The sequence below is a fragment of the Affinundibacterium danionis genome (assembly GCF_042432465.1).
Classification (GTDB): Bacteria; Pseudomonadota; Gammaproteobacteria; order Burkholderiales; family Burkholderiaceae_D; genus Undibacterium; species Undibacterium danionis.
This window is the reverse complement of the sequence record NZ_JBHLXJ010000002.1, coordinates 519,045-576,715: the sequence shown is the minus strand read 5'-3', so window position 1 is coordinate 576,715 and position 57,671 is coordinate 519,045. Positions and strand designations below refer to the sequence as shown.

Sequence of the window (57,671 nt, the reverse complement as noted above, 5' to 3'; positions counted from 1 at the left end):
ATTTTTTAATGTTTCTAGGCAATGAATATGAATACGCGATGCCCTGACCTGTATCAGTCCAAGCCCACTCAAATGATGCAAGGTGCGGGAAAATGTTTCTGGTGTGAGATTTAACAAAGAAGCGACGACGTTTTTCTTTAACTCAAGTCGAATGTGGGTACTATTTTGCGATACGGATACTTGGACTAAATAATCAACCACACGTTGCATGGCGTTGTGTAAAGCATGTCGTTCAACATTGCGAATGAACCCCAGCAAACGATAAGACAAGCCCGTCATCATCTGTCTAGCTATGACAGGCGAATGCTCAAGCAAGGTGAGCAGCGCGTTTTTTGGAAGGCGTAATAACAACGATGGTTCCAGCGCTTCAGCGTAAAAAGGATAAGGCTCATCAAGGAACATCATTGCTTCGCCAAAGGATTGACCTGGCCGTATTAACTCAACGATCTTGTCGCTACTAGCAGACGAGGGAATCGCCAGCTTGATGAGGCCAAAAACGAGGATATAGCAACCGTCGGCCAGATTGCCCTTCTGAAAAAGCATTAGCCCTTTTTCCAGGTCCACTTTCACCACACTCGTTTTCAAACTTTCCAACTCAAATGGCGAGATATGTTTAAACAAAGCCTGGTTAGCCAGCAAACCGTCAATATTTATCTTACCCATATTACCTCCCCCACTATAGGAATGAGACCTCTGCGCAACTGAAGCGAGCGGTCGAATTTTGTGTCGAAAAGCGCACCTATACTAGAGCACAGCGACGAGCTTGTAGCTTTGGCAGAATCAAAAATTCGGTCGCACAGTAAGTTGTGCTGATGTCTCAAAATAGTGGAAGTGTAAAAGCTAACAGCCCATGCGACTATCCGTCAAAGGGAGTAGTCGAGCAACGCAAAAGAACCAGAGATCAAACGACTATTGATGTGGAATAAACTTCAAGCTATTGAATAGTTTAAAAAGCCTCATTTATCCATGCCATGTTCGACGGCATAAACGGCAATCTGAACGCGACTGCTCAAGTTCAATTTTTTCAGAATGTTTTGCACGTGAATCTTTATAGTACTTTCCGCGACATCAAGATTTCGAGCAATTTCTTTGTTACTTTCGCCACGCGCCAAGCACACCATGGTTTCACGTTCGCGCGGTGTCAATTTTTCACGCTCAGGCTCCACCGTTACATTATTTCCAGACCGGAATTGCATCACTAACTTAGCAGTCATGGCGTCAGCGATCACAGGCACGCCTGCCGCTGCTCGCTTGATTGATTGGTTTAAATAATCCGCATCGATGTTTTTCAGCAAATAACCGCGTGCACCACTTTTTAGCGCCGCCGTTAAGTCTTCTGCTTCCTCAGAAACGGTTAACATTAGAACAGCAGTTTCTCGCAAATCTTCCACGATAAGTTGCATCGCTTCCAAGCCTGAGAGTCCCGGCATATTCAAATCCATCAGCACCACATCGGGCTTTAATTGTTTTGCCCGCTTGACACCTTCCAATCCATCCGAAGCCTCACCAATAATCTCAAATTCGGGATTGCGTTGCAAAATCAAACGTATGCCACTACGAAACAATGTGTGATCATCTACTAGTAAAATTTTAATTGACATTGTTCGCTTCTTTGTTAAATTTTCACCCAGCTTTATTGAGAGACTGACGGAAGAATTTAACGTAAGCCATACGTTTCAATTCGTGCTGCCATAGTCATTCTGGGCAACCAGCCCTTCCTCACGTTTTAATTGTAAGGAGACAGCAGTGCGCCTATTAATTTTACTGAGAATATCAAATTTTGCCAATGAGCAGGAAACCCATTCGTACATTGTACGCAAGCCGACATGGCTATCGCCTTTTTCGTGCACCGTCATTGAAAGATCACGATCATTATTGACTCGCACATGCACGTCACCACTATATGAACAGTCAGGTATCGATCACCACAGCTTTCCGTGCCGTTTTCCACGGTGAACTGTTGTGTAAAATTGAGGACTTAGCCACCCGTTTGTGACATAAAGCGAATAATTTTGGTTGACTGCGTGTTAAATTCATGTCGCTCCGGCTTCAATTCTATCGCTGTACGAATCGCTGCCTCTAACTCATTGTCACTAATACCCGCCCGTAGTAAGGGGCGAAGTTCAAACTTTTCATCTTGTCCCAAACACATATATAAAGTTCCATCCACTGCCAAACGCACCCTATTACAACTTGCACAAAAATGTTGACTCATTGGCGTAATGAAACCTAAAGTAGATGCGCCGTCACGACTCATCCAATAACGTGCAGGGCCACCACCTAGTTCGCTCGCAACGGGAACGAGATCGAATTGATCCACTAACTGCTGCCGGATAGGGCCAATATCCATGTACGCAGAATTTTGCCCCGTGTGACCAATCGGCATTGCTTCAATTAACCGCAAAATGAAACCCTGCTCAAAGCAAAATTTCGCCATACGTAATATCTCGTGATCGTTAACGCCACGCATTACCACCATATTAAGTTTAATTGGCTTAAAACCTGCTTGCTTACCCGCTTGCAGACCCGCCATGATGCTAGCGTAACTATCGCTACCCGTTATTTTTAGCATACAGGCTTTGTCTAAGCTGTCGAGACTGACGTTGATACGATTGACCCCAGCTAAATACAAATCATCGGCGTATTTAAAAAGCTGCGTTGCGTTGGTCGACAACGAGATATCAGTCACCTGCGTATGGCGAGCAATTCCCTCTACCAAACGTGGCAAATCCCGACGCAATAGAGGCTCACCACCCGTGAGGCGAATTCTGCGGGTTCCCATACGCGCAAATGCAGCCACGACTCTTTCAATTTCATCAAAGCGCAGCCAGTTCTCCGGTTCCTCGAAACCACGAAAACCTTGCGGCATGCAATAACTACAACGCAAATCACATTTATCCGTGACCGAGACGCGTAAATAATCGACACGACGACCAAAGCGGTCTATCAGTGGTGCAGTAACGGTGTCCTGTCTTTGAAGTGGCTGGATTTTCATACTTGAATTGTGGACCGCAGCAGGCTGAACCGCAATTCCTCTGCTAGCCAAGGCTACCTAGTTCTCTTGGGGGAAGGAAACAAAAGTGTCAGTGGCGATCATTTAATTTTTTGCAAAAATCACACGCTTCAATTCGTGACGATAACGAAACAAGGCGCGTAGAATCAGTGCACCAATTAGCATTTGGGACGCTGCAAAAATGCATCCGGCTAGCGGAAGAATGATTGAGGGGGCCACAGGAACCATGAGTAAACCAAGGAAAGCGACGACCACTAGCCGTGCTTGTAGGCGTAAATGCTGTGGCAAAATCACTTCTTGCATCGTTGGAATACGTTGTGGCGTAGGAATCTGGCGCCGTAAATGTAAAAAAACAAGAAAGGGAATAATTTTTCCCAACATCGCATTGACCGGAAAAACCGCCCCGCCCACTAGTCCGAGTACACCTATCCACCAAGGTGAAGCATCGATAAAGAACGCTGGCAAGTAGTCGTGAGGAACCGCTAACATCAAATACAACATGGCACTTGAAAACCAACTTAACACGCAAGCGACCCAGAGCGTCCACGCAGGATCGAAACGCCGCTTTGCTTTCATCACATTTTTAAAGGCAAAGGCTGCTAAACACATCACCACCAAAGCGAGCAAGATTGTCCAATAAGGTATCCCATCTTGCGAATCAAAAAGCGTCATTAACATCAACAGTAGCCACAACACGACAGGAACTGATTGATGCCATCTGGCAGATGGTTTGGGACTCTGCCAAAACATGGGAACGACGGTCGAGGCAATACCAGAAACCAACGCAGCCACCCAGCCTAGACCTGCCCATGCCACATGTCGTGTTAGTACAGCAGTCAGATTGATTTCCCAAGCGCCAGCAAATCCACCGGCCAATGCCACACCTAATCCGAGCACCATAAGAAGAGACAAGGCAATCCAACGCAAGGTCAACAAACTTGCATCGTGATGAGTCGGGAGAACCATGCGCCATGCTGCCAAGGCGAGCGCGCAAACGACAGCACCGTATATGAGAATCGCCATCAACATCGCTAGAATAAACGCGATGCGATTTCCATGCAAAAAACCAAATGAAAGCGCTAGCGATACACTAAAGGAAGCAAGCGCCACAAACGGGCTGATTGTTTTTGCGCCAGGCACAGCTTGCCCGGCGACCACGGGGAATAGTTGAAACAACGCGCCGATCATGATCGGTGCCAACATCCCCAATGCCAGCACATGGGTAACCGCCAACACCAAAGGAGCGAAGCGACTCGGCACACCTTCAGCAGGACCAAATGCAAGAAGAAGCCCTGCGACGGCTCCTATCCATGGTGCAGGAAGTAGGCAACCAAAAATAGTCGCTGGCGACGGCGCCAGCTCGTAGCTGAGAATTTTATTAGCCACAACAATACATAGAGGCTATGTCACTGCTTTTGCGTTTGTACTCTCACCTGTTCCAGCACATGAGCATGCACCACCGCAGCCGCCCATCCCCAACAGAGACGCTAAATTTGGAATGCTTCCACCGCACATAGGGTAGAGAACATTTTCCTCTTTCACATTGTGCTGTTGTATCAATACGTTGAGAGTATCGATCGTCGCTAAAGCCGCAGCTATCTCTTTGCTATCAATTTGCGCCATGACCTGATCACGAAGTTGGCGTATCTCTGCGTGCTCACTGCGCATCACAGTCGTCGGTCCGTTCGTCATGCCTGTGGCTTTTTCGAAGGCCGGAAATAGGCGTTCCTCTTCAAGATGGAAGTGATGTTCCAACTGCTCATCAAACAGGCGAAAGTTCCTACCGGCAGACGGCATATCAGCTTTATGCAAGGCTGCTTCTACGCGGTTCAATTGATCGTCGCATTCCACATGTTGTTTTACCAAACTCATCATTGCTTGAGACATCTTCTTCACACTTTCTAAGTTATTGCACCAAAGGCGTTTCCGCCCCTTCTAATTCGATGCCGCTGATCTTCGCTTGTCCGACCATCAATTGCAGATACTGTCGCATGGCGTGATCGTGACTGGCTCTTTGCATGGCATCGGCAATCTTGCTTTCTACCTGTTCGAACGGGAGTAATTTTCCCACCAATTTGCGACCCAATTGCACAATGTGCAGACCGAATCGGGTCTCCACCAAACGCGGCACTATCTCGTGTTCTTCCGCTGAAAAAATGACTTTTTCAAATTCAGGAACCGTGTCACCGCGGGTCAGTTGACCTAGATTGCCACCCACTTCACTTGATGGGCAGTTTGAATTCGCCTTCGCCATCGCCGCAAAATTGGCTGGATTGTCCAATACATCTTGCAAGACAATTTCGGCATGTTTGCGTAAATTATCCAAATCTAACGCCTGCGTCACTTGAAACAAAATATGACTTGCTTCGACCAACTCACCGACCGTAAAGCGCTGCGGATGGGCCTGATAATGACGCAGACATTCTTCAGCGCTAGGCTTAGGCACCACTACTTCGCGCACCAGCAAAGCTTCGATTTTGTCTTCGTCATTGCCGGACAATCCCAATTCATCGGCCTTATCCAACAAGACGCGACGCAAGACCAAAGCCGTCATCGCACTCTTCATCGGATCAGCAGAATCCTGATGTTCAGGTAATTCTCTTTCCATCTCAGCATCGCTGAGTTCGTAACCATTAACTATGACGGGCATGATTGCCTCCTGTTTAGTTTTATGCCCCGCAGAGATGGCGAATACGCGAAGATATTCACATCAGACTCTGCGGTCCAAAGATTTATCTAGGGCGTACTAATTGCCATGCACGACTCAAGTAGCCGACTGATGCAAAGCCACTCCATACATGTACCAAGCGGGTGAATGGGAAGATTACGAATAAGCTCAAGCCCATAAACAAGTGCGCTTTGAACATGAATGGCGCAGTCACGATGTAACTGGCTGCATCACCTTTAAAAGTCACGATGTGCTGTGCCCACGTCATCAACAACACCATCATGTGTCCATCTCTGTGATGCAAAGATTCAAAGATGGTCGATAAGCCTAGGCCCAAGGTAATGAATATCCACAACAGCAATACTTTGTCGCCGGTCTTAGTCACTGCGGAGACACGTGCATCGGTAAAACGTCTATGCATCAGAATCAACAAGCCAACCATACACAAAGTACCAAACACACCACCCATTACAATCGCGATCATTTGTTTAAAACCATGTGAAATGCCTAAGCTATCCCATACGATCACTGGAGTCAGCAAACCAACCATGTGACCAAAGAACAAGCCAAGTACACCGATGTGAAACAAGATATTGCCGACCCGCAGATTACCCGCATGCAGCATTTGGGAAGAATCACTCTTCCACGTGTACTGCTCACGCTCGAAACGTGCCAGGCTGCCGAACAAGAAAATCGCCAGAGCGATGTAGGGATAAATCCCGTATAAAAATTGATGTAAATAGTCCATCACTGACTCCCAAAAAGTTTAATTTGCAGCTGCTTGATTTGCAGCATTGGGTTGACGTGGATAAAAATTAAGCGTCTGCGCGCCACCAGATGCCCCGCTTGATGAACACGACAAGCCCGGTTTCAACAATGGTTCAACGCCATCCGCACCCGGACCAAAGGTTTCCATCGCATCGTCCATATCGCGCACAGGTGGCTCGCCTTGTTCTTGCGGCACCACATCGGTGAACGATGTCAGCAATAAGAAGGCATTCGCATACGGGCTATCCTTGCGTTGCAAACGAATGCCGATTGCTGCTAATACATGAATCGCTTCACCGAGTAATTTCTCTGCGGTTTCTGCATCGACCAAACTTAAAAATTCTAAGAACAGCGGCACATAATCCGGTAATTCGCTGGCCTCTGGTTCGAAACCATAGCGACGATATTCGGAAATTAAATCCACCATAGCCTGACCACGATCACGGCTTTCACCATGGATATGTTCAAACAAATGCAAGGCAACGGAAGGTGTGCGGTCAAACGTGCCCACATAGTTTTCTTGCACGCTGATCAGACTGTTTTCTTGCAAATAATTGAGCAAGGGCTGCACTGCCTCTAAAACTTCTGGATCGGCAACTAACTCGGCACGAATCTCAGGCAAAGCAGCGATCAGATCTGGCTGCGGGTAACTGAGTAGTGCGGATAAAATGCGATAAATTTGCATACGATTTCCTTTTTTAAAACCTCTCAACACAGAGGCGCAGAGACACAGAGAACAGCATGAGTAAAACTCTCATTTGCTTTCCTCCGCTTTTCCTCTGTACCCCCGTGTCTCTGTGTTTAGTGGCTTTGAATTTTATTCAGTCGTCGACAATTTCTTGCGCGACTTCGGCATATCCACAAAAATCACACTACCCTGCGGCTTCTTACCAAACAAAGCACCATCAGAAGTACCGCCTGAGCAACCATTACCAAAGGTAAATCCGCAACTACCTTTTTCGTTGAAACTATCTTCCACCATTTCTTTATGGGAGGATGGAATCACGAAGCGATCTTCGTAGTTGGCAATCGCCATGGTTTGATACATGTCTTCGACTTGGGCTGCCGTCAAATCAACTTGTTTCAAGACATCATGATCGAGTTGACCATGCACCACTTCCGAACGCTTGTAAGCACGCATCGCTAACATACGCTCTAAGGCTTTCAAGACTGGTTCTTCTTTACCAGCGGTCAACAAATTCGCTAAGTAACGCACCGGAATCCGCAAAGACTTCACATCAGGAATAATACCGTTCATGCCCATGTGACCTGCTTCTGCTGCTTTTTGAATGGGTGACAAAGGTGGTACATACCAAACCATAGGCAGCGTGCGGTATTCAGGATGCAATGGGAAGGCAATCTTCCATTCCATCGCCATTTTGTAGACGGGCGACTTCTGTGCTGAATCTATCCAACTCTCTGGAATACCATGCTTACGCGCCTCAGCAATCACGGCTGGATCATGCGGATCTAAGAAACAATCCAATTGCGCTTGATACAAATCTTGCTCATTCGGCGTCGATGCCGCTGCTTCGATTTTGTCTGCGTCATATAACAAGACACCGAGGTAACGGATACGACCTACGCAAGTTTCTGAACACACCGTTGGCTGACCTGCTTCAATACGTGGATAGCAGAAGGTGCATTTCTCCGCTTTGCCGGAACTCCAGTTGTAATAAATCTTTTTGTAAGGGCAACCAGAGATACACATACGCCAGCCACGGCACTTGTCTTGATCGACCAACACGATGCCGTCGTCTTCACGTTTGTAAATCGAGCCGGATGGGCAAGATGCGACACATGCTGGGTTCAGACAGTGCTCACACAAACGTGGCAAGTACATCATGAAAGTCGATTCAAAGGTGCTGTACATTTCTTTTTGCACCCCTTCGAATAAAGCATCACGACTACGTGAGCTAAATTCGCCGCCTAAGTCATCTTCCCAGTTCGGACCCCAAACGATCTTGTCCATTTTCTTGCCAGTGATGACAGAGATAGGACGTGCCGTCGGTGGTGTCTGTGACAAGGGCGCATTTTGCAGGCGCTCATAATCAAAAGTGAATGGCTCGTAATAATCATCAATGGATGGCAAATTTGGATTGGCAAAAATATTCGCCAAGATGCGCAATTTGCCACCTTGTTTTGGCTCTAATTTGCCAGCCTCGTTTCTATGCCAACCGCCCTTCCACTTGGCTTGATTTTCCCATTCTTTTGGGTAGCCAATACCCGGCTTGGTTTCGACGTTGTTGAACCACGCGTACTCAACACCGTCACGGCTGGTCCACACGTTCTTACAGGTCACGGAACAGGTGTGGCAACCGATACATTTATCCAGGTTCAACACCATGCCTACTTGTGCGCGAATTTTCATGACGCTGCTCCTTTTTCGTTCGCAAGTTGATTTGCAGCTTTAGCAGCGTATTCTTTATCGTGCGCAGCTTCGTCCAATCTTCCTTCTAACCAATCTACTTTTTTCATCTTACGCAACACCACAAATTCATCACGATTACTACCAACCGTTCCATAGTAATTAAAACCATAAGATAGCTGAGCATAGCCACCAATCATGTGGGTCGGCTTCAACACCGCACGAGTCACAGAGTTATGGATACCACCGCGCATACCGGAGAGTTCCGCACCTGGTGTATTAACGATTTTCTCTTGAGCGTGATACATCAAACACATGCCTTTTGGTACGCGCTGACTGACCACGACCCGCGCTGTCAACGTACCGTTACTATTAAACACCTCGACCCAATCGTTATCGACCAAACCGGCTTCTTTGGCTTCGATCTCAGAGACCCAAACGTGAGGGCCACCGCGTGACAAGGTCAACATACGCAAGTTATCAGAGTAAGTAGAATGGATACCCCACTTTTGATGCGGCGTGATCCAGTTCAACACGATCTCTTTTTCACCGTTAGGTGATTTGTTCAACATCGGCGCAACGGTCTTGGTATCGATCGCTGGCTTGTAGACACACAGGCCTTCACCAAAATCAAGCATCCAGCGGTGATCTTGGTAAAACTGCTGGCGACCGGTCAATGTGCGCCAAGGAATATATTCATGTACGTTGGTATAACCGGCGTTGTAGCTGACTTCTTCTGATTCCAAACCAGACCAAGTCGGCGCAGAAATAATCTTGCGTGGCTGTGCTTGCACATCGCGGAAACGGATTTTGTCATGCTCACGGCCAACAGCTAGATGCGTATGATCACGACCAGTAATCTTGCCCAAGGCTTCCCATGCTTTGACCGACACATGACCATTGGTTTCAGGTGCGAAAGTCAATATCATCTCGCAGCCATCAATCGCGCTTTCCAGACGTGGGCGCCCTTTACTGACGCCCTCTTCCGTCACCAGCTTGGTGATGCCACCGATTTCCTTGACTTCATGCTCGGTGTTCCAGTTGATGCCTTTACCACCGTTACCCAATTTGTCGAGCAAAGGTCCGATCGACGTGAACTTCTTGAAGATGTCTTTGTAATTTCGTTCTACCACGATCATATTTGGCGCTGTTTTACCAGGAATCAAATCGCACTCACCTTTTTTCCAATCTTTAGGCTCAAATGCTTGACCTAGTTCGCCCGGCGTATCGTGCATTAATGGTTGCAAGACGATGTCTTTGCGTGTGCCCAGATACTCACCACCGATTTCAGTAAATTTCTTAGCGATACCTTTGTAGATTTCCCAGTCAGTTTTGCTTTCCCACAATGGCTGCACCGCTTCACTCAATGGGTGAATGAAAGGATGCATGTCGGAGGTATTCAAATCATCTTTCTCGTACCAAGTCGCGGTCGGCAGAACAATATCGCCGTACAGGCAAGTCGTGCTCATACGGAAATCTAATACCACCAGCAAATCGAGTTTGCCTTCAGCAGCCACCGGACGGAACTTCACTTCCGATGGTTTGACCGCATCATAAGGATCATCAAACAAGGCATTTTGCGTACCCAATAAATACTTCAAGAAGTACTCGTGACCTTTGCCTGAACTACCTAAGATATTCGAACGCCACACAAACATATTGCGCGGGAAATTTTTTGGATTATCGGGATCATCGCAACTCATGTTCAGCGTACCTGCCTTGAGACCTTTGGTCAGATACTCAACAGGTTCGACACCGGCTTTCGCCGCCGCATCGCAAATATCCAGAGGATTAGTTTCCAACTGCGGTGCTGATGGCAACCAGCCTAGACGTTCGGATTTGGCATTCATATCGATCATGCTCATGTGGCTGATCTTGGACTTGTCTGCGGTCGGTGCCAGAATTTCATCCATCGCCAATTTCTCATGACGCCATTGGCTAGTGTGTGCATAGAAGAAGCTGGTACCGTTCATCTGGCGTGCAGGACGTACCCAATCACTAGCAAATGCCAAGGGTGCCCAGCCAAATTGTGGACGCAGTTTTTCTTGACCCACATAATGTGCCCAACCACCGCCAGATTTGCCGATGCAACCGCACATCATCAGCATATTAATAATGCCGCGATAAATCATATCGTTGTGGTACCAGTGATTCAGCGCAGCACCAACGATCACCATGCTCTTACCTTCAGTGTCATGCGCATTCTGTGCGAACTCACGTGCTACCTGGATCACCAAATCACGTTTGACCGTCGTATGTTTCTCTTGCCATGCAGGTGTATATGGCACGTCATCATCATAGGACGTAGCAACGGCACCACCTAAGCCTTGATCAACACCGTAGTTCGCCATTGACAAGTCGTAGACCGTCGCGACTAAGGCGACGCTACCGTCAGCCAGCGTGACACGTTTTGCAGGCAAATTACGTTGCAACATATCATTGGCATCAGCACCACCAAAGTAACTAAAGCCGACACTGACGATCTCATCATGCTTACCGATTAAACTCAATTGAGGGTCAATTTCGCGACCGGAACCGCCATCTTTGGCTTCCAGATTCCAACGACCAACTTTCGCACCATCATCAAACTTGCCTTCACCCCAGCGATAGCCGATAGAACCATTTGGCGAGACGATAGTGCCTGTTGTCTCATCAATCGCCAGTGTCTTCCAATCGCCATTATTCGCTTCATCTAAGCCGCCTGGCATCTGTGACGCGCGCAACATTTGATCTGGTACATAACAACCATTACGCTCAACCAGACGCACCAACATCGGCATGTCGGTGTATTGTTTAACATAGCTACGGAAATAAGCAGATTTATTCCCTAGATGGAATTCCTTCAGGATCACGTGACCCATCGCCATCGCGAGTGCGGCATCCGTACCTTGCTTAGGCGCCATCCAGATATCACCGAATTTGACCATCTCGCCGAAATCGCTAGAGACAGCCACCGTTTTGGTGCCCTTGTAACGCACTTCCGTGTAGAAATGAGCATCTGGTGTCCGTGTTTGCGGCACGTTAGAACCCCAGACCATCAAATAGGTAGAGTTGTACCAGTCCGCTGATTCAGGTACGTCAGTTTGTTCGCCCCAGACCTGTGGGCTAGACGGCGGCAAATCGCAATACCAATCATAGAAAGAAAGTGGCACGCCACCAATCAATGACAGGTAACGCGAACCTGCCGCGTAGGACACCATCGACATCGCTGGAATCGGTGAAAAACCGACCACGCGATCAGGACCAAATTTTTTGATCGTAAAGGCGTTCGATGCCGCAATGATTTCTTGCGCCGTATCCCAATCAGCACGCACAAAACCACCCAAACCACGCACAGATTTGTAGCGTGCGGCTTTTTCTGGATTTTGACTAATCGCTTCCCATGCTTGGATCGGGTCCATAGTCTTACGTGCCTCTTGCCACATTTCCATCAAACGACCACGTATCATAGGATATTTGACGCGCTGCGCAGAGTACACATACCAGCTATACGAAGCACCACGTGGGCAACCACGCGGCTCATGATTTGGCAAATCAGGACGGGTACGTGGATAATCGGTTTGTTGCGTTTCCCAGGTAATCAAACCATTCTTGACATACACCTTCCAAGAACAAGAACCGGTACAGTTCACGCCGTGCGTAGAACGCACAATCTTGTCATGCTGCCAGCGGCTGCGATACGCATTTTCCCACTGTCTATCCTCATCCACCACCGCACCATGTCCGTCAGAATAGGTGGATTTCACCTTAGACATAAACTTCAATCTATCCAGAAAATGACTCATCTCAAGCTCCTTGTTGTTTGAGATAGAGCGAACCTAATATTCACTCTACTTTGACATGATCAAAGTTTAGAGAGTTGAGTTGACTACGCCCATTCTTCGGAGCGGTGCCTAAGAGCAGGCGTTGGCACTAGACTGAGATAGTTCTTTAGAACTAGGTCGATTTTCTTAAGCGCTTGAAGATTGACTTGACTCAAGCTTGTAGAAAATAGGTGAAGAAATATCGACAAGATGCTGAGTTCTTCATTCCCTCATCGATAATAAAGAGGCTCATTTTCATGAGCCTTCAGTTAGCAAAAATCAATATTTAATCGCAAAAAAAATAGTATTGGGAGTGAAAGCAATGAAGCCCTCCCCCGTCCTCTATGCAGACCATTCACGTTGTCAAATTTGTTCATTTTCTAGTTCACTTAAACGATACACCTCAAGCAAGCCCTGATTGACCACTTGCGCTATGAGCGCTCGCTCCTCAGGCTGCGCATCGACATGAAATCGTTTACGTGCACCCTCTTGATTTAAAATTAAATGTACCGTGGCCGTTATACCAGCCTGCGCCAGACAAGCTTTCACGCAGGCTAGTGCACAGCCATCTAAAGCTAAAATGGGGCGACCAGATTGCGCAAGTTTTTGCAACGATGGCACACCACCGCCCACCCCGCTAATACAAGACATTTGCGCCCGCCCGGCTCTGTCCAATTCCAATGCACAGTCGTTAGCCAGTTGGGCAACACTGGAGCATCCTGAACATGAATATACCAGTGGTAGTTGCTCTAACATATGATGATCCTCGCAGACAAATGCTATACAAAGCTGCAAACAACTAGACTGATCCCGTATTCAAATCCGAATTCAGTTTTTCTGCGAGCAGATTCAACCAAGCTGGACGTTCACTCGCATCGATCCAATATTTCACCGCAATACCTAGCTCTGTATCGCCTTCGATTTTTAAGCGACGGCGAAAGAATAAAGTGTCGGCGTCTTCCAACGCAGTTGCCAGTCTCAAAAAATCCATCGCACAGGCGCTCAGACTGACGTCTGTGGATTGATGTTGGATGGCTTTAAAACGGCCATGATCACAACGAAAGCAAAGGCGTAGACCGAGATCTTCGACATAGATTTGAAATGTTTTGTCGTATAAATTTTCTGGTGCGATGAGCCAGCTGCGTTGTCGCGCCAGCGCCAATATCAACATTAAAGGTGCACTGGCAACAGGTGAAGGCAAGTGTTGGCCGATTTGGCCAAAGACACGGGGAAAACGAAAATCAGTGAGGTTCATCATAGAATAAATTTAGTTTGCATGAATTGGAATCGTCTGCCATTGCATGCCTGAACTACCGTTCCAATAGCCATTACAGCGCTCAGATTGCGGCGGCAAAAATTCAGGTTCAATCACCGGTACTTGTTCACGGCGGCGTGCGGCATCAAAGGCGTGGACGATTTGTTCCATATAGTTGGACTGCGCTTGCAGACGCAAGATATCGACTTGCAAGTTTTTGAGGGTGGGAATTTGCGGGCTTAAATCTAGGCAATTTGCGCTCTGCGTTTGTATGCCATTGATGGTCAGAAAATCGCTGTGCTCGCGGGTTTGTAATGCCAGTCCATCGGGATAATGTTCACAGCGAAACTCGCAATTATCTTTGCGCAGGCGATGATGGCGGGCAGTGAAGCAGCGAGAAGAAAAGGCAAGCGCCATGCGTCCCCATACTTGCACTTCTGTTTCTAAACCAACTGGCCGTTGCGCCTGCAATACCGCCAAATCCGCACCACTTAATTCGATTGGCGGAGTAAAGCGCATCGCTCCCAATTCACGCAACCAATTCAAGGTGCCAGTGTGATAGACATTTAAATGCGGTCCCGCGACAAAAGGCCGTCCTTGCATTGCACGTACGGCGCTAAAATCATTCGCTTCGATCAGCAAATCTTCAGCGACCGCCGCATCAATCAATTTATGCATGGCTCGTCGATCAGCTTCGTTATCAATCAAAGTTAAGCTTGAAAGCACCACTTGTTTACCCGCATCGCGACAAGCTTTCGCCAAACCAATCCAATCCGGCAAACGCATCACATGCCGACGCGAACAAATGACTTCACCCAGATAAATAATATCCACAGGCCAGTTCATCGCCTCTACATAGAACTGCATTGTGGCGTCTTTAGACCAGTAATAAGACAGTGGTGCGAGGGATAGTTTCATAAGGTCTTTAAGTATATATTTTCAAACAAACGATAGGACGACGACCAGTGAATCTAATACGCCATAATCGTGCTCAGGAATTCAACTCTATGGATGCATGGCTAGGTGCCAAACACTGCAATTCGTCAGTATTGCGAGTATTGGCAACACCGTAATCTGCCCTGAGATTGGATTTACAAACTACGCTCATTTCCAGGGGCGTTCGAATGCTCCTTGTGTCACCTGCGCTCCCTCAGCATGTTTCGCCAAGCTCGCGTTCCAATCCGGCCTCGCTGTATATCGCTCAGGATCACGTTCAGCTGAATCCAGCGCTGCGCGCAAAGTCCCAACCACTTGTGACACATAATTTGGACTACGTTGACGACCTTCAATCTTGATCGCTTTCACGCCCATTTTAAGCAACTGCGGAAGCAAGCCGATGGCATTCAAACTGGTCGGTTCTTCTAAAGCGTAATCGACTTGCCCTTCTACTTCAAAACGACCTTTGCACAGTTTCGGATAACCAGCCGCTTCGTTCGGTGCGTAGCGGTCGATTAAGGTGCCGCTCAAACGCGCGGATAAAACCTTGTCTTTTTCTTCCCAGCTAACAGCATGACCAGGCGAGCATACGCCTTTATTATTCGGTGAATCACCCGTGACATAACTCGATAACAGACAACGTCCTTCAGCCATCACACATAAGCTACCGAAGCCAAACACTTCAATTTCAACCTCGGTCTGACGAATGATTTTTTCAATTTCAGTCAGTGTTAATACGCGTGGCAAAACAGCGCGACGTATGCCAAATTGTTCGCGCATCAATTCGATTGCATCGACGGTAGTGGATGAACTCTGCACGGATAAATGCAAACGTACATCAGGATAACGATGGCGTGCGTAGGCCATTAAGCCGGGGTCGGCCAAGATGATAGCATCGGCACCCAGCAATACAGCGGTGTCGATTGCAGCATGCCATTCTTGAGCCATGCGTGCTTGCGGATAGGTATTGATGGCAAATAGCACTTGTTTGCCACGTTGGTGTGCGTATTCCACACCGAGTCGGATATCGGTATCGGTAAAATTTAAGCCACCAAAATTGCGCGCATTGGTAGCATTGCGTAAGCCTAAATAGACGGCATCGGCGCCTTTGTCGACAGCCGCTTTGAGGGCAACTAAGCTGCCTGCGGGCGCTACAAGATCGAGATTTTTCATGCGCAAGATGGTAGCGATACGCTGTAGGCGTGTCTTTGTCTTAGGTCAATGAAATCATGGATACACCATTTGGTTCTGTATCGAGAAGTCTAATAAAGCCGCAAAAATATAATTCAAAAATATTGAACATCAAACTTAGCCACCCACAAGTGTGTCGTCAACGACTATCTAGATGAAATTCATTACTCTCACGGATCTGAATATCGGCAACAAGCAAGCATTGAAAACCATCACCATCATAAACAATGGTCTAAGTATCGAGCGGGTTATCAATCTGCATGCGATACAAAGTAGCGATCAAATCCGTTTGTGTAATCACACCTTGCAACTCGCCACTCGAATTCAAAATCGGAACAGAATGCAGACCAAGATCGGTAAAAAGCGCCACCAGTTCAAGGATATCGGAATCGTCTACTTTAGCCTGGACTGAAGTGTTCATGATATGACCTGCAACTTCATATCTACTACCAGTCAAACGATGCGCATTCTCCAGCAATTGCCGCAAACGCAGATCGAAATCATGGTAAACATCAAGACCCGCATTTTTTAAGAAATCAATGAGACTTATTGTTCCAATCACTTTTCTTTGATCGTCAATGACTGGGAGTGTTTTGACTTTATGGGTTCGTAATAATTGCCAACACTCTTCAAGCCTCGTTTCAAATTTAACTGTGACGACATGACGTGACATGATTTCACTACACCGAATAACGCCGTGTCGCCGGCGTTGCACTTGTATCTCGGTATTCGTAATCAATGTTTGTAAATCAGTTCGACTAATATCGAGTAGTTTTCCATGCTTAGCCAAGATAACATCGAGATCAGCACTGGTAACACCTAGTCTAGCGCTTATTTGCGGATCACCTGTTTGATGCAAATTCTCGCTTAGTCTTGCCGATTGTGGATAATTCACCTTTCGCAAATGGTGAAAACCTGCCGCGATGACGACCAAACAAGTCGACTGCAGCACGACGGATTCCAATACAAAATACCATTCAAGACGCTCTATTTGTGTCCCTCCAAGCACAGCCAAAAGTGCAACCGCACCGCCTGGTGGATGTAGGCTACGCGTAGCAAACATCGGCCAAACAGCAAGCGAGGCCACAACGGGATGATGGCCTAACAAAGCCGCACACGCGACGCCAATACTAGCGGATATAAAATTGCCAAAGCAAACCGACCAAGGTTGCGCTAAAGGGCTAGATGGTAGGGCAAATATGAGTATAGAAGTCGCTCCCATTGGCGCCACCAATAAAGGAATCGAACCAAATCGTCCCCCAATTAAATAGCTGGATAAAGTCGCGAATAACAAACTCAGTAAAGCACCTGAAGCAACAACGAAACGTTCCTTATGCCCCAACGTGGTTGGTAGAGGAAGGAATCGTCCCAATACTGCTTTAACATCTGAAAGATAAAAGCTTTTACTCACTATAGATAATCACCAAGATTTGGTATTAATACGTCAACTTGTAGGCAGCTTAATGTTCCACTGGTTCTGTCTTATCTCCAAGTGATTTCCTTGCGATAGATCAATAAAATCAAACGCAGAATAAGCCCAGAAGCAATTGTGATAATAATCATTGATGAAGCCAGCTACGTAGCTGATAATAATTTCACTGGCGCTGGGATGTCTGAAGCCGCAATTTGCTTTCAAAATCGATGCGAAAGTGCTAGTTCTTATTGAGTGCTTGCCGGCGCCCCAGCCACTTTCTGCTGTACTCTCTAACGAAATAGCGAACTTAGCTTGCGATTTTCAGAAATTGGGGGATACCAATTACAGGCTACTTTATTTCGATCGCAAGACTGTCTCGATACGAACTTACAAGCAAATCTGCCAAACGAGGATTTGGATGAGACAACGCCGCAAACTCTTCACAAACCATTCTCCGAGTTAATATTTCGACAGAATTATTGGAGCACATTGCAACGCATCCAAAGACTTAGATCTTACCGCTTGGGTAGCTGGAAATAGCTAGTGCAAAGAGTCGATGTACTCCAAGAGTGCAAAACGCAATGGTCGCCACATACCCAACTAGAAATACAGGAAATGGTAGAACACCGTAAGCTAATGACTTAGCCACGCCTAAAAAGCTCCCATACAGTAAGCTGCCAGTCGAAATGCCAAACATCAAATTGCGACGTGCCACCGAAGCAGTTTGCATAGTTTTTTGAATCATGAATGATGTGATTCCCCATATCAGGACGAGGCTGACCTTTGTCCATAATTTTGGATTATTTAGATATTCAGAGAGACTGCTCTGATAGATGCCTGCAACGATCAAGAGCGCGCCTGAGATCCACAAATGTGTTTCACCCCACGAGAAAATCTTTCGCCAAAGTGGCTGACTGATTTCGTCACCACGCATGACACGAGAGGAATGAAACACCGACATCATCGCTGCAACAGTCGCAATGACATGATAGAAAGCGGCGAAAGCAATAATACATTTAGTGACCATATTCAACTCATCAAAACCCAATGATTATCAAGCGCCATCGGCTTTGGCCATGCCAAAAATGCTGGTTTTGCATTAATGTGCCACCGAATCAGACCAACTGCAGTCGCGACTAAGACGCCACCTCCTGGCTGAGGCCCACTCCAATCAGTCAAGGCATATGCTTCATCCATCTCGACAATGGGCAACAATTTGTCGGGCTGCCCTGGATGCCACAGCTGCGCAATCCCAGCTTTGTTACTGGAAAGTGCAAATCCACCATTCCAAGCTGAAGTGATGTCTCCTGCATAACCATGTCCATCATTCTCGCGGCTAGGCGTACTTAATTTTTCTCCGTCGAAAATCGCCAATATCGGTGCAGTGGCGCGTTGAGTCTTCTGGTCATGCTCTGCTTGCATAGCGATGCCTAGCCTAAGTTTGCCGTCCATTGGCGAGCGACTCCAAGCAATGTGACGCATACTGAGACGCGGGTCATCCAATGCCCAGCGTTCCATTTGGTGTCCATTTTTACCATCTAGGCGGACCAGACTAGAATCCATACGATGCAAGTCGTACTTCTTATCTGACAGCGAGCGTCGCACCCCGCCATTGGCAATCAAGAGTCTGCCCGCCTCGTCAATCAGCGCTTGGTGTGGTTCAATACCACCACTTGCCCACTCATCAAGTTTTTTGAGACTGTGAGGATCACGTACACCGATACGTCCCTGATCATTTTTATAGTCGATCTCGGTTGTGTAAAGCAGCTCTTCACCCGCAACGATATGACCACTTAAGCGCACACTTGGCGATTCAGCTGTGACATCGATTTGTTGCACAATTTTGCCTTTGCCGTCGCATCTCATGAGCCACGTGCCGGGACGTACACCATTGACTAGCAATCCACCACCGACTTCAGCTACCAAACCGTGTGGGCGCGTAGGCAGAGCGACCTGATAACGAATTTCCAAGGTCTTGCGTTCCCAATTTGCAGCTAATACACCTGCATAGTGTGTGTCACCCGCGTTAGGTCCGCGCCAAGAGGCCCCGATGAGACTTATTTGCTCACTGCCCCCTTCAAGCTCCCCCTTCTGAAACCTTGGGTTCATAGAAAATGATGTCTGTGGCACCAAGCCAAGTGCAGCGAGAGAATACAGGAAGCGGCGACGATTTAAAGAGGTACTCATAGTAGAAATAACATGATTCATGTACGTTGAAAAACGTAAACGTAAATCATTCTCATTTCTATTTGCAATGACTTGAATCAATAGAAGCACACTTCATCAACAAAGATGCCCTGTTGAAGCGACCAAGATCGCTAAGCTATTTCTCTAAATAGACGAGTAAACAACTCTAACAGGCCGAATTGACATGTGCACTAATTTGCTCCATTTGCCAGACATAACTTTAAAAAACCTAAAAAATGTGAAATCCGGCCCACGCTAACCTCATTAGAAACGGAGAGATTCAAATGCACAAGTATATTTCTCAGTGCCATATCGCCCCCATCAAAGCGAATCAGAGGCACCTAGCCCTAATTAAAAGGTAAATCCTTGTCCGTTTGTTCGATACATATTCCATGAATATAGAAAGCAATTGATTTCCATCAAATGCGAATGATTCTCATTAATGATAGAATCTGCTTTGTATTAATTGCTTTAGATCTTCCAGACTTACTCTAAAGCTGCACCACGCCAGCATTCGCCAGCCTCTGATAGAAAGCTACTCCGCAGATTCATTTGGAACTCAAGGTCTGCGCTTACTTTCTTCTTTCATTTCTTCATTTAAAAATAAGCTTACCAGCTTAGCTGGATAGCGTTTGTTTGCTTGGGAATCCTATGCGTAAAGTCATTTCATCAAATCGCCCTATCAGTCATCGTCATCAACTGGCATTAGCAATTGCAACGATATTTGCACAACAACTAGCAATGGCACAAAGTCAGACGGCGCCACCAAAAAGTCAGGATTTAGGAACCACAGTGGTAACAGCCACACGAATCGAAACTCAAGCAGAGAACGTCTCGGGTACGGTCACCAGCATAGAGCGCAAAGTGTTAGATCGTCGTTTTATCGGTAGTAGTGCTGATTTGTTTAAAGATGAGCCGGATATTGCAATGGCAAAAGACTTGCGGCGCTTTGGTGCGACACGCGTCAATATAAGGGGGATTGAGGACAATCGGGTTTTGCAGACAGTCGATGGGGTTCGCTTACCCGACTACTACAATGGTGGTGGGCCAACCAATTTCACCATGAGCGCAACGCCAGGTAGCATGCCAGACTTCCTAAAACAAGTGGAAGTTGTTCGCGGTGCAGCGTCAAGCTTGTATGGCTCGGATGCACTGGCTGGTGTCGTTGGCTATATCACACTAAAACCACAGGATCTTTTAGGCTCTGAACAAACTACAGCAACACGACTCAAGTTAAGCTACAACGGCAGCAATCAAGGGTGGACAAAAACTGCTTTGTTTGCAGCTCGCACTGGTAGTGTCGATTGGTTGTTTGGCGCTTCACACAATTCTGCGCAAGAAACAAAAAACAAAGGTGAAGATGCGTCCAAATCACCTGCGCGCAGTAAGCCAAATCCACAAGACAACACCGATTACGGTGTCCTGACAAAAGCAATTTGGCGTCCCGAGCTAGGTCACAAATTAAGCTGGACGATTGAAGGACGAGAAAGCCAATCTGAAAATGACATATTACGTTTAGCCGCCTCTATGCCTAAGCTCACCAGCATGCAAGGTGATGATCAGGTTCGACGAGTACGCGGTAGTCTTGAATGGGAACATCAGCCCCAACAGGCTTGGTATGATCGATTCAGTGCGCGTCTCTTTACCCAAAATGCACAGACGCATAATCACAATATTGCACTCCGTAGAAATACTTCAGCAACTTGTTCGGCTGCTGCGGGTGCAGGAAATAACTGCGCACTCGATCAAGACTTCTTTTTTGACCAATCAACGCGCGGTCTGAACACCCTAGTCGAAAAGGCTTGGGAAACAGCTGGTTTAACCCATATCGTTAGCGGTGGTTTGGATTGGAGTCGGATACAGGTTGAAGAGAAACGGGATGCGAAAATTCGCAATGAAACAACCGGAATAAATTTAAATAGTCTGGCTGGAGAAACCTATCCCTTGCGCGATTTCGCCAACGGCAGAACCACGCAAACAGGCTTATTTATACAAGATGAAATCGACGGACTTGCAAATGGCGCCCTGCAATTAGCGATGGGAGTACGCTATGATCGTACTCAGCTTAGTCCAGAAATTGATGCTTTAGCTCAGCAAACATTGAGCTTATTGGGCAGAACGCTGAGCGCTCCTACCCATAGCGCTGTATCTCCAAAAATTAGCGCACGCTGGCGCATTGATCCATCTTTGCAAGCCTACGCACAACTAGCAAAAGGTTTCCGCGCACCAAACTATTCAGAAGTGAATGGCGCGTTTCGTAATTCTAGTCAATTCTACTCAGTTGTCCCGAATGCCGATCTCAAACCAGAGACCAGCAATGGTCTTGAACTGGGATTGCGAGGCAACTCAGATAACATGCGTTGGCACATCGCCATCTTCGACAACCGTTATCGAGATTTTATCGAGACAGTTCAATTGAGTTGCCCTAGCGATCCACGCTGTTATGCCCCCAGCCCAGCGTGGCGAACCAATACCTCAATCAATCTCACCAAGGTACGCATCTACGGTGCAGAAACGCGTAGCAGTTGGACTTTAGCACCATCATGGCAAGCAGACTTTGCACTTGCTTACAGCCATGGTGAAAATCAGGATAATCATCAAGCTCTCAACTCGATTGAACCCATGCGTGCTAGTGCTGGGCTAATGTATCAAACCACAGCTTGGGGCCTAGAAACTCGAATTCGTGGCGCAGCACGAAAAAAAGATGTGAACGATACACCGAGTCCCTATTTCAAGCCCGCAGCCTATGCAACCGTAGATCTGAGTACATGGTGGTCGCCGTCTAAACACTACCGCATTCAGGCAGGTATCAGCAATTTGCTGGATAAAAAATATTGGCTCTGGAGTGACATACGCCAAGCCGACGCACCGAATCCACAAGGTGTGGCGTTTTATTCTCAGCCAGGACGTTCCCTCCACCTAAGTTTACAGGCTGATTTCTAATGTCATTCTTACGTACACTTGTCGTCACTTTGACGCTATTCAGTGCGCTCGTTAGCTCTTCCGTTCTTGGTGCGGAAGAGCCATCGAAATCCATCCTATTTATCGCAACGTCGAATGTCCCTACGGGTAAATTCCGTCTATTAAATGAAATAGCAGCGCCACTAGGATTAAAGGTAGAAGTTAGGTATGTCGATAAATTACCCGCCGATACCGATGCAGGTTTGTTTACTCCATACGCAGCTGTATTTATCGATTCTTATTTACAAGATTACGTTAAAGGACGTTTATCCAAAGCATTACCCGGATTGAAATTACCTTGGGTTTGGTTATATCAAGCACAAGCATCGTTCGGTCAATTTCCTGAGGAAACCGCCAAGCGACTTTTAACGCACTACTCTCAAGGTGGTCGAAAAAATTTTGAGGCATTCTTTAAAGTGCTCCAAGCTCACTTGCAACATCGTCATTTTGCTGGAATTCCCGCACCGATCATCTACCCTGCGCAGGGAATTTATCATCCGCTAGCCAACGGAGAAATTTTCTCCAGCGTCGATAGTTTTAAAAACTGGCGAGTGCGACAAGGGCAATCGGTTTCAGCCCTATCCCCGGTCGTTGCGATTTTGATTCATCAGCAATATTTATCGTCCGAGCAAACCTCTTGGTTTGACGATTTGGTGCAACGAATAGAAGCACGTGGCGCAATCGCCATGCCAGTCTATGCCGCCGCAACCGAGAGCGTCATCCCATTTCTGAGTCGAGATGGGAAAAGCCTGGTGGATTTAATCATTAACACCCAAATCATGCTAGCGCCAGAGCTCAGGAAAATTGACTTTGCCGGATTAGGTGTTCCCGTATTACAAGCAACTGCTTACCGTCGCGGTGATAGTAAGGAATGGCGTGCAGATCAGCAAGGCTTGGCCTTGGCCGATGTTCCTTTCTATTTGGCACAATCTGAATACACGGGCATCAGCGACATCATGATTATTGCAGCACATGACAAGAGCGCAGATCAAATCGTAGCAATTCCAGAACAAAGTCAAGCACTCGTAGACAAAGCACTGCGCATGCTAGCACTTCAGCAAAAGCCACATGCAGAGAAGCGCTTGGGGCTGATGTTCTGGAACTATCCACCTGGAGAAAAAAATCTGTCGGCGTCTTATCTGAATTTGCCAAGGAGTTTAGTGCAAACTTTAGAGGCCTTACGCAAGGATGGCTATCAAACAAGTGTGCACGATGAAACAACACTCACCAGTAACTTGCAGCGTCTGCTCGCCCCTTCTTATCGTGACGGCGAATTGCCTGGTCTCTTACGCGACGACCTGGCAGAATTATTTCCTGTTGCAAGCTATCGATCATGGCTACAGCAACAAACAAAAGAAGTTCAAGATGCCTTGAATCAGCGCTGGGGAGACCCAGAGCGTTCGGCGATGACGATACAAAAAGGAGGTCAAAGTTACTTTGTCGTGCCGCGCTTTAAACTCGGTAATCTGGTGCTGCTGCCCCAAGCACCACGCGGGGAAAAATGGGAGGAAAAGGAAAAAGCTTTATACCATCATCCCAAAGCACTTCCCTCACATTTTTATCTCGCCAGCTACCTATGGCTGCGCCAACAATTCAAAGCAGACGCCTTAATTCATTACGGCACCCACGGCTCACAAGAATGGTTGCCAGGTAAAGAAAGGGGCTTGTCCGTGTATGACTACCCATTGCTGGCATTAGGGGATCTACCTGTGATCTACCCCTACATTGTCGATAATATTGGCGAAGCTTTACAAGCTAAACGACGTGGGCGTGCGGTGACGATCACACATCTGACACCTGCTTTTACGCCCGCAGGATTGCACGATTCTTTGATCGAAATTCATGATTTACTGCACGCATGGTTGGCACAAGATCTGGGTGCGGTCAAAGACAAAATTGCACAAGATTTTATAAAACGCGTTAAAGCACAAAAAATCGATAAAGATTTAGCATGGAGCGACGACAAAATAGTGCATGACTTCCAAGGCTTTGTCACGCTGGTGCATGATCATTTACACGAACTAGCGCAAACTGCGCAGCCACTAGGACTACACACATTTGGGGTTGCACCACAACATACGCGTCGTATCGGTACCGTACTATTGATGCTAGGTCGCGGCTACTGGGAAGCAGTTGGCCGCTGGGCAAAAGTGAAAAACGATGATTTAGACGAAGTGATGGTAGGTGACTATCGCCAACTTCAAAAAAATCTCGCCTACCGGATGATGGATGACTATATTTTAGAACAGAAGATTCCAGAAAATTTACCAATTGCGTTACAAGAAAAACTGAAATTGGCACATAGTTGGTATCAGTCTTTAGCTGCGCAACAAGAACAAACGAGCTTATTACAAGCCTTAGATGGACGATACATACCAAGCTCGTATGGCGGTGATCCAATCAAAAATCCTGATGCCTTGCCTACTGGTCGCAACTTATATGGTTTTGATCCATCTCGGATACCGACTCAGCAAGCATGGGCCGCGGGCAAGGAGGCGCTTGATAAATTACTTCTCGCACATCAGCAAAAACACGGTAGTTCACCGCGTAAATTGACTTTTTCACTGTGGTCCGTAGAAACCATGCGTCATCAAGGTATTTTGGAAGCGCAAGCACTCTGGGCTTTGGGCGTAGAACCAGTATGGGATGCGGGTGGACGTGTAACGGGTGTACGCTTAATTCCGAGAGAGCAATTAGGACGTCCTCGCGTCGATGTGGTGCTCTCTGTGACTGGGCTCTATCGAGATCAATTCCCCAACACTATGCAGCAATTAGCCAAAGCGGTTCAGCTCGCGGCACAAGCTAAGGAAACGGATAATGCGGTTGCTCAGAATAGCCTAAAAATGGCAGCAAAACTCCGAGAAGCAGGCCTACCTGAAGACCAGATCAATAACGCTGCACAAACACGCATATTTTCGTCGGAATCTGGTCGCTACGGCACAGGACTAGACGACGCGACCTTGGCCAGCGGCAGCTGGAAAAATAAAGAAGACGGTGATAAAAAACTCGCGCAACTCTATTTAAGTCGTATGCAATTTGCTTACGGAGCAGACCAAAGTCAATGGGGCAGCAAGCTTGATGCGGTAAATCTGTATGCCGAAGCTTTGCGGGGAACCGATGCTGCGGTGCTGTCGCGCAGTTCAAATCTCTACGGCATGCTGACCACCGACGATCCCTTCCAATATCTTGGCGGAATCTCTTTAGCGGTACGACATCTAGATGGAAAGCCGCCGGAGTTATACATTTCAAATTTACGTGAGGCGGGTCAAAACGGATCAGGAAAAGTAGAGAGTGCAGCAGGGTTTCTCGCAAAAGAACTCGCAACACGAAATTTTCATCCAGGTTATATCAAGGGACTGATGGCTGAGGGATACGCCGGCACGCTACAAATTGTCGATTCAATGAATAATTTCTGGGGCTGGCAAGCAGTCGCACGTGAAGTCGTGCGTGATGATCAATGGCAAGAGTTTGTCGATGTCTATGTCAAAGACAAACATCAATTGGGCTTAAGAAAATGGTTTCAGGAAAATAATCCTCATGCCTTAGCGCAGACCATTGAACGGATGTTAGAAGCTGCACGCAAAGACTATTGGAAAGCAGATGCGGCAACAGTGACTGAACTAAAGCGCGAGTATTTAGCGCTGGCGAAGCAACATGACGTCACCACAGACAATGCTGCGTTTTCGGAGTTTATTGGTCTTGGTCAACAAGCTCTACCATCTGCACCGGGGAAACCCTACCCTGCTTCTAGATCAAATACAAAGACAGATGCGAATGACAGCGCTAAGCCGCCTTCACAGCCAGTCAAAGTTGCAAGCCCACAAGCAGTTCCCGTTGTAAAAGGCATTCAACTTCAGAAACTGTCGACCTTGCCCAATACAACACCGAGCAATCCTTGGCATCAATCTGAGTTGTGGGGATTGATCGCCATGTTATTGGCATTTATGAGCGGCGTGTTTTTGCAATTAAGGTGGAAAAATCAGCTTAAACAAATTATCTAAAGTATCAGCAACAGTACCAGATCCAGCACCCATTTTATTTTTTGAAAGATAGTTATGTTAATTTCACTTGAACAAACAATGTACCAAATGAGTCAGTTTTTTCTACTCCCGACTTTATTGCTAATCGCATTACTATTTCTATTTTCTTGCTATGTAGCCGGCAAATTTTTAATTGAATACATGCAAAGACGTCGAGGTGGAGCACGTCCACTATACCGCTGGTGGGAAACCCATCGCGCAGCGAGCGACGATGAACTGGATGTATTCGCACACAAACAAATGGAAACCGAGCGTATTGTCACACGGGTCGCTCCAATGATGGGTTTGGTTGCAACCATGATCCCGATGGGACCTGCATTGAAATCTCTTTCCGATGGCAATTTTGCGGCCGTTTCCGAAAATTTGATGGTCGCTTTTTCTGCTGTGATTCTGGCATTAATCGCTGCATCCATTACATTTTTTGTCGTCAATATCAGACGCCGTTGGTTGGCCGAAGAGATGTTGGAAATTGCAAACGTCCGTCAACAGGTGATCAAATGAAGCTACTTCACGAACCAGAAAGCGATGATCCAATTTTGTCAGTAGTTAACCTGATCGACGTATTCTTAGTGTTAATCGCAGCCTTATTAATTGTCGTCGCAAAAAATCCTATGCTCAATGCATTTGCTAAAAATGATGTCACGGTCATTAGCAACGCAGGCAAATCCAACATGGAAATTTTAGTGAAGCAAGGGCAAAAAATTGAACGTTATAAAAGTAATGGACAAGCCGGACAAGGTGAAGGCGCAAAAGCTGGTACGGCTTATCGATTAAAAGATGGTTCAATTATTTATGTGCCTGAGGATGAGAGCAATAAATAAGTAATCACCATTGCATCATGCTGACTTGAGCAGGTATCTTAAAAAAACCAATACCTGCTCAAAGTTGGGCGCACAAATTTATCTCTGAAAAGCTTGATGTAATAACAGTAGAGCAAAGCGTCTCTCACACCATCAACGACACAGCGTGCACAACAGCAAAACAGCACAACAACCACATCAACCAGCAGCACTGATTGCATACATAGACACCCGTCGCCATCTCGCAAAATTATTCTTGATGAAGGTAAAGCTTTTACCTCTCATAACTTGCAGTCATACGTGCAAGCCACTAGAGTTCGTTTTTTCTACGTTCAAGTTTGTGCAATGAGCGACTTGATTGCATTTGCTTTTATCTTTCCCAAACTTATATATGAAATCAAGAATTGCCATCACGGCACTCAGCACTATTTCTGCACTTGGAACAAATCCTAAAGAAATTTGGTGTCATTATCAAAGTTCACAAACGCATATTCAAAAGAAATTGATCAACGGCGAAACACAGTTCGTGGCGTGCATTCCTGATGATTTACAAACGCAACTACAATCGATTCGTACAGAAAATACGCAGTACCAACATCTTGATGCGAGTGTTATCAATGCCATGTGGGTCGCACGTCAGGCAATAGAGCAAGCGAAGTGGGAAAATGATCGCCAATTCGGCGTCTTTCTCGGCTCATCAAGAGGAGCGACACAACAATTGGAGACATATCACAGGACATTTTTAGACGGAGGGGCTGTTTCTCCTCATACCTCACCAACGACCACGCTAGGCAATCTGGCAAGTTCAGTTGCAAAAGATCTTAAAGCAACGGGACCTAGCACTTCGTTATCGGTCACGTGCTCCACTTCTCTGCATGCCATCTTGAATGCCGTCGCGTGGCTGCGTTCTGGTATGGAGACCCGATTTCTTGCGGGCGGTAGCGAAGCTGCCCTCACGTCGTTTACGCTTCATCAAATGCAAGCTTTGAAGATTTATGCGAAGGACGATGCAGAATATCCCTGCCGCGCCTTGGATCTGACAAAAACGTATAACAGCATGGTGTTAGGTGAAGCTGCGGGCGTCGCCTGCTTAGACATTAACCCAGAAGCGATTGCCATAGCGTACATTGATGAAGTCGGCTATGCAACGGATGATGCGTTCACCAGCACTGGCATGTCTGAGGCCGCAATTTGCTTTCAGAAGTCAATGCGAATGGCCATCAAAGATACCGATTCTAGCGAGATCGATGTCATCGTGATGCATGCGCCAGGAACAATTAAAGGCGATCTCTACGAGTGGCAGGCGATTCAACAGGTTTTCTCACACGAGAAGCCAATGTGTACGACAAATAAGTGGAAAATTGGGCATACCCTTGGGGCCTCAGGCATACTAAGTTTGCAGATGGCGGCACTCATGCTACAGCATCAACATTTTATACCTGTGCCATATATTCCAGCCACAACTCCTCGCAAGCACATTAGAAAAATTCTCGTGAATGCGGTTGGTTTTGGCGGGAATGCGGTCAGTATTTTGCTATCGCGCTAGTTGGTTAGAAGTGCTACCACAATTAAGTTAGCTAATTTCAAAAGCCACCGCGTTTCTAAAATTTGGTCAAGGTAACTACTTAGCATAATTTCCTAGATATTAGTCGATTTTTATTGAACCATCTGGTTCCCAGTTAACCTTCGTAATTCCAGGTTCAATGTCTTCTAATAGACGTATTTCTCTTTCCTCTGGACTGACAGGATTTAATTGTTCTCTGCGTTGTTCGGCCAAACGTTTATCTTCGATTATTTGTGTTCGGTGATGGGTCGCGACTTCGATAATTTCTTTTAGTTCCTCGGAGATCCATGGCTTTGGTATATAACGAAAAACTTCGGCTTCGTTGACTGCTTCCATTACCGTTCTAAAATCGGCCGAAGCACTAAGCATTAGCCGTATGGTGTCCGGACGAAGTTCCTTAACAATACGTAAAAAGTCAATGCCGTTCATTCCGGGCATATGATAATCCGATACGACAAAATCAAAATCAACCATTGCAATTCGCTCGATAGCAGGTTTTGCGTCGGAGAAACTCTCTATTACCAATTCACTAGTCGCATACAGTTGCTTAATACTACGTGTTAGTGCGGCGAGAACGTTTTTTTCGTCATCGAGAAGAAGTATTCTGCGCATTATGTTTTCCTTTTGGTATGAATGTGTGCGGTTAAAACTCCGCCTCGTGCAACATCGTACAATCTTAACTTTTCAATTGTTGTTTCCTCTAAAACATAGTTCGCTGGCAAAAGCAACATTCCCTCTTGTGAAACCAAATCTGTAGCTATTACCATGCCGGGCAGCAAATTTCTAACTTTGACTATCTGTGTCGCTAAATCAACGTCCTTATCATTGAAGACTCGTCTGAACCCTTCAATTACCCGACTATCATATCGACTTCCTGCACCCTTGATAATGAGCGTCTTTGCGTCATCTGGGAACAAACGCTTCGGGGTTAGCGTACCGATCTGCAATTGATGAAAATCTTTTGCGATTGATAGTATTCTGGCACCTAAAGGTATTTGTTCACCAATCAATCCATCGGGAAATCCTTTTCCATCAAAACGTTCGTGCTGCGAGCGTATTATTTTTGCTGCATCGTGCAAATCATCTAGTGGTAATAAAAGCTGCTCTGCACGAACCGCATGTTTATAAAACAATCCCAATTGATCCGAGTTTAATTGACTTATAGGGGTATTAATTAGTTCATCTGAAAACCCCATCTTGCCGATGTCTGCTAACAATGCGGCAACAAAAATATCTTGTATTGAGCCAGCGCCAAGTTCTAATTTTTGCGCAATTTTTCTAGCAAGATCCGCCACTTGGCGCGAATGCCCTGCTAATTTTCCGCCACGCATTTCAATCACGTTTGAAAATACTTTGATTGAAGTCAGGAAGCTATTTTTTAATTTTTCATTTGCACCCAACAAGAGATCATGAGCATTTCGGAGTTCTTTAGTTCGCTCAAGAATTTTTTGTTCAAGAGTGGCGTTAAGCTCTTTCAGTTCCTCGTTTTGACGAAACGTCAATGCTTCTAATCGCTTCTTTTCAAGCTCCAACTCCTTTCGTTCTAATGCATGCTTGACGATGAGTTGAATGTCTTGATCATCCCATGGCTTCGTTATATAACGATAAATTTCCCCGCGATTAATCGCATCAATAATAGATTGAATATCCGCATAGCCAGTTAATAACAGTCTTACTGTTTCTGGCCACTTCAATCTCACTTTTTCCAAAAAAGTCGAACCATCCATGACGGGCATTCTCATGTCCGAAATAATTAAATCTACTGCTTCTGTTTCAAGCAGTAAGAGACCTTCGGCACCACTATTAGCGATCAAGACATCATAGCCCTGTGATCGAAATAATCTACGCAAAGAAGATAAAATATTGGGTTCGTCATCAACGCACAAAATGCGCGGCTTCGAAGTGGATTTCGGCAAATCAGAATGCGCAGACATTTTATTGTAGTCTTCCATAATCACTGACTCTCTGAAGTGATGTTTTTATCGCTTTGTTGAATTGGGAGGCGAATTTTGAAGCATGTTCCTATTCCTAAACGACTCTCTACAGATAATTCTCCATGGTGTTTTTTGACAATGCCATAAGAAAGCGACAGCCCCAATCCAGTTCCTTTTCCTATCGGTTTGGTTGTAAAAAAAGGATCAAAAATACGCGTTAATAGCTCGGGGGGAATGCCTGAACCGTTGTCCTCTACCTTGATAATGACGTGATCATCCTCTCGTGAGGTCGTTAGGGTAATAGTACCTCGTTCATCCCCCATCGCATGAGAAGCATTTACAACCAGATTAAGAAGCACTTGATTAATCTGTGATGGCAGGCATTCTATATCTGGAATGTCCCCATAATTTTTAACCACATCCGCTTTGTATTTCACTTCGTTATTGACGACGTTTAATGTGGAATCAAATCCTGGGTGTAGATTGACCCATTGCCACTCTAAGTTACTGTCGACCCGCGAAAAATCCTTTAGGTCTTGCACAATTTTTCTAACGCGGTCGATACCCTCTTTTGACTGTTCTATCAGCTCTGGAATATCTTCGACTAAATAGGCCAGTTCAAATTGCTCCTTCATTTTTTTTAGCTGTTCTCTTGATTCGACAGAGCTAATTTGATGTTCTATGGACTCATAGAAACGAAGCATTTCAAACAGACTATCGACATATTTTTCTAATGAGCCTATATTCGAAAAAATATACCCAATTGGATTGTTGATTTCGTGTGCAACACCCGCCGCCAATTGCCCAATAGATGCCATTTTCTCTGATTGCATGAGTTTATCTTGCGCACTCGACAAGTCTTGGTTGACCTTCATTAGCTCAGCGTTTCTTGTCATGAGTTCGTGCTCAATACTTTGTCTATATTGAAGATCCGATTCTAGTCTACTATTTGCCTCCTTCAATTGATTGGTTCGATGAATCACCAATCTCTCCAAATTGGTGTGGGCGTGTTCTAGTGCATGCTGAGCTTCACGACGTTCAGTAATGTCTTCAAGAATTTCAATTGCACCCATTACTTTTCCATCACGATCAAATAGCGGGGCGGCAGTAAAATGCAGCCAGAGTCCATTCTCGCCCAAATTGGGAAAGAAATCGGTAGCGTGATAGGCACCATCGATGAGTGAAGACTTAGCAAGCCTGTCCTGATAAAGCCGATTGACTTTGACGTCGATCTCACGATCAAGAATCAAATCGGCCAGAATAGGACGAGGATACCCATAAAATGGTCGCCATTGGTTTGAAGTGCCAATCATTGACGCCCTAGAATAACCTAAGAAAAACTCAGCCGCTTTATTCCAATGTGTCACAGTGTGGGTCATGTCGATCACAATGGTGCAGATTGGTGTGCTATCGAGAAATTGCGCTAATTCAATGCCTAGATTACTAAGGACATCGTTACTTAGCGCATTTATTGAAACAGTTGATTCCAATCTGCAATTAACCCGATTCAATATTTGAGTAGCTGGCGTAATTGAATCAGGCTCACTGTTCGATTCTTGAGAGTTCTCTTTATTCAACGTATGCTCCGTGGCGTCAATTAGCTTGGGGACTTTTAGTTTTCTTGAATAGCGGGATGGATAGGCAAAAAAATACTAAAGCACGTACCGACATTAATTTCACTATTAACTTCAATACGTCCGCCGTGTTTTTTCACAATGCCATACGACAAGGACAATCCAAGTCCTGTTCCGCTGCCAATCGGTTTAGTCGTAAAAAAAGGTTCAAAAATACGTGGTAGTGCTTCAGGGCTAATGCCACAACCGTTATCGATAAATTGGATGATGACCCAATCATCTTGTTGACAAGTTCTGATCGTAATTTGCCCCATTTGTTTCATTGCGTGGGCGGCATTCACTAGCATATTCATAAAAACTTGATTTAATTGTGAAATAAGACATTTCACTAAAGGTAGCTGCCCATACTCTTTAATCACTGTCGCGCTATATTTAATTTCGTTCATTACAATATTTAAGGTGCTATCTATGCCGTGATGTATATCCGCTTCGATAAGTTGGACTTCCCCAACATGCGAAAAATCCTTTAAAGATTGCACGATATCCTTTACGCGTTTAAGACCATCCATTGATTCACCCAGAAGTTCTTGTACATCAGTACGAAGAAAGTCGAGATCCGCTTTTTCTTGAATAGCTTCAAATCGCTTGGTGACATCATGACCAGCTGGAAATTTTTTAACTAAGAGATCATATTGATCAAGCACCGAAAATAATGTCTCAATATAGTTTTTTAGGGATCCCATATTTGAATTAATAAACCCAATCGGATTATTAATCTCATGCGCGACACCGGCTGCTAATTGCCCAACCGTGGCCATTTTTTCTGATTGTATAAGTTGTTCTTGCGCTTCGTTCAGTTGAGCGATTAAGAGACGTTGTTCCTCCCCTTTTTTTTGCAGAGCAACTTCCATTGACTTACGCTCGGTAATATCAGTGAGTGAGCCAACGACTTCAATGGGGTTTCCTCGTTCATCACGTATCAATTTCAACATATCGTGCATCCAGACATATTGTCCGGTACTGCTTAAAAACCGATATTCATATGTTTTCTTCCCTTCGGAAAACAGCATTGCCAAACTCGAAAAAATCTCTGATCGATCTTCTGGATGTAAATGTTCAAACCAAAAATTTTGATCCTCGATCATTTCTTCAGGGCGATAACCAAGTACATTAAGCGCATTCGCGCTTACAAAGGTCATTTTAAAATCACCTGTTGGCACACTTGTATAAATAATAGCCGGCGTGTTGTCGATCAAATATTGCAAACGATCAGAAGGCGATTTACTCGCTGCATCAGAACCCAACCCCTTAGATGGACGACTAACGAGATCATCAAAATCAAATTGTTCAAAAGCATCAGTTTGGTCTGTCATAATTTATCTTTTCGAGCAGAGACCGAATAAGGGAATATTGATCAAAAGCCTTTTTTTAATTCAATGTGCTAGTGGCAGGCTAGACCTTCAAGCACTCGTAGCGCTTAGCTCATCATGAAAACTAGCAACCAAGGAAATCGTGACGATTTTTCCTTTCGTTGATGAGGTTCCCATGTTGAACCAGCGGACAATAAATTTTTGTTTGTTATATAAAAGTGAATTAAGTGAAGACTCACTAGAGCGCACAATCATTTCCCCTAACTCAGGAAAACAAAACAACAACTCATCACCAAAATTCAAAGGAATCTCTTTAAAAAGTGCAATGGCGGCTTCGTTAATAAAAGCCACCATATATTGTTCATCTAAGCCCAGCACAGCGACAGGTGTATAACGAAGCGCCTCTCTGACAATATCAAGGCTATGTGTATGTATTGTGATCTGGTGTTGCTTCTTTTCGATTGTTTCTGCGAGTTGCCGATTTGCGATCGCGAGTGCAAAACTACTCTCTTGTGCTTGCAGTGAAAGTCTTTTATTTTCGTCTGCAAAGTTCTTATATTGGAATGCCTCCTTTATGCTTTCTCGCAACCTATCATCATCCCAAGGTTTAGTTAGAAAACGATATACGGCACCTTCGTTAATTGCGGCGGTAACAGAACTTAATTCAGTATAGCCAGACAAAATCATGCGTATCGTATCTGGATAATTTATTTTCACTAGGCTCAAGAATTCAACACCCATCATTCCTGGCATACGCTGATCAGAAATAATCACGTCGACTTTATTAGACGCCAAAATCGCCAAGCCATCAGCACCACTATTTGCCGTCAATATCTCGTAACCATCGCGGCGCAACAATCGCTTTAGTGCCGATACAATATTTTGTTCATCGTCAACCAATAGCAATGTTTTTGATATATGGGGAAATCTTATCAAATGCGATTCCAACCGCCGATTATCATGGAGAAGCTGACGCATTTGTTCTCGTTCGAGTGGCCTTGAAAAGTAATAGCCCTGAATCTCGTCAACCAGCTGGTCTCGCAAAAAAACACACTGCGCTTCTGTTTCGACGCCTTCTGCCAACACCCTGAGGCCTAAGTTATGACCCATATTAATAATGGCTTTAACAATCGCTGCATCTGAGCTATTAACTAAAAGTTCTCGGACAAAGGATTGGTCAATTTTAACTTTATCAAAAGAAAAATTTTTCAGATAACTGAGCGACGAATACCCTGTACCAAAATCATCAAGAGCGAGAGAAAAACCGAGATCTCTTAATTTTCCCAAGGTATTCTTACTCGCAATGGGGTCGGTCATCAAAACCCCCTCGGTGATTTCTATACTTAGATTTTTTGGTGCAAGTTGATATTCAGCTAGGATGGTCATTAAATCGTCGACCAAATTGATCTGCGAAAATTGCTTTCCCGAGAGGTTAATCGCAATTGGTGGCATCTGAACCCCTGCATCCAAAGCAGATCGAATGTCGCTGCAAGCGCGATGCAATACCCAACGTCCAATCGCAACAATACTGCTACTTTGTTCAGCAATAGGAATAAATTTCTCTGGACTAATTAGTCCCATGGATGGATGTCGCCAACGAATTAATGCTTCAAAGCCGCAAATACTGCCAGAAACAATATCAATCACTGGCTGATAGTAGAGATCAAATTCACCATTTTGTGCCGATGATTCCAAAGCGAGTTCTATCGATGTTTTTTCCTTTAACCTTTCCGACATTTGAGGATCATATAGCTGATACTTGGCTTTACCATTTTTCTTTACATGGTTTAATGCTATATCCGCACTGGTTAATAATGCATGTATACTTTCGCCATCTTCCGGGTAGTTAGCAGCCCCTATAGATGCAGTTAAACTGATTCTGTGACCGTCTACCTCTAACGGTATCATTAGTTGTCGAAGTATATGTTTGGCAAATTGTTTCGCTTCATTGACATCAGTCTTTGCCAAGAAAAAACAAACTCATCGCCACCTTGTCTAGCGAGAAAATAGTCTGGAGCCGATATTTCTTGTAAGAGTTGCGCAATTTTGATCAATGCAACATCGCCCACATGGTGGCCGAGTGTGTCGTTGATGTTCTGAAAAAAATCGATATCGATCAAAAAAAGCGTCGCTATTTTTTTACTCGAACGGTATTCTTGAGGATCACAAGCATCCAAATAGGCTGTCGCTAACTTGATTAGATTTGGTAGATTTCTTATGCCAGTGAGTTGGTCATTTTCTTGCAAATCTGAGATTTTTTCCTCGAGTTGTTTATCTTGCGTGATATCTCTAAACATACCAATATAGTTCGTCACTTGATCACGAGAGTCGAGCACACGAGTAATAACTAAATGCTGTGGATAAATTTCTCCATTCATTCTCTTATTAAAAACTTCACCTTCCCAAAATCCAAACTGATTCAAATTACGCCACATTTCTTTATAAAAAATATCGTCATGCAATCCGGCAGACAGAATATGAGGCGTATTGCCTATGGCCTCCTCAGCTGAATACCCGGTAATGACAGTAAACATAGGATTCACTGCGATGATCTTTGTTGCAGAATCCGTGATCGTGATCGCGTTCCGATTATACTCAAAAACCATTTTCGCCATTCGCGCATCATCTTCTGCCTGCTTACGCCACGTGATGTCTTGTTGCACTCCGATAAACTGAGTCAATATGCCGTCCGTGAATACGGGACTAATACTGACCTCATTCCAAAATTTTTCACCATTTTTTTTGTAATTGAGAATCTCTACGTGGACTTTTTTTCTTGCTTCGAGCCCAAGGTGAATTTGATGAATGGTAGTCGCGCTGCTATCATCTCCTTGCAATAAATTGCAATTATTCCCGATCAGTTGCTCGTCCTTATACAAAGTGAGCTCTCGAAACCCTTGATTTACATAAGTAATTTTCTTATCGCAATCGGTAATAACGACACCTTGAGAAATCGCATCAAGAGCAGTTCCTTTTAGCCGAAGTACTGTAATAGTGTCTTTGAGCTTTCGCCACAAAATCTGATTATTGATCAGAAAATATAGAGCGCAGAGTACTGCCATGGTGTAGCCAAATATAAATATGTTCGCATTCAGAAAAAAGGTTTGCGCCAAGTCATCAGCGAAAAATCCAATTTTTAAGATCGCGCTGACCATAATTTGTAAGGTAATCAGCATCGGAATCAAAAGAATTATTCGCGCAGACTGCGTAATAAGAACAAAGCTCACAGTAAAATAAATTAGCCAATAAGGTTTGACAATAGTGATAGAAAACCATTCAAAGAAAACTATTTGCCCTAGCAACAAAACAATGGCACTAAGCGTAAGAGTGATTGCTATACTGCGCGATTTAAGTAGTGGAGCTTGCGCAATACGCCACTCCATGATGAGGGGAATAATAAGAAGACAAGCATTCAATTGGCTTAACCAATATGAAAAAAAATGCTGTAACGATTGCGTAAAACTGCTATTGCTTGAGTCTGAAAATAATTGAAAGAGTAAAGGTGTAATTAAACTCAGCGGCACAAAGATAAATCCTGTCGATCTAATTAGATCTTGGACACTTGAAATAGACGCGAATGGTGTTAAGTGTTTACGAAAAACATAAAGTGTAATGACAATCGCACAAACCCCAAATAAGTCAATAGTCAAAATCTGATTAAAAGGCTGTACGAGGCTTGTTAGCGCGAACACCAAGGTGGTGCCAACAATCACACTAAAAATATATTGCGAACCAAAACAAAGTATCACTCCAATCACAAAGCCAGTCAAAAAATTAGGCATAGCAAAGGGATATTGAGGTTGACCTGATAATGTGTGAATTGAGATACCCAACACCCCAAGCATCACAATAATCAGTATGGGAAATAACTGATTCTTCGCGATAAATTTCTTACCCAAAGTATCTGCATCAATCATTTTTTGAGCTCCAAGACACCACATATGTGAATCTAAAAGTAATTCTCTTTTAGTCCATATTAGCAGCTTATTGCCGTCCCACATGGCAAGTTTTTCAAATTAGCAACATTCGCTGTCTATTGAATTGAAGTTTATTTTCTCCAAGGGAACTCTAAAAATTCAAAATGCAAAGTCAGGCAAGATGCGAGAAAAAATTTTTGCCCGATGGGTGTTGACGCGCATCCAAAATTGACCATGTAAACGCAGTTGGGGGTCAAATTTGAGTGTGCGCCAACACACAGCTTACAAATTCAATATACGGGCTGGCTAGCGTCAAGTGATGGGGGCAATGGTTTGACGACTGCAGCTTACCATTACGCTAGCCTGCTTTTCTGATTTAATTCATGTACTTAGGGCTTAAGTAAGTGCCATTCGAGCCTGACCCCATACTGGCAATTGGCTTTAACTATTTATTAATTTGTCTTGCTTGTCGCAAGTGTCCTTCAAGAAGGCGATAAAACCAAAAAGATTCTTCATGTTGTTGTAAATGTAGGAAACGAGCCGGTGAAGCGCCCGTGACCCGTCTAACCAATCTACCCATGTGCGATTGATCAGAAAAACCAGAAGCAGCGGCGATGTCCGCCAGTGGAGGCGTGTTCTGGCTAGGCGCATCAACAATTTGTAGCATTACTTCCTCGACTTTAGTAAAACAATCAAGATCTTGTTGACTTTGCCCGGTGAGTTGTTTGATACGGCGCTGCCATTGACGTAGTCCAACGCCAGTGTCCGAAAAGCTGGCTCGTGTCAGTAATGAGCGTATCCATTCACCAAGCAGTGGGGTCGTGTGATGTTGTCTTTGCTGTTGCCAAAGTGGCAGTAGTAAAGTTTCCAAGGCGTGAAAAACGGAGTTACTTTTTTGATGAAAAAGCGCATTGGCCAAATCGAAAAAAGCGGGGGGCGCAAGGGCTTCCAATGGCTCAATTCGATTGCAGATATCTCTTATCGGCAACTGAATGAGCTTCGCCAGTGCCTCAGGATAAAACGCGACGGACAAAGCATGCACAGGTCCGGGGGACCAACTGGCGCAGGGCTTGGTTTGCGGCCCTGCGACGACGATCTTCGGCAAGGCTGGCCCTAAGCTTGGCATACGTTCATGGTTTTCGATCACCATGTGCAATTGTCCCTGAAAGATCCAACTAATTTGTGGTAAAGGGCTGGCGGGATAATGATTGAAGCGATCCTGATCAGATAAGCTACGTCCAAGCGTGTTGCGTTCGACGCCCGAGAAAATGCAAGAAGCGAGGAGAGTTTGCGGTAGATGCAGATAGGCAGAGTCGTCGCACGATGTCGTCATCGTTCTATCCGAAATACTCTTCACACTGGCATCCTGTGTTTTATTTTGCATAGGAGCAGATATCATGGTGACAACAATTATTCAAGGGCGTATCTCGCATCGCATTCGGAGTATTTATCATTTATATGAAGTGAGTGCGAAAGTTTTGTGGCGACGATTGATAGGAAATCCATTGGAAAAAGAATGGCCTATCATGTTTGAAATTGGTACTTTGTTTTGGCGCCGCCAATTCAATTATGCCATGTCCTTACCCGATATTCGTGAGACAAGAGCATTTCTCGATAGCGTTTTCACCGTGCTCGACAACACTGACGATGTACGTATTGCACCAAGTGGACATGGTGAGCCGCCTGGCGATTGGTTTGAACCCAGCAATGCGCGCACCGATGTGACGATGCTCTATTTGCACGGTGGCGGCTATACGTTTTACATGGACGTGACTCGCCACTACATTGCACTACTCGCTAAAACCTTGGGTATTCGCATCTTTGCCCCGGATTATCGTCTAACGCCTGAACACCCACACCCAGCCCAGATGGACGATGCGGTCGCAGCCTATCGGTGTCTACTGGCTGATGGATGTGAACCCCAATCCATTATCGTTGCAGGCGAATCAGCCGGTGGCCACTTGGTTCTTATGTTGCTCTGGCAGTTGATTGAACAAGGCTTACCGCAACCTGCTTTGGGAATGCCGATCAGCGCCTGGCCAGACACCACGGATCGCGGCAAAAGTTTATTCGAGAATGATTACTACGATATGGTGCAAGGGTATATGACGCAAGACTTCTCCCGTTGGTTAAAAGGGAATACCAACTATAACGATGCGATGGTGTCGCCGATCACGAAAGACTATCGTCAAAGCGCACCGATTTATATGCAGGCGGGTGGCAAAGAAATCTTGGTGGATATGAACCGTGATTTCGCCAACTATGCCGCGCAGCAAGGCGCTCGAATCCGACTAGATGTCTGGCCACATATGACCCACGAATTTCATGCCTATGGACAGCATCACCCCGATAGCAAAGCGGCCCTGCAACAGATGGCGCTCGCAATTGATTGGGCGTTGGCGGGAGCGTCGGCCGGTGGTTTTTTGGCCTTAGATCTTACGGAGACGGACAGTTTATAGTAAGGATATGAGGTGGCGTCGCATTACTGATTGACGCCATGTAGTGGCTTAAATCTCAGTCAACGATACAAGCTTTTCAAAAGACAATAATTTATTCAAAAATGGGGTTAGTTCCGAATGGCACTTCCTTAGACCTAACAAAAACGTATAGCCGTCTATTGAAACGAAAAAGCTTAAGCTAGGGGCTTCGCATATCAAAAATGTCAGTAGCCCACTGAAAAAATTATGCGATGCTCACCTGATTACGTCCGGAACGCTTAGACTTATAAAGCATTTCGTCTGCACACAAAATGAGCTCTTCACCGCTTTTACCATGATCAGGATAAATAGCAATACCTGCAGACAAAGTAATCTTTATTTCATTTTCACCGTAATTCAGTGAATTTTCTTCCAGTTGCCTTCGCCATATCTCTGCTCTTTCGAAAGCTTGAGAAGCTGACATGTTGGGAATAATTGCGATAAATTCCTCTCCACCGTAGCGACATATTAAATCACTCTCACGCGACGTTTGTCGCATGATATCAGCGAGGGCCTTAAGGACCAGATCCCCAGCACTATGCCCAAATTGATCATTAACATTTTTAAAATGATCTAAATCCAACATGATCACAGCAAGCGGTCTTTTCTCACGCTCGGAAAGTGTAATTTCCCGCACAATTGCCGCATCAAGGAATCGTCGATTGTATAATCCAGTCATTGCATCATGTAAGGCCAATTCCTGTAACTCAGTTTTTTCTTCAGTAGCCTCTAACAGTCGATTTTCCATCTCCTGATTTGCCTGAATCAGTTTTTCTTCGTGCTGCCTTCGTAGACTGATATCGCGAGCAACTCCTTGATATCCTTCGATCTCGCCATCCTCTCCGTAAATTGGCACTGAGGAAATTTCTACCCACATTTCACGACCATCCTTACAACACATTGGCAACTCGAAGTTCATCGCCAATCCCTTGTTACCAGATTTTTCAAGTTGAAGCCGTTTATCAATCTCTCGCTGAAAAATTTCTTGACCAAGTTCGGTAAATTGCTCACGAATGTCAATGCCAACTATTTCACTATTGGAATACCCCCGTACTCTTTCATCGGCAGCATTAATGTATTTCACTTTAAAGAACGAATTAATTTGCCACACGATGTCAGCCATATTCTCAGCCAACATGCGAAAGTTTGCTTCATTTGAACGCAACAATGCATTGTTCTTGCTTATTTCATTATGTTGGCGCAGGACAGTGATGTGTGAGCGAACTACAAATCCAGCCAAAAGCAATAAGATGCAATATCCAATGCTTAGTTCAATCGCTCGCGTCCTCCACTGTTTTAAAATTGCGAGCTTTTCAAACCCATAAACAATTGCAAAAGGAAAGTCTTCAATCTTGTAAATACCAAATAGACGCTCAAGTCCATCGATGTCAATTGTGGTGGCGATACCCGATTTCGCATACTTATCACTCAGCAAATTCATGTCTTCTTCGGTCGTCATCTGTTTTTCGAAGTAGAAAGGCATAGCTGGCTTGCGAGCTAATAGCAGTTGGGAATTGTCGACCAAAGAAACCGAGTCATAGGCGGCGATATCGAGTGAATCAAACCAGCGTTGCATTTGTTCAAGTTCAATGACGCCCAGAACGCCTCCCAGAAATTGACCATTGACATCAATAAAGTGCCTTGAAATTACGAGCGCTGGTCGACCAGATGCGGATTTATTACCCGGCACATATTCAACCATAGGGCCAGAACCTTTGAATTTTTTCCGAGCTTCACATAGTTCTGGTTTTGAGCGTGTACCGATATTCTGTCCGGACGCTGTCGCTATAAATTTACAATCTCGATCAAATAAAACCATACTAAAAAAGTCAGGAACAGTATCCCCCTTCTCCTTCAATAAAGTTGATAAGGTTTTATCTCGATTAAGAGCAGTGTCTACAAATACGCCGTCAATAATTTCTATTCTACTTGCTACATCACGTAGTACATAATCGGATGCCAAAATTTGGGTACGCAAACTTTGTCCCAAAATTTGGCTACGTTGCGCTGCCCTATAGTTTGCCTGCTTCAAAACTTGATCATAGCCGTTTCTTAATTCAAAGACTAACCATATGCCCAAAAGTGTAAATATTGCAGCCAGCGAGGACAGTACTTTTAGTAACGGCATTCGGTTTTGCAGCAGTGTCATTTGAACGCCTTCATTGGATATTACGTCCGACTCATTGATCATTTAAATAGCGTAAAAGTTGTTGTGAGAAAAACCTAAAATCATAACTTAAAACGCTGTAACTTTCATAATGTGGGTAACATCAACTGAGACTTTTTTCTTACTATTTTATGTTCTCTACGCTGAACAAGTCTTCAAATGTGTGAATGGTCTAAGAAAACCGTATTACTTTAAAAAATTAAGCCAATAATCTCATATCTCTTTCATTCCTGAAATTGAAGAGCTTCGATTTTTTTGCGGTTGCATTACGGTTTATTTCATGGGTGTCTGAAACCACTTTAAATACAGATACTGTTTGCACCAATTCAGATGCCTGAAACTTTAAGGTACTGGCAGCAGCTGCCATTTCTTCGACTAATGCTGCATTTTGCTGAGTCGATTCATCCATCAGGGTGACCGCTTCACCAACTTGAGTAACACCTAAAGCTTGCTCATGACTTGACGCACTAATTTCACTCATGATGTCCTCTACTCGCTTAATTGAATTTACAATTTCAATCATAGTTACACCCGCTCGATCGACCAACTCAGTCCCATTGCGAACACAATTGACACTTGTATTGATAAGCGATTTGATTTCTTTTGCAGCCTCTGCGGACCTTCCCGCTAATGAACGAACCTCAGACGCTACAACTGCAAATCCTCGACCTTGCTCGCCAGCTCGAGCTGCTTCTACCGCAGCATTTAGTGCCAAGATATTTGTTTGGAATGCAATCCCATCAATGACACTAATGATGTCAGCTATCTTCACACTTGACTCACTAATTTCTCTCATCGTTTCAACAACGTTTGTCACCACCTCCCCTCCTTGTGAAGCGACCAGAGTAGCACTGCGAGCAAGTTGATTTGCTTGTTTTGCGTTATCAGCATTTTGTTTAACAGTAGACATTAATTCTTCCATTGATGCTGCTGTTTCTTCTAGTGCACTTGCTTGGCTCTCGGTGCGAGCAGATAGATCCATGTTTCCCTGTGCAATTTCAGCACTAGCGGCAGCAACACTTTCAGAGCCCAATCTGACATCAGAAACTACTTTTGATAAATTTAATTGCATGGCTTGTAGATTCGCCATGACACTTGCCTTGTCGCCAGGCTTTAATGCAATCTGAATGCTAAGATTACCTTCTGCCACGGCCTTTACCATGTTCGATGCTTCTTTGGGTTCTCCTCCAATGGCATTCATTAAGTTATGAGTAATTAGGACGCCTATAATCGTCGCTAGAAATACCGCAATCATGCCCAAACCAAACATTAAAAATTTAGACCCAATATAAGTCTCTTCAGATTGCTCACCTTTTATCGCAATAGCTGCAAACTGAAATTGAATTAGGTTATTTGTTGCCTCCTTATAGATTGCAAGAATTGGCCTTAAATCATTTGCAAGGAAGGCCTTTGCTTCATCATCCTTCGCACTAACAATAAGTTTTAGTAATGCTGTGGTTCCATTCGCATATTTTTTTCCAGCCTCATTCACCCGAAGCAATAGCTCCTTGCCTTCATTCGTAATTGTGACCTTCACTAATCTTTCTGTTGAGGTTTGTATAAGTTGACGTGCATTCTCAATGGTATCTAATTGCTTTTGCTGGTCCACTTTGTCATGATTCAGCATCATGTTACGAAGGGCAATCGCGATTACATCGACTTGCCTAAGTGTCTCTGTAGAAAGCTGAGTTGCTGGAACTTTGTCGTTAATAATATCTTTCACGTTATCGTTCACACTAGAAAGATTATGTAAGCCAATTGCAACGATTAACATCAATAAAAATCCGATTACACCAAACCCACCAAATAGTTTGGTAGATATTTTCAAGTCATTCATTTCATTTCTCTCAGAGTTAGACGCAAAAAACATTCCCTAATGGAAATATTGCGCCTATATGTGTCGAGAAAAAAGGGCGAATTAACATTTATTAACAGTACAAGTCAGTTTGCTTGACTGTGGTCAATCTGCAGTCTACTCATGGAATTAACAATGAATTTGTTCAGCTGGAGTAAAGTAGTCGCATCGTTGATGTTACATAAACAGATAAATCACTTATTTGATGAGCCGCTCGCCATCTCCTAGATGAGCAGTAGATTCAATGCGAGGAAAGTGCCGGGCAACATTCGCGAGAAAGCGGAAAATCAACTACCATAGAACAATGATGATTCTATTTCTCGATTTTGATGGCGTGCTTCATCCAGAACCTTGTTACGATCAAGACAAACTGTTTTGTTTCTTACCTAGGCTCGAAAAAGTACTTCTTTCATTTCCTCAAATTCATGTGGTGGTTAGTAGCACCTGGCGAGACACGCGAACACTTGATGAACTACGCCGCTTTTTCACATTAGAAATTCGCAAGCGAGTCATAGGTGTCACTCCACACTGGCGAGATCACACAGACTTATTCGATGTAATTGGATATCAGCGTCAAACTGAAGTTGAGGCTTGGATTAGAAATTCCGGCCAACCATGGTTGCCTTGGGTTGCTATCGACGATAAACCATACTTATTTCGCCCATTCCTGCCAAATCTAATAAAGACTGGATCATCAACAGGATTCGATGCGGAAGCTGAAATAAGTTTACGTCAATTTTTAGTCGCGCCTCGATAAAAATAGCGCTGTAAGCACCAATAGTCTCTTTTCTTGTTCAAGAAAATTACTAGCTTTTGGCTCGACTATATTTTTGTTGTTCTTTTTTGCTCGGCGATTGATTGAATAATAATCTCCAGCCCCTCATGCGGATCCGCATTCATCGCTTGGCAATATTTTACGAACTCGACAAGTTCAATCTTCTTTCGCTCTTGCTCCATTTTCCCCACACTTGTGAAGTGCGTACCAATCATTGACGCAACCTCGCGTAGAGTTAATGAGGATAATGTACGTCTCTCCTTCAGCCAAGCGCGAAGCTTTACATAGTGAGGTGAGTAGGATGAAGTTTTCATTGTAGCGATTCTAGATACACGATACAATGTAGCGAAATTCGATACAAAACCTCATTCAAAATGAAGCAAAGAAAATTCAAAAAAGAAGTAATTGATACATTCCGACTTCTCGCAGGGAAAACTTTCACCATCGGGGATGCGCTTAACGTATATCTATCTACTCCCTCAAAAATTCACTCGGAATCGAAGTCCGCGCGACAATTTGTTCATAGAAATATTTTACGATTCGTATCGTCGGCAGACATTGTGCAAGTTAAGTCTGAAGGACGAGCTTACACATACAAGATCACTGAACAGTTCAGTGCACGAATCGCTGAGACTAGTGCTCCAGATTTCCCTAAAAAAGACGATTTTCCAATCCCAAATAATGCCCTCGGCAAAAATCTTACCGAAAGGCTCCATCAACAAAAGCTGATGCTACTGACGGCAATGGGAGAGGCCGAGGAATATGATGCGATTTACAAAGAACTTCCAGAAATTGGCGCACAGATTCAAGACCTCTATAACGAATCTCGAGATCGGTGCTCCAAGCTATTGGGTAAGGTTAAGGCTATTGAGAACTTAATCGCACTTAGCGGCAATTGAATCCATGAAACTAAGAACATGGCAGTCGAAGTGTATTGAAAGTGCATGGCATAAATATGCGACAAAAGAAAATCACTTTCTTTGCCTAGCTACGCCTGGTGCTGGCAAAACTGTTATGGCATCCAATCTGGCATATAGGCTGTTCGAGGAGAATAAAATTGATCTGGTCTTATGCTTCTCGCCATCAGTCACAGTAGCAACTAATTTTGAATTATCGCTATCAACGATTACAAACTTTAGAATGGACGGACTCCTGGGTTCTAAAGGGAGATCGTTGACATATCAAGGTATGCTCCACCTCGATGAATCGTTTTGGCTCCTATTTGATACGAATCGGATATTCGTTATTTTTGACGAGATCCATCATTGTGCTGGGGATGGACCAGACAATACCAATGCTTGGGGACAAAAAATTATCGAGAACATACAGGGACGTGCTGCCTACACATTGGCGTTGACAGGCACCCCGTGGCGGTCAGATCAAGTTCCCATTGTTTTGGCTCTCTATTGTCGAGATAATCGAATCAAATGCGATTATGTTTACGGATTACCGCAAGCAGTCGCAGACAATGTCTGCCGCACACCCCAAATTACCTTGATTGATAACGACAATGTAATCGTTAAGCAGAATGGCGAGAACTTTAATTATTCGTCATTCGGGCAATTACTGAAAGATTCAAAGTGTACCTACCAGCAGTTGATCGAGAACGAAGAGCTCATCGCCTACGTGGTAGGAAAGTCTTCTGCCAAGCTAAATGCAATTCGAAAACGAATTCCCAACGCTGGAGGACTGATCGTTGCTGCCACGGTTGAACATGCACACAAGATCGTTAATATCCTTGAACAGAAATTCAACGAAAGAGCCTATATCGCAACATACAGAGCAGATGAACCACAGAAAATAATTCATGAATTTAGGCATAATTCAGAAAAGTGGATTGTGGCCGTTGGCATGATTAGCGAGGGAACAGATATCCCGAGACTACGTGTCTGTTGCCACCTCACTAGAGTAAAAACTGAGCTCCATTTCCGTCAAGTACTTGGACGTATCCTTCGCAGTAACGGCGAAGTCAAAAGTGATGCGTTTCTCTACATGCCTGCAGAACCAGATTTAATTACGTACGCGACCAGAGTAGCTCAAGAAGTTCCAGAAGGTCTGACCGTCAAATTTGATTCTATGACTAAATCTTCAGGCGAAATAAATCAAAAGCTAATCGTCGATAGCAGTGATTCGCTTGAACAGGAAATTACGTCGAGTATAAGACAGACAATCAATAAGGCACATCATATTTCGTCGGAGATTTTTGTAAGTGAAGGACGCTCATCTCTCGCAGAAACCTATGAAGCCAGGGTTAATATTTTTGGTAAGTTTAAGCAGGAATTAGTTGCGATGCGCCTCGGATTATCCTTAAGATAGAAGCTCAAAAAACATCATCAAAATCTATCACCTCAATTTATGCCCAAACCAATTATTACCCTAGACGCTGACGGTGTATTACTAGATTATCATGTCGCATATCGAAATGCTTGGCTTAAAGCATTTAACCACCTTCCTGTATTAAAAGATCCAAACGCCTATTGGCCGATTGATCGCTGGGATGTGCGTAAATGGGACGGAGAAGAATTAGCACATTTCCGACGGTTTTTTGACGAAGAATTTTGGCGAACTATTCCAGCGGTTGATGGCGCCATACTCGCATGCAATCAAATGCGTGCTGCAGGATTTGAATTGGCTTGTGTCAGCGCAATCGAGTCGAGGTTTGAAAACGCGCGGTTGTTGACGATCACCCCCAATTAAGCCCCCGATTTTATCCGCCCCCCCCCGGCTGGTCAAATTTGAGTGCGCGCCAACACAATGTGTCCCGAGCATGCAAAGTCATGGGTGTTTTACGCGACACTTTTTATCGTTATCAAGAATTAGCGAACGAAGGTGGTGTTGAAGCGTTGATTGGTAAAAGTCGACGCTCTCCGAATCTTAAGAATCGCGTAGCCCCTACCATTGAAGACGCCGTTAAAACCTATGCGATTGACTATCCTGCGCATGGGCAGCACAGGACGAATCAATGACTCATGTGTAAGACTCAAACAACTCATTCTATGTAGATCCCCTAACTAACTATAAATTACAAAGACTTATGCGATAAAACCGTTTCGACGAGTCCTTCTATATTTAGAAAACATACTTCTCCTTCATACCATGCTTCGTCCGGGTTAAAAATTTGGTTATCATACCATTCCTCTCCAATTCTACATCGCACACGATTTCTTAAGAATATACACATACTTTCTCTAGTATCTCCTTTGAGAAGATCTCCAAAATTGTAGTATTTTCCTGAAGCGATACGTAAGTACCATGAGGAGTAGAGTGCTAAAAAAAATGCTCTCCATGCGAGCCTAGGAGTCCTTCTGTTAAATGATTCCATGCATACCATCGGCTCATCGTATAGTTGTGCATTTGAAAGTGGTCGCGATCGAAAACATGGAAAGTCAACAAATCGTAGTTCCAACTGTCCCCTAACAAATATGAATGCAAGAAGGTCCGTTGGGTATGCCTTAACTTGAGTTCCTCGATCAATTTTCATTTCTTCAATTAACTGATGTTCGCTCCATCCATGACGTTTCGCAACCCACTCACCGATCTTTTGTATTGTGCATCGATATACCGCGGTCGGAATTTTAACGCGCGTGCGCCAGTTACTTATTGGCAGAAAAAAGTCAGAACAGTTTCCGAGTCGTATTCTATATTTCCAGGGGAGTACAACAATGTCATTCTCCGCATATTGAGGTGACTTAATAAAATCAGGAATCGTTTTTCCCTTAAGAGCGACGCAGCGAAGAAATTCAGAAGCGTCACACCATTTTGATTGCATACCCTGACTAAAATCAGGACAGAAATGTTGAACACGTACACTCTGAGTTTTCATATATTGATGCCACTCATGAAAGGGGGTTAATGCCAATTTGAGTGACTGATTTATCATCCGTAAATCTAAGTGCCCTTCCAAGTGAGGCTCGGCACCTGAGATTGGTTTGAGACAGACATGACAATAATAGGGTCTTTTAAATAGCTCCCTAGAAAACTGGTTTATTGGAGTCACGCTGCCGCAATTCTGGCAATGTGTACTCAATAGGACATTATGAAAAGGACAAATGGAAAAGTAAGAACATTGGAAAAGATAGCTGTGATATCCATATTCCAAACAAATTGGACAGTAGCGAAATTGTTTCGCAAGCCATTTCGTACAATCAATATTTGAATTAGGATTGAATTCGAAAAGACTATCATCGCACAAAGACCAACCAACTTGATCAAACAACTTCAACCGATCAAGATTAAATCGATTATTTTGTGAGCTAAGGTGCCGCATGATCGTCGCGTAATCGAAAGCGTTTCGCCATGCCAATCGCAAAATGCAACTTATCGAGGATTCGTAAGCGAGAGGTGTCAAATCTCGACCGGACCATTTATTTTGAATCTGATCCACTTCCCTTCCCTTCATGCGGCTATGATCACATTAGCCTATTAAGGATTTCGATTATCATTTCTTTTGGCTGTGTGTTTTCGCCTTGAGTGAGTTCCGACCATTCATCCTTATAATTGCATCCTGCAGTTGAGAGTAAGCGACTGCTTCATGCCATACATTTTTGGGCAATTTTATTTCTTCAGCATCAAATTCAGCGGCATCGAGTAAAAATGCTCGAATTGCTAAAAATGTTTGGCGAGCAGGGAATGTGATAGCGACGTCTGGAGAACTAGTTACTGCAAGTGCGATAGCATCAAAAAAATTTTGGGACTCATTTTCTAGCCGAAATCCAGACTTACATGCCTTCGGTAGAAAAAAATCCACCAAGTTACGGCGGTCTATGCTTCTAAAGATTACTTGGACGTCCTCAACGCTACTAAAACCTCTCATTTGGTGAACACGCATTGCAAATCGTCCTACCAAATCATTTCGACCTTTTACTCGGAGATCATCTATAACTTGTTGCATATCGGGAGCTTGACCCATAAGCACGGTGAGCAGCTGGATGCCTTCCTTTGAAAGGTCGTTGTAAACATCTTTAAGGAAATTAAAGTCGTTTAAGTGCATTGCATTCGCTTCATCAATGAAAATAACCACTAATTTCATGCCTGAAATCCGAGCGTCATCAACTATTATGCGAACGAGGCGAGACCTCAAATCGTAGGTCTCACCTTTTTGTTCCCGTTGACCGACGGTATTTAAAAAGTGCTTAAAGAACGCCCGAATTGATGAAATTTGTTGATTGTGAGCGTCATGAGTAAAAATACATAAGCGCGGAAAATCCTTGTGCAGCATTGCCTTAACTCTAGCTATCGCATCGGTCTTCCCAATACCACTTTCTCCAGTAAAAACACAACCGTTCTCACGCAAAAGTACCACGCGTTTCACAACCCTGAAAACATCATCAATTGGCGGCGTCTCTAGAAGGACACTATGTTCAAAAAGTGGATGTTCCATTACTTCTTGCGAGAGCCTTTTGACAGGCATGTCGTCGGCAGTCACAGCTAGTGGATTATTGTTTGGTGCCAATACATCTTCATTCGCTATTCTCATATGTCCTCCGACCGGTCAATCGAGTTCCGGGATATCGTTTAAACCGAATGGATCTCTCTGTGTTGACTTAGGCGATGCGATCGTATCTACCCTTGTTGCTGGCACTGGTGATGCGACCGATGCTCCGCTTCGCGCTACTCTATTCTGTTGCGCCTCAATTTTTAATACTTCTAGTGCAGTCCGAGACGATTTTTTGCGCCGTGTTTTTGTCAAGTTATTCAGCTGTTCTTTTTTTTCAGTTTTCAACTGCGCGAGCGGATCGACGTTACTTGATCCATATTTGCGAGCGAGGCCGCTACGGGTTAAAAGTTTACGGTCTCGCCAGGAGCAGTCGCTATGCGCCCAAGGCCCAGACGGGATCATTTGACCAAGCTGCTCGCCTGTATCCTTAATGTAGGCAAATACAATCCGCGCCAAGCGCCTGTCCACATAAACAATCAATTTTTTTCCAATCAACCAAAACGAATTGGCAAGCTTTTGATTTGTGTGTTTATGTCGATCTAGATTGAAATAAGGGCGTATATTCTTATGTACACTGCCACGAACGGTTACCTCTTCGACATGCATCATTAGTTTCGTATGTGCCACTACCGACATCGGCAATGGCTGCCTAAAAAATCCACTTACTGGATTTACATATGCGGCTTCTAAACACTTATAAGGAGCACTGTATTGCAAGCCTTCAGATCCTACGAGATTATGTTCGCGCAAACAATTTTGAAAGAGTTCTATAAGATCACGAAGTTGAATGCGAAATTTCGAAGCTTGCGAATTTGGATTCGTAATACGTGTGTCACCCGGGCCCTTTCCATACGTTGAAGGAAGTCTTTGAAGACCTCGTCGTGTGAGCTCACCGAAAATGCGTTCTACGATCTTACGACGCCACCATGCGCGTATCGGTCCAAAATTAACGGCACAGCCAGCGGTATCAATGATATTGTTGACGACATCATGTGCGGCGTTCGACCAAGCGTTATCAACTTTGAGTACACTAAAACCCTGAAATTCTAGTTCAGGCATCAATTGGTTAATGAGGAATTTTTCTTCTGAGAGAGCAAGTACATCACATAGTTCGTGAGGTCGCGATGAGAGTGCGTTGCTAACTACTTCGAGAGTGCTGTCGGCACTTGGCGTCAATTCAAGCGCGATACAATACCCAAGTGCAGCACCAAATTGTTCTTCTACCATGAGCCCAAAATGCCAACGAGCTAATGGCACATCAAACTCTTCACCATGCTCGTTTGTCATGATAATGACAGATGCGGCATCGACCTTATGAAAGTCAAGCATTACCGAACCATATGGACGAATCGTCGGAAGTAATGGTGGAATGCCTGTTCCTATTGCTCCCCGGCGAGCCGCTTCGACTCCTGACCGTGAAGCGACGACCCTTTGTGAATCAGTTTCGCGAAGATGTCGAAAGTACTCACTAATTGATTTGTATCCACAATTTGCGGTATTGAATGGCCAATCGTTATCCGTGAGCCCAAGTTTTCGCAGCTCCTTCACAAAATCATTGTGAATTACGTTGATTCCGATTCTTGCTTCAGGCATTGTGCCGCGAGTATTTTTCTTTAAATATAAATTCACAAGAAAAATTTCGATCTCTGGGAAACGTCGAAATAATTGAGTTAGTGCGCCGGCACACCCACCCGATCCAGAGCCTAAAGTGTGAATTACAGTTTTCTCACGTTCATATGTGGCTACTCTAGTCCCATTCAGTAGTGCTAAAAAACCGTAAATCGTTCCATCTGAAGATGGCATCAGGCATCGATTTAAAAGACGGTATACTTCTGACTTGACCTTCCCCGTCGTATTTTCAATTTCGATAAAGCTAGTCCCTAGACAATACAATTCAATTGCCTTACGCCTTAGAAAAAACTCTTCCTGTTCATCTCGTGATAAATGCGAAACATTTGGGCTTGGCCAGGAATCGGTGCATTGATATCCTAATGGTATGCGTGACCGCCGCATTCCGGCACTCATGATTCTCTCCTAGAGAGAAGCGTTTGACGGTTGATAAGTTGCGAGTTCAAGTTGCAACGCAGAGATCCGTTTTGAAGCGCTAATGCCACTACCGCCAGCATGTACGCAACATCGATACTAGGAATAGTCAACAAATTCTCTAACGTTACAGCATGTTGGAGTGCCAATCGTTCCGAAAAAATAGTTGCTTCGCGGCCTAAAAAATGCCCTCGACACCTTGTGATAGCTGCACACAAAGTCAACCAATTATCGAACAAAATTTCCTGACCTTTTAAATCAACGTCTGTTTTTACGTGATAGGTCGCAAGTGAAGATGCTGCCGCAATTGTTTTGAAGTAAGAATCTGACGCATTTTGTTTGTTGACATCTTTCTTATTTTGTAAGCGTTTAAAGTCCCACCATTCCAAAGCATTACCACGATAGACATAAGCACCAATGCTTATGTCTTTCTGCACGCCCTCTACATTAGTATTGATCGGTTCTGGATTCACGTGATATCGGGTAACGGATACGTCACCTTCAAGGATTACCAAATGCATGAAAGCTAAATCACTGGTAATAATTAAACGCTTATTATTTTTGGGGGAATCAAAGAACCAAATATTGGATTGATGCTGTCGGCGCTTTTTCAAGGCAGGAAAGACACCAATTTTACGTGAGCTATCAGGAAAGTTGGGGGACTTGTTAGATAGGTTAATCATGGCGTGCCCTGGTTAGTTTATCCGGATTCAACCCGATATTTTCTATGCACAGAGACATTGATTACGCATTTTTATACAGACATAATCAATGCACTGCTTAAATGTTTGAAGGGTGCGTTGTAAGCGCAGCCTGTCCCAAGCTTGTTCGTTAGCCCATCACGGCCCTCTTTCAGCTATTTCAATTCTTGCCAACACGAATTTGCTAAGCCCTAAAAGCACTTATCGGCAACTAAAACCAATGCTTAATTAAAATGTTGTTTTTTAACATCACCATTTGCAGTACAAGGCGCTTATTCGCGCGACTACAACGTACTAGGAGGAAATTATGAAAATACAGATTCCCTTAACAAGAATGAAAATTCATAGATGTGGAAACGATAAACTCGAGGCGAGTCAAAAAAGAAAAACACAAAAATTGATTTACCAATTTTCTTAGCCATTTAAAGAAATGGCACTGAAAAATGCAGCATTGAAAGAGAATTTGAATTAGTCTCAAGAATTACGTAATGAGTTTTAGGCTTATGATTTGTCCTAACGATTACGTTTACACGGCAATTAGTCCTAAATTTTACGTAAGCAACTATTTACGGAATTTACAGGACGATTAACGCAAAATTTTGGATGTATAGAGGGGGGAATTTGTTTGGAAGAGTCCGAAGTTTTACGTTTGCGCGCTAAAACTACAATCCCTAGCTTGAATATCTCAAACAACATAACTAATAGGGGCACCATAGTTTTAATAGACGATTTATCTTTCTTTGCGTTGGACACGTTTTTCAGCTGCCGCCATAATATCTTGCGTAAATCGACCACGTTTAAGAACATCGTCACTCGGAAATCCGACTAAATCAATAATTTTCTGGCATTTTTCGAAAACCTTTATATACGCCTTATCTTCAGAATTCAATAATTCGATTAACTTCATTGCATATTGTTCAGCTTTCTTAGCGTTTGGCTGTGGAGTGTCCATCTTTCCGTGACAAAACCATTTAAACAATTGAATTATGTGCCACCGGACTTTTACATAATTGTGTGCATTAATTTTTCTACCATTAATTAGTGTTTGATATTTATATAAAGTCAATGCTGCTGCGTAGTAATAGGATTCATGATCAGTTTCTTCAAATAACTTGGTATCATTTGCCGCAAAAATAGCATTTACATACCGAGCAGAATTGTGAGGAATGTCAAGAAACATCGCAGCGTAGCATCGAGCGACTTCTCTAACATCGAAAATTCGAGTTACTTGGTATCCTCGCCCTCGATATTCGCTCTGTCTTCTCTCGAAATGTATTTGATTATCTGTCGAGATATTCTGGTTTTGTGCTAAAAAGTATTTTTGTACAAGCTTTGCCTTATCTCGTAAACCGAAAAATGCCTCCTTGGGAATATCTGACTGACTGTTGGTGGCAGCTATGATGTCACCCGCACCTTCGTTATCTGACGACTCGACAAATTTTACAATTACGTTTACTGATTCTGTTAAAAGTGCTCTATTTTCGTAAAGAGTACTACTTGTCTGGCATCCATTAATTATTTGATAATTGGTAAGATGAATCTCTCTAGTATTAGCGGTTAAAGTCAATTCAGGCGCCACAATTGTGATGCCATTGTTCAACACAGAAAAAAGGTTTCTCTTTTCTGGGCTATTAAGAGTGGCTTGAATAGCGGAATTAACATCATTAGTATTCCCAAGGAATGATCTTACATTCTCCTCGAAAACAGACTGCCTTAAGTTGCCATCATCATCAACTAAGAGTTCGTCAACATATTTTTTTGCGTTCACTACAGCGACATACGATTGAGGAATACCTGGCATTTGTGGCATACCAAAGTAATCAAGTAACTTTAGCTTGGCTTCGTTCTTTTCAGTTAGCGCGGCATAAAGTTTAAGAATTTCTCCACGACCAAGAGGTTTTACCGTAACGTTAAAAAACAACTCTGTTTCTTCAACGCTACGCTTGATGATCTCGAAGCATGCCTTAATCTCGCGTTCTGCCGAGTAAGTGCCACTAGTACAGTAGTAAATGTGTGCGTTTGGCCGACGATTTCTCACTTTTTTCAAATTAGCAAAGACAATCTTCAAAATTTCTATCGAATCCGAATTCAATTCTCCATTGGGAAGCTTTGGATCCAAAGATAGGTAATCATTGAGACCAAGATTAAAGTTACTAATCTCATCTTTTTTGAACTGTTCACCAGATTTTACTTGTGTAATGATTACGTCAACAGTGAGGTTTGTCTTATGTGTACGAAAGGCTTCTTCCGCATCATCTAATGTAGTGACTAAATCTCCATCAACAATGATTGCTACGCCATCTATAGATGCATCATCTTCATCAGTAGTAACAATTTTCGGATCGAAACGCCCGAAATAATGTTTCGAAGTAACACAATAATTACAGAACAGCTCATACAGCTTAGACTCTCGCAGGTCTTGATGTTCAAAGTCTCTTGCCAATTCTGCGACGTGATTTTTCAAGATAATGTGCATAATCTTTATGCCTGGTTGGAAAGTCAAACGCGAAGCTCAGTGTTTACTTTTAAGCTTTGGTTCTACGAATACCTTTGCGTCACAGAACCACAAAAGCGCGGGATGCTTTACATTCTACCAAGCTTATGAATCGTGTCAATGAAGCAATTCAATACAAGAGACATGATCATGCTTAACAGGCATTCCATTGTTTTGATAATTCACCGCGCCGAGCACTGGCACATCTTGACCTACCGTAAATGATCTAGTAGCACCTGAGCGAACACGAAGCGAGGGCGTAGAAACTACTTTGAATCGGGAGTCTGTGCTTAACGCAGATTAGATAATATCTAGACTTTTATTCTTGAATTTTACGAATGAATCAAGTGGTTTGGCACCTGTCACTGATACGCCAAATTTTCCGCATAAAAGATTGAGAGCCATTGTTAAAGCGGAGCCTTCGCGATCGGAAGAAGTCACTTCATAAAGAACGCCCTTTACTATCACTTCACCTTGTTTGATGTCGATTTGAGTTAGAAGATTTTTTAAAATTTTCACTTCTTTTTCTTCACCTGAAAATATAAGTACATCGGCATCTTGCTCAATAAGACCTGCGGCTGAGCCTTCAGGAACTTTATGGTCAATCTGTGCACCGACCGGAGCGCTTATATTTCTATTGAGGGTGAGATCATTCGGCTTTGCATTCCTGCCAGCTCTTGAACACCTTCCCAGTTCTGGGTTGTATGAACGCAATGTCGTGCGGACGTTGAGCGTTACGCCTCGAGAGACCGGCTTGGACGATGACACATCCATGCGCTAAGCCGAATGAGGCGTAGAACTGGCCCTGGAAGTTGGATCGATCGTAGACGATCCCAGCATCCGGTTGCCCCACTCCCGTTATGGTGATCTGGAATTCGGTGCCGAGTTGAAATCGGCACTGGCTACCGGAGCATCGGCGTGCCTGTTCGAGCAGTTGGACGAGGGCAGGTTCGAGTTCAGCAGGTGCGATTAGAACCGGCGTTATGGGTGAAGGCATGCGCCCCTGTTGACTGCTCTGCGCATGAACCGTCGTAGCGGTGACATAAGAATAGATGACAACTAGTGTTGGCAGTAGACAACGGAATCGTATAGTGGAATGCATGATCACAAGGGTATAACGTTTGAGTAATGCATTTAATTTCCTAGTAGCTGCCTAGCTGAACTGGGGTTTTGTATTCTTGAAGCTGGACTAGCGCTAGAGATTTTAAAAAAGGAGACCATGTTGGTCAGTTTCTCGGCCTGATCCTGTAGAGCAGACGCAGCCGCTGCGGCTTCTTCGACTAATGCGGCATTTTGTTGCGTGGTTTCATCCATGTGCACAATGGCTTGATTGATTTGTTCGATACCAGCACTTTGCTCATTGCTAGCCGTACTAATTTCACTTACCACATCGCGGACTTTATGGATTCCCGACACAATTTCGGACATTGTATTACCTGCTTTGTCGACCAATCGAGTGCCGTTGTCGACTTTTTCTACAGAGTTATCTATGAGTACCTTGATCTCTTTTGCCGCCGAGGCGGAACGTTGCGCTAAACTGCGAACTTCGGAAGCTACTACTGCAAAACCTCTACCCTGCTCTCCTGCTCGCGCAGCTTCTACAGCGGCGTTCAATGCAAGAATATTTGTTTGAAAAGCGATGCCATCAATCACACTAATGATATCGACAATTTTTCTCGCTGAATCATTAATTTCACCCATTGTGACTACCACCTGATTGACAACATCTCCACCTTCTGCAGCAAGCATTGATGCAGCGCTTGCAAGCGTATTCGCCTGACGAGCATTGTCGGAGTTCTGCTTCACGGTCGAAGTAAGCTCTTCCATTGAAGATGCTGTCTCTTCTAGCGCACCAGCCTGTTGTTCAGTTCTCGAGGACAAATCCATATTACCGGAGGCAATTTCGCTCGACGCAGTAGCGATAGCATCAGTGCTGTGACGAATCTCAGTGCAAATATT

At 44.4% G+C, this 57,671-nt stretch carries 43 protein-coding genes and 1 pseudogene (2 of these 44 cut by a window edge); 11 read left to right on the top strand and 33 right to left on the bottom strand.

All coding sequences use genetic code 11. The annotated features are described in order from the left end of the window. The 17 genes from ACFFJH_RS02550 to ACFFJH_RS02470 form a co-directional block, all read right to left on the bottom strand. On the bottom strand, positions 1 to 663 hold the 5' portion of the coding sequence (locus tag ACFFJH_RS02550; RefSeq protein WP_390209819.1) for a Crp/Fnr family transcriptional regulator. It extends 54 nt beyond the left edge of the window; only the first 663 of its 717 coding nucleotides appear in the window; it begins with the start codon at positions 661 to 663; its stop codon lies beyond the left edge, outside the window. 293 nt (positions 664 to 956) lie between these two features. Then, the gene (locus ACFFJH_RS02545; protein WP_390209816.1) at positions 957 to 1,601 is read right to left on the bottom strand and encodes a response regulator; all 645 of its coding nucleotides are present in this window, start codon (positions 1,599 to 1,601) and stop codon (positions 957 to 959) included. Between the two features lie 377 nt (positions 1,602 to 1,978). Beyond that, entirely contained in the window at positions 1,979 to 2,995 is a 1,017-nt protein-coding gene (gene moaA / locus ACFFJH_RS02540) for a GTP 3',8-cyclase MoaA (RefSeq protein WP_390209815.1), read from the bottom strand. 102 nt (positions 2,996 to 3,097) lie between these two features. Beyond that, complete coding sequence (locus tag ACFFJH_RS02535) at positions 3,098 to 4,399, bottom strand: hypothetical protein (protein WP_390209814.1); 1,302 nt, start codon at positions 4,397 to 4,399, stop codon at positions 3,098 to 3,100. Positions 4,400 to 4,414: 15 nt separating this feature from the next. Beyond that, positions 4,415 to 4,900 carry a hemerythrin domain-containing protein gene (locus ACFFJH_RS02530; RefSeq protein WP_390209812.1) on the bottom strand — a complete coding sequence of 162 codons (486 nt, stop codon included), beginning with the start codon at positions 4,898 to 4,900 and terminating at the stop codon, positions 4,415 to 4,417. A gap of 19 nt (positions 4,901 to 4,919) precedes the next feature. Further along, entirely contained in the window at positions 4,920 to 5,663 is a 744-nt protein-coding gene (locus ACFFJH_RS02525; RefSeq protein WP_390209811.1) for a peptidylprolyl isomerase, read from the bottom strand. A gap of 82 nt (positions 5,664 to 5,745) precedes the next feature. After that, the gene (gene narI / locus ACFFJH_RS02520) at positions 5,746 to 6,429 is read right to left on the bottom strand and encodes a respiratory nitrate reductase subunit gamma (protein WP_390209809.1); all 684 of its coding nucleotides are present in this window, start codon (positions 6,427 to 6,429) and stop codon (positions 5,746 to 5,748) included. Between the two features lie 18 nt (positions 6,430 to 6,447). After that, the gene (narJ, locus tag ACFFJH_RS02515; protein WP_390209808.1) at positions 6,448 to 7,134 is read right to left on the bottom strand and encodes a nitrate reductase molybdenum cofactor assembly chaperone; all 687 of its coding nucleotides are present in this window, start codon (positions 7,132 to 7,134) and stop codon (positions 6,448 to 6,450) included. 132 nt (positions 7,135 to 7,266) lie between these two features. Next, positions 7,267 to 8,820, bottom strand: coding sequence for a nitrate reductase subunit beta (gene narH / locus ACFFJH_RS02510; RefSeq protein ID WP_390209806.1), 1,554 nt, complete (start codon positions 8,818 to 8,820; stop codon positions 7,267 to 7,269). Next, on the bottom strand, positions 8,817 to 12,602 hold the full coding sequence (locus tag ACFFJH_RS02505) for a nitrate reductase subunit alpha (RefSeq protein WP_390209805.1): 3,786 nt from the start codon (positions 12,600 to 12,602) through the stop codon (positions 8,817 to 8,819). The genes narH and ACFFJH_RS02505 overlap by 4 nt, the downstream gene beginning before the upstream one ends. A 381-nt stretch (positions 12,603 to 12,983) precedes the next feature. Continuing rightward, on the bottom strand, positions 12,984 to 13,376 hold the full coding sequence (locus ACFFJH_RS02500; protein ID WP_390209804.1) for a putative zinc-binding protein: 393 nt from the start codon (positions 13,374 to 13,376) through the stop codon (positions 12,984 to 12,986). Between the two features lie 43 nt (positions 13,377 to 13,419). After that, positions 13,420 to 13,878 (bottom strand): ubiquinone anaerobic biosynthesis accessory factor UbiT, encoded by a 459-nt coding sequence (gene ubiT / locus ACFFJH_RS02495; RefSeq protein WP_390209803.1) that lies wholly within the window; start codon positions 13,876 to 13,878, stop codon positions 13,420 to 13,422. A gap of 9 nt (positions 13,879 to 13,887) precedes the next feature. Next, on the bottom strand, positions 13,888 to 14,793 hold the full coding sequence (gene ubiV, locus ACFFJH_RS02490; RefSeq protein ID WP_390209802.1) for a ubiquinone anaerobic biosynthesis protein UbiV: 906 nt from the start codon (positions 14,791 to 14,793) through the stop codon (positions 13,888 to 13,890). Between the two features lie 186 nt (positions 14,794 to 14,979). Next, entirely contained in the window at positions 14,980 to 15,984 is a 1,005-nt protein-coding gene (gene ubiU / locus ACFFJH_RS02485; protein ID WP_390209800.1) for a ubiquinone anaerobic biosynthesis protein UbiU, read from the bottom strand. Positions 15,985 to 16,234: 250 nt separating this feature from the next. Beyond that, the gene (locus ACFFJH_RS02480) at positions 16,235 to 17,413 is read right to left on the bottom strand and encodes an HPP family protein (protein ID WP_390209799.1); all 1,179 of its coding nucleotides are present in this window, start codon (positions 17,411 to 17,413) and stop codon (positions 16,235 to 16,237) included. A gap of 511 nt (positions 17,414 to 17,924) precedes the next feature. Then, a complete protein-coding gene (locus ACFFJH_RS02475) occupies positions 17,925 to 18,443 on the bottom strand; it encodes a hypothetical protein (protein ID WP_390209798.1) in 519 nt (172 codons plus the stop codon). A gap of 2 nt (positions 18,444 to 18,445) precedes the next feature. Further along, the gene (locus ACFFJH_RS02470) at positions 18,446 to 19,603 is read right to left on the bottom strand and encodes a DUF1513 domain-containing protein (protein WP_390209797.1); all 1,158 of its coding nucleotides are present in this window, start codon (positions 19,601 to 19,603) and stop codon (positions 18,446 to 18,448) included. A 651-nt stretch (positions 19,604 to 20,254) separates the two neighbouring features. Here ACFFJH_RS02470 and ACFFJH_RS02465 point away from each other — a divergent pair. The 5 genes from ACFFJH_RS02465 (at position 20,255) to ACFFJH_RS02445 (ending at position 28,950) form a co-directional block, all read left to right on the top strand. Further along, positions 20,255 to 22,546: a TonB-dependent hemoglobin/transferrin/lactoferrin family receptor gene (locus ACFFJH_RS02465; protein WP_390209795.1), complete on the top strand. Its 2,292-nt coding sequence runs from the start codon at positions 20,255 to 20,257 to the stop codon at positions 22,544 to 22,546. Beyond that, positions 22,546 to 26,565, top strand: coding sequence for a cobaltochelatase subunit CobN (cobN, locus tag ACFFJH_RS02460; RefSeq protein ID WP_390209793.1), 4,020 nt, complete (start codon positions 22,546 to 22,548; stop codon positions 26,563 to 26,565). Before ACFFJH_RS02465 ends, cobN begins: the two co-directional genes overlap by 1 nt. A gap of 54 nt (positions 26,566 to 26,619) precedes the next feature. Then, positions 26,620 to 27,105 (top strand): MotA/TolQ/ExbB proton channel family protein, encoded by a 486-nt coding sequence (locus tag ACFFJH_RS02455; protein ID WP_390209791.1) that lies wholly within the window; start codon positions 26,620 to 26,622, stop codon positions 27,103 to 27,105. Next, on the top strand, positions 27,102 to 27,425 hold the full coding sequence (locus tag ACFFJH_RS02450) for a DUF2149 domain-containing protein (RefSeq protein ID WP_390209789.1): 324 nt from the start codon (positions 27,102 to 27,104) through the stop codon (positions 27,423 to 27,425). The genes ACFFJH_RS02455 and ACFFJH_RS02450 overlap by 4 nt, the downstream gene beginning before the upstream one ends. Before the next feature lie 370 nt (positions 27,426 to 27,795). Next, entirely contained in the window at positions 27,796 to 28,950 is a 1,155-nt protein-coding gene (locus ACFFJH_RS02445) for a beta-ketoacyl synthase N-terminal-like domain-containing protein (RefSeq protein ID WP_390209788.1), read from the top strand. A 99-nt stretch (positions 28,951 to 29,049) separates the two neighbouring features. Here ACFFJH_RS02445 and ACFFJH_RS02440 read toward each other — a convergent pair whose 3' ends face one another. The 7 genes from ACFFJH_RS02440 to ACFFJH_RS02410 form a co-directional block, all read right to left on the bottom strand. Further along, a complete protein-coding gene (locus ACFFJH_RS02440; protein ID WP_390209787.1) occupies positions 29,050 to 29,580 on the bottom strand; it encodes a response regulator in 531 nt (176 codons plus the stop codon). Further along, on the bottom strand, positions 29,580 to 30,920 hold the full coding sequence (gene nosR / locus ACFFJH_RS02435; protein WP_390209786.1) for a response regulator c-di-GMP phosphodiesterase, NosR family: 1,341 nt from the start codon (positions 30,918 to 30,920) through the stop codon (positions 29,580 to 29,582). Before nosR ends, ACFFJH_RS02440 begins: the two co-directional genes overlap by 1 nt. A 2-nt stretch (positions 30,921 to 30,922) precedes the next feature. Beyond that, positions 30,923 to 32,479: an ATP-binding protein gene (locus ACFFJH_RS02430; RefSeq protein WP_390209783.1), complete on the bottom strand. Its 1,557-nt coding sequence runs from the start codon at positions 32,477 to 32,479 to the stop codon at positions 30,923 to 30,925. Positions 32,480 to 32,514: 35 nt separating this feature from the next. Then, positions 32,515 to 33,780 carry an ATP-binding protein gene (locus ACFFJH_RS02425; RefSeq protein ID WP_390209782.1) on the bottom strand — a complete coding sequence of 422 codons (1,266 nt, stop codon included), beginning with the start codon at positions 33,778 to 33,780 and terminating at the stop codon, positions 32,515 to 32,517. A 156-nt stretch (positions 33,781 to 33,936) separates the two neighbouring features. After that, positions 33,937 to 35,814 (bottom strand): EAL domain-containing protein, encoded by a 1,878-nt coding sequence (locus tag ACFFJH_RS02420; protein ID WP_390209781.1) that lies wholly within the window; start codon positions 35,812 to 35,814, stop codon positions 33,937 to 33,939. Further along, entirely contained in the window at positions 35,754 to 37,763 is a 2,010-nt protein-coding gene (locus tag ACFFJH_RS02415; RefSeq protein WP_390209779.1) for a PAS domain-containing protein, read from the bottom strand. Before ACFFJH_RS02415 ends, ACFFJH_RS02420 begins: the two co-directional genes overlap by 61 nt. A 445-nt stretch (positions 37,764 to 38,208) precedes the next feature. Further along, positions 38,209 to 39,147 carry an AraC family transcriptional regulator gene (locus ACFFJH_RS02410; RefSeq protein WP_390209777.1) on the bottom strand — a complete coding sequence of 313 codons (939 nt, stop codon included), beginning with the start codon at positions 39,145 to 39,147 and terminating at the stop codon, positions 38,209 to 38,211. Between the two features lie 13 nt (positions 39,148 to 39,160). Here ACFFJH_RS02410 and ACFFJH_RS02405 point away from each other — a divergent pair, with 13 nt between their 5' ends. Next, positions 39,161 to 40,222, top strand: a complete 1,062-nt coding sequence (locus ACFFJH_RS02405; RefSeq protein ID WP_390209776.1) for an alpha/beta hydrolase — start codon at positions 39,161 to 39,163, stop codon at positions 40,220 to 40,222. Between the two features lie 223 nt (positions 40,223 to 40,445). Here the strand turns inward: ACFFJH_RS02405 and ACFFJH_RS02400 are convergent, their stop codons facing one another. Both ACFFJH_RS02400 and ACFFJH_RS02395 read right to left on the bottom strand, forming a co-directional pair. Beyond that, positions 40,446 to 42,389: a diguanylate cyclase gene (locus ACFFJH_RS02400; protein WP_390209775.1), complete on the bottom strand. Its 1,944-nt coding sequence runs from the start codon at positions 42,387 to 42,389 to the stop codon at positions 40,446 to 40,448. Between the two features lie 217 nt (positions 42,390 to 42,606). Further along, complete coding sequence (locus ACFFJH_RS02395; RefSeq protein WP_390209774.1) at positions 42,607 to 44,244, bottom strand: methyl-accepting chemotaxis protein; 1,638 nt, start codon at positions 44,242 to 44,244, stop codon at positions 42,607 to 42,609. Between the two features lie 322 nt (positions 44,245 to 44,566). Here ACFFJH_RS02395 and ACFFJH_RS02390 point away from each other — a divergent pair, with 322 nt between their 5' ends. Beyond that, positions 44,567 to 45,019, top strand: coding sequence for an HAD domain-containing protein (locus tag ACFFJH_RS02390; RefSeq protein WP_390209772.1), 453 nt, complete (start codon positions 44,567 to 44,569; stop codon positions 45,017 to 45,019). 65 nt (positions 45,020 to 45,084) lie between these two features. On the opposite strand, the gene ACFFJH_RS02385 is transcribed toward ACFFJH_RS02390, so the two are convergent. Then, the gene (locus ACFFJH_RS02385; RefSeq protein ID WP_390209771.1) at positions 45,085 to 45,351 is read right to left on the bottom strand and encodes a helix-turn-helix domain-containing protein; all 267 of its coding nucleotides are present in this window, start codon (positions 45,349 to 45,351) and stop codon (positions 45,085 to 45,087) included. 60 nt (positions 45,352 to 45,411) lie between these two features. On the opposite strand from ACFFJH_RS02385, the gene ACFFJH_RS02380 reads away from it, so the two are divergent. The 4 genes and pseudogenes from ACFFJH_RS02380 to ACFFJH_RS02365 form a co-directional block, all read left to right on the top strand. Then, complete coding sequence (locus ACFFJH_RS02380) at positions 45,412 to 45,936, top strand: hypothetical protein (protein ID WP_390209769.1); 525 nt, start codon at positions 45,412 to 45,414, stop codon at positions 45,934 to 45,936. A 4-nt stretch (positions 45,937 to 45,940) separates the two neighbouring features. Further along, complete coding sequence (locus ACFFJH_RS02375; RefSeq protein WP_390209768.1) at positions 45,941 to 47,353, top strand: DEAD/DEAH box helicase; 1,413 nt, start codon at positions 45,941 to 45,943, stop codon at positions 47,351 to 47,353. Between the two features lie 39 nt (positions 47,354 to 47,392). After that, complete coding sequence (locus ACFFJH_RS02370; protein WP_390209767.1) at positions 47,393 to 47,734, top strand: HAD family hydrolase; 342 nt, start codon at positions 47,393 to 47,395, stop codon at positions 47,732 to 47,734. Between the two features lie 38 nt (positions 47,735 to 47,772). Further along, positions 47,773 to 47,997: pseudogene (locus ACFFJH_RS02365) on the top strand (helix-turn-helix domain-containing protein); the annotation flags it as partial. Positions 47,998 to 49,475: 1,478 nt separating this feature from the next. Here the strand turns inward: ACFFJH_RS02365 and ACFFJH_RS02360 are convergent. The 6 genes from ACFFJH_RS02360 to ACFFJH_RS02335 all read right to left on the bottom strand — a co-directional run. Then, positions 49,476 to 50,513 (bottom strand): ATP-binding protein, encoded by a 1,038-nt coding sequence (locus tag ACFFJH_RS02360; RefSeq protein WP_390209765.1) that lies wholly within the window; start codon positions 50,511 to 50,513, stop codon positions 49,476 to 49,478. Between the two features lie 15 nt (positions 50,514 to 50,528). Further along, complete coding sequence (locus ACFFJH_RS02355) at positions 50,529 to 52,499, bottom strand: hypothetical protein (protein ID WP_390209763.1); 1,971 nt, start codon at positions 52,497 to 52,499, stop codon at positions 50,529 to 50,531. Beyond that, complete coding sequence (locus tag ACFFJH_RS02350) at positions 52,496 to 53,200, bottom strand: hypothetical protein (RefSeq protein WP_390209761.1); 705 nt, start codon at positions 53,198 to 53,200, stop codon at positions 52,496 to 52,498. Before ACFFJH_RS02350 ends, ACFFJH_RS02355 begins: the two co-directional genes overlap by 4 nt. Before the next feature lie 748 nt (positions 53,201 to 53,948). Beyond that, a complete protein-coding gene (locus ACFFJH_RS02345; protein WP_390209760.1) occupies positions 53,949 to 55,682 on the bottom strand; it encodes an AIPR family protein in 1,734 nt (577 codons plus the stop codon). A 330-nt stretch (positions 55,683 to 56,012) separates the two neighbouring features. After that, positions 56,013 to 56,486 (bottom strand): hypothetical protein, encoded by a 474-nt coding sequence (locus tag ACFFJH_RS02340; RefSeq protein ID WP_390209759.1) that lies wholly within the window; start codon positions 56,484 to 56,486, stop codon positions 56,013 to 56,015. 360 nt (positions 56,487 to 56,846) lie between these two features. After that, positions 56,847 to 57,671, bottom strand: the 3' portion of a protein-coding gene (locus ACFFJH_RS02335; protein WP_390209757.1) for a methyl-accepting chemotaxis protein. 765 nt of this gene lie beyond the right edge of the window; 825 of the gene's 1,590 nt are visible here — the last part of the coding sequence; its start codon lies beyond the right edge, outside the window; it ends in the stop codon at positions 56,847 to 56,849.

Excerpts from the sequence above, each read along its gene's own strand:
- ACFFJH_RS02545 (WP_390209816.1), bottom strand. The coding sequence starts at position 1,601 with ATGTCAATTAAAATTTTACTAGTAGATGATCACACATTGTTTCGTAGT.
- moaA (WP_390209815.1), bottom strand. The coding sequence starts at position 2,995 with ATGAAAATCCAGCCACTTCAAAGACAGGACACCGTTACTGCACCACTG.
- ACFFJH_RS02530 (WP_390209812.1), bottom strand. The coding sequence starts at position 4,900 with ATGTCTCAAGCAATGATGAGTTTGGTAAAACAACATGTGGAATGCGAC.
- ACFFJH_RS02525 (WP_390209811.1), bottom strand. The coding sequence starts at position 5,663 with ATGCCCGTCATAGTTAATGGTTACGAACTCAGCGATGCTGAGATGGAA.
- narI (WP_390209809.1), bottom strand. The coding sequence starts at position 6,429 with ATGGACTATTTACATCAATTTTTATACGGGATTTATCCCTACATCGCT.
- narJ (WP_390209808.1), bottom strand. The coding sequence starts at position 7,134 with ATGCAAATTTATCGCATTTTATCCGCACTACTCAGTTACCCGCAGCCA.
- narH (WP_390209806.1), bottom strand. The coding sequence starts at position 8,820 with ATGAAAATTCGCGCACAAGTAGGCATGGTGTTGAACCTGGATAAATGT.
- ACFFJH_RS02505 (WP_390209805.1), bottom strand. The coding sequence starts at position 12,602 with ATGAGTCATTTTCTGGATAGATTGAAGTTTATGTCTAAGGTGAAATCC.
- ACFFJH_RS02500 (WP_390209804.1), bottom strand. The coding sequence starts at position 13,376 with ATGTTAGAGCAACTACCACTGGTATATTCATGTTCAGGATGCTCCAGT.
- ubiT (WP_390209803.1), bottom strand. The coding sequence starts at position 13,878 with ATGATGAACCTCACTGATTTTCGTTTTCCCCGTGTCTTTGGCCAAATC.
- ubiV (WP_390209802.1), bottom strand. The coding sequence starts at position 14,793 with ATGAAACTATCCCTCGCACCACTGTCTTATTACTGGTCTAAAGACGCC.
- ubiU (WP_390209800.1), bottom strand. The coding sequence starts at position 15,984 with ATGAAAAATCTCGATCTTGTAGCGCCCGCAGGCAGCTTAGTTGCCCTC.
- ACFFJH_RS02475 (WP_390209798.1), bottom strand. The coding sequence starts at position 18,443 with ATGGTCACTAAATGTATTATTGCTTTCGCCGCTTTCTATCATGTCATT.
- ACFFJH_RS02470 (WP_390209797.1), bottom strand. The coding sequence starts at position 19,603 with ATGAGTACCTCTTTAAATCGTCGCCGCTTCCTGTATTCTCTCGCTGCA.
- ACFFJH_RS02465 (WP_390209795.1), top strand. The coding sequence starts at position 20,255 with ATGCGTAAAGTCATTTCATCAAATCGCCCTATCAGTCATCGTCATCAA.
- cobN (WP_390209793.1), top strand. The coding sequence starts at position 22,546 with ATGTCATTCTTACGTACACTTGTCGTCACTTTGACGCTATTCAGTGCG.
- ACFFJH_RS02455 (WP_390209791.1), top strand. The coding sequence starts at position 26,620 with ATGTTAATTTCACTTGAACAAACAATGTACCAAATGAGTCAGTTTTTT.
- ACFFJH_RS02450 (WP_390209789.1), top strand. The coding sequence starts at position 27,102 with ATGAAGCTACTTCACGAACCAGAAAGCGATGATCCAATTTTGTCAGTA.
- ACFFJH_RS02445 (WP_390209788.1), top strand. The coding sequence starts at position 27,796 with ATGAAATCAAGAATTGCCATCACGGCACTCAGCACTATTTCTGCACTT.
- ACFFJH_RS02440 (WP_390209787.1), bottom strand. The coding sequence starts at position 29,580 with ATGCGCAGAATACTTCTTCTCGATGACGAAAAAAACGTTCTCGCCGCA.
- nosR (WP_390209786.1), bottom strand. The coding sequence starts at position 30,920 with ATGGAAGACTACAATAAAATGTCTGCGCATTCTGATTTGCCGAAATCC.
- ACFFJH_RS02415 (WP_390209779.1), bottom strand. The coding sequence starts at position 37,763 with ATGATTGATGCAGATACTTTGGGTAAGAAATTTATCGCGAAGAATCAG.
- ACFFJH_RS02410 (WP_390209777.1), bottom strand. The coding sequence starts at position 39,147 with ATGCAAAATAAAACACAGGATGCCAGTGTGAAGAGTATTTCGGATAGA.
- ACFFJH_RS02405 (WP_390209776.1), top strand. The coding sequence starts at position 39,161 with ATGGTGACAACAATTATTCAAGGGCGTATCTCGCATCGCATTCGGAGT.
- ACFFJH_RS02400 (WP_390209775.1), bottom strand. The coding sequence starts at position 42,389 with ATGACACTGCTGCAAAACCGAATGCCGTTACTAAAAGTACTGTCCTCG.
- ACFFJH_RS02395 (WP_390209774.1), bottom strand. The coding sequence starts at position 44,244 with ATGAATGACTTGAAAATATCTACCAAACTATTTGGTGGGTTTGGTGTA.
- ACFFJH_RS02390 (WP_390209772.1), top strand. The coding sequence starts at position 44,567 with ATGATGATTCTATTTCTCGATTTTGATGGCGTGCTTCATCCAGAACCT.
- ACFFJH_RS02385 (WP_390209771.1), bottom strand. The coding sequence starts at position 45,351 with ATGAAAACTTCATCCTACTCACCTCACTATGTAAAGCTTCGCGCTTGG.
- ACFFJH_RS02380 (WP_390209769.1), top strand. The coding sequence starts at position 45,412 with ATGAAGCAAAGAAAATTCAAAAAAGAAGTAATTGATACATTCCGACTT.
- ACFFJH_RS02375 (WP_390209768.1), top strand. The coding sequence starts at position 45,941 with ATGAAACTAAGAACATGGCAGTCGAAGTGTATTGAAAGTGCATGGCAT.
- ACFFJH_RS02370 (WP_390209767.1), top strand. The coding sequence starts at position 47,393 with ATGCCCAAACCAATTATTACCCTAGACGCTGACGGTGTATTACTAGAT.
- ACFFJH_RS02360 (WP_390209765.1), bottom strand. The coding sequence starts at position 50,513 with ATGAGAATAGCGAATGAAGATGTATTGGCACCAAACAATAATCCACTA.
- ACFFJH_RS02355 (WP_390209763.1), bottom strand. The coding sequence starts at position 52,499 with ATGAGTGCCGGAATGCGGCGGTCACGCATACCATTAGGATATCAATGC.
- ACFFJH_RS02350 (WP_390209761.1), bottom strand. The coding sequence starts at position 53,200 with ATGATTAACCTATCTAACAAGTCCCCCAACTTTCCTGATAGCTCACGT.
- ACFFJH_RS02340 (WP_390209759.1), bottom strand. The coding sequence starts at position 56,486 with ATGGATGTGTCATCGTCCAAGCCGGTCTCTCGAGGCGTAACGCTCAAC.